Origin of the sequence: Lentihominibacter faecis, from assembly GCF_014306095.1 — a bacterium.
Lineage (GTDB): Bacteria > Bacillota > Clostridia > Peptostreptococcales > Anaerovoracaceae > Lentihominibacter > Lentihominibacter faecis.
On the sequence record NZ_JACRWC010000057.1, the window covers coordinates 1 to 42638 of the forward strand.

Here is a 42638-nt window from a genome sequence, read left to right on the forward strand (position 1 = left end):
CAGCGCATCCAGATTGACGTTAAATTTGTTCCCTCAGTCTGTCTGGTCGGTGATGCCGAAGGTAAAAAATTCTATCAGTACACTGCGATCGACGAGTATTCCCGCTGGCGTTATGTGGAGGCCTTTGAAGAACACAGCACCTATTCCTCTTCTGTTTTTCTCGAACATCTTATCCGACATTTTCCAATGCCTATAGAATGTGTTCAAACAGACAATGGCGCAGAATTCACCAAACGCTTTACTCAGCCGGGAAAAGAAACTCTAACGATGTTTCAACGCACACTCAGAAACAACGACATCTGCCATAAGCTGATCAAACCTTTTACACCAAGGCATAATGGGAAAGTAGAACGCAGTCATCGCAAAGATAACGAACGATTTTACGCCACTCATAAGTTTTATTCCTTTGAGGATTTTTCAAAACAGCTGCAGCGATACAACTACAGGGATTACAATCGTTTTCCTATGCGCCCGCTAGGATGGAAATCTCCTCAAACTGTTTTAGATGATTTCGTGCTTGATGGTGTAACATATGTTTGACAAACCTACACTCACGGATAGTTGGGCAGGTCGGGCGGATCCGGGTCCTGGCAGGTTTGATAGATCCGGATCCTGGCAGATCGGGCGGATCCTCACGCACAACAAATCATGAATTCCCATATTCCCAAAAAATCAACTCCGATTTGGATTTTTTGCTGTTTGCGAGCAACATGCACCTCTTTGGATTCCCGTTTTGCAAAAACAAAGATCAAGATGGGAAGTTTTTTGTAATATATTTACATGATAAAAAATGGCAGTTCCCAGGTAATAAATTTTTACGTCATTTTAGGAACTATAACATGTACTGTATACGGATTTTTAACTATTTTCCCCTTTGCAGTTCCCATATAGCTTTGAAAAAATCAAATATGGGAATTCATGATTCTAAACTCCCCCCAGATCGGGTCTTCAAACCCACAGGTCTGCATTGCCTTATTCAGCAGCCTCTTCCGTAAAAGCACTTTTGATATCAAATGTATGATCCCTGCCGCCGCCTCCGGCGGCACCTTTGTTTCGCTTGACTGCTTTTATTGCCTCGTCAATATTCCCGTCCTGTAATATCCATTCCATTAATTCCACTTGTTGCTCCGGTTTCTGTTCGTAGGATCATAGGCTCGCCGGCTTTGCTACACCACTTCCTCCCCCTTGGCATTGCCGCTTTCGGCTTGTGGTTCGCTACACTTGGCGGTACATACCCGTGACGGGGCTTTTACCCGCTAGAACTGTGCCATGCCCGGCACACTACTGCAAAGGGAGCGGCTGCACATTCTGCAATCCGCTCCCTTTCTATTCAGTATATACAAGACAATTTGTACTAGTGATTCATTTTTCTCCGGCGACCGTATGCTGCTGTCCCTGCTAATCCTGCAGTCCCTGCCAGCATGAGGGCAATCCATAATGCCAGATCAGTGGAATCGCCTGTTGAAACCGATTTATCAGCTGCCTTTCCGGTTGATTGACCTGCGGAATTCTTGTCTGCACCATTTCCATGATTCAGATCACTACCGCTCGCCGGTTTTTCAGATTTGTCAGGGTTGACCGGGTCCGGTTTCGAAACAATTTTCAGCTCAAATCCGTTCGCTTCTGCAAAGGCTGCTGCAGCACTATCCTTGCTGTCCGTCATAATCACAGTGTCCTCACGATTAAGAAATGCATCATCTGCAATGCTGGTTACTGAGGAAGGGATGTACACACTTTTCAGCATATTGCTCCCTTCCTTGCCCATAAACGCCTTCGATCCGATTTCCTGCAACATGGATGGCAATGTCAGACTCTCCAGCGAATCCAGTCTTGCAAACGCCTCTGCACCTATCGAAGTGACCCCTTCCGGAATCACCAGCTTTTTCACATCCTTGGCCCATGAAAATGCTGAGTTTCCGATAATCTTGAGTGTTGACGGCAGATTGATTTCCTCCAGACCTTCTTCATATCCCCAGAAGGAGAATTCTTCGATTTTTGTGATGCCTTCCGGAATTGTCAGCTTGCTGCCTTTGCATTCTGCAAAACCATATGCACCTATTGTTTTTACCGTTGATGGAATTCTATCGACACCAGTCCAGTTTTCTGCACCGAAGAAAGCAGAATCCTTCACCGTCACAAGGCCCTTCGGTAGTTCACACTCCGTAAGTGCTTCATCATACTGGAATGCACCTTTTCCAACCACTTTCAACGTATCCGGCAGCTTTACGGACTCCAGATCGAAACACATAAAGAACGCCATGTCTCCGATTTCCGTAACTCCGTCAAGTACTTTTGCACTTGTCACGCCTCTCGGGCAGAACACCACTTTAGTGGCATTTTTATTATAAAGTATACCATCATGGCTGCTGTAAAGAGGGTTATCATCAGAAACCGTGATAGTCTTCATCGCCGTGTCCGCAGGACTCTTTCCCGCAACCTCGAACACATCTCCCATATAGGATCCACCCATATCTTTAAATGTAGATGGCAGATGCAGTGTTGAAATGTGAGTCCTGTAAAGTGCTTCCTGTCCGATGGTTTTCAGCCCTTCATTGAGCGTTATTTTTGTCAGCGCATTACAATTGGAAAATGCACTTTCTCCGATGGATTCCACTGTCTTTGAAAGGGTAACATCAGTCAGTGCTCTGCATGACAGGAAAGCTTTTTTCGGAATCGATGTAAGTCCTTCGCCCAGTTTGATGCTTTTAAGACCCGTTTCTGCAAAGGCAGCTTCTCCCATCCTGGTCACTTTGTCAAAATTCACAGCAGTTAAATTCGTACAACCGCGAAAAGCTTCTTTTTCTATAGACATTGAAACGTCCGGCAGAACGACTTCTTTTATTGCCGTCTGACCCTTGAATGCACCTTCTGCAATTCCTTTTACCTTAGTCCCGTTCACTTCCTCCGGGATCTGCAGCTTGCTCATGTCAGTTCCCAGATATCCTGTGATCAGTCCATCCTTCGAAATGCTAAAGTCGCTCTCTTCGTCCTCTTTGACAACCTTTATCTGGCACTGAGCGGTCAGATCACCTGCTCTGGCAGTAATCACCGCCATTCCCGGCTGAACTCCCGTTACAGTTCCCTTGCTGTTCACAGTTGCCACTTTGGTATCACTGCTGCTCCATGATACGATCGGCATATGGGAACCTTCCGGATTTGCAGAAGCCAAGAGCGCTTTTTCTTCCTGCCTGCTAAGGGTCAATGAAGATTCGCTGATTTTCAGCTCAGTCGCAGCCACAAATTCATCGATCGGGTGAAATTTCAGTTTGCTGCTGCCTGACGCTTTTGCGTTATTTACATACTCTTCCGCTTTAGAACCCGATGGAGCGTACACATCAACAGCATACCAGGATGGAATTGCAGATGTGCCGATCGTTGTATCAGATCCTTTTATTACAATATATTTATCCGTTCCGTAGTCATAATCGAAATTCCACTCGCCGATACTCTTTACAGATGCCGGAATCGTTATTCCTCCTATGTGAGCTGCCGAAAAAGCGTATCCGCCAATCGTCTCCAGTCCTTCGTTAAGACTTACAGACTGTATTGCTGCATTGAAAAATGCATTTTTCCCTATTTTTCTGACAGTATCCGGGAATTTCAGATATTTAACCGATGAAGCGTAAAACGCTGCATCTCCTATGGTCTCAAGCTTTTCCGGAAGTTCCATAGAATTTATTTTACTATTGTAAAACGCATATTTCCCAAAAGTCGTTGTGTTTTTATCAAAGCTAATAGAAGTCTTTTTTGCGGGACAGTATAAGAGTGTAGTTCCGTCCGCACTGTAAACCACGCCATCTTTTGAAGAATAAGTTTTGCCACCTTCTGCCACGTTGATCGACGCAAGCTTTACTGGAATTCCCTGCGGGGTACCTGTTTTAGATACGCTGACAAACAGTTCTCCGAACCACGATTCCTCCGAATCGCCTGCCGTTGTAAGCGATGCCGGGAGATTAAGTGTCTCCAGAGCATTCATACCGTAAAACGCCTTCGCTGCGATTTTAGTAACACCTTCCGGAACCGTAAGCTCTGTGATTTTTGTCCCTTTGGAAAATGCATTTGCGGCGATTTCCTTAACACCGGAAGGGATTATTACTTTCGTATCACTGCCATTATAAGCGGTAAGGACACCATCTGTGATCTCAAAATCATCTGGATCGCTCACTGTAACAACGCATTCGCCTGTTTTATCTCCCGCTGCTGCCGTTATCTTTGCAGTTCCTGCCGCAGCGGCAGTTACTTTACCATTCTGATCAACAGTAGCGATATTATTATCCGATGAGCTCCAGGTTATTTTTTTATTTGTTGCATTTTCAGGCAGCACCTTTGCCGAAAGGGTGGTCTCACCGCCTGTTGAAAGTCCAATATTTTTCGGAGTGACTGTCACCGATTCAACAGCAATATCCAAAGCACTGTCTATATCTACAAATTCGAGTCTGCAACTATCCCCTTTTGAGGTCTTTAACGAGCTTACATATGTATCAGCAGTCGAATTCTTATGCCCATATACCTTGACATTGTTATAGTAAGCTACAAATCCGCTTCCAAGAGTCGTATCCTTTCCCTTGACTTTGATTGCAGATAATCCGTTTTCGCCGAGTCCAAGACAATCGAACGCATCACCGCCTATGCTGGATACACTTGCCGGGATTTCGATCGTTGTCCCCGCCGGGAAATATACTTCGCTGAAAGCTCCGTATCCTATACTTTCAAGACCTTCATGAAAAGTTACCGTTTTGATCTTTGCCGCATAAAACGCCATACTGTCAATCGTTTTAACCGACGACGGTATGTCGATCTCCGTTATCCGTGAATTAAAAAATGCATTCTTGCCTATCTTTGTTACAGAATTCGGTATTGTAACGCTTGTGCATGTTGAGTTTTTCAAAGCGTTTTCACCTATTTCTGTAACTGAATCAGGTATTGTTACTTTGCTGTCTGTTCCTGTATATGATTTCAAAACGCCATTTTCTATAACGAATCCCTGACCGTCTGTACCACTTTCCGTTCCCGCATATGCTGGCGCAACCTGTGTAATTCCCAAGAGCACCACAAGGATGACCGCTAAAACATATGCGGCCCTGCTTTTTAAATTTAAAATCAAGCCTGCCTCCTTTGTAATCTTTTAAATTGACATACAGCATCCGGCCCCGATGCTGTATGCACTAATTTGTTATCAAGCACTGCAGTGGTTTGATGCTTATATTGTTTGTTTTTTGATCATTGGTTAGCGAGCACTAACTATGTGTTATTATAATATCTCTTCTCTCCAGTGTCAAGGTTTGTTGCAGTTCTACTTTTTCCTGTATGTTTCGCATATGATAATGAGCTGCGACATGAGAGGCTTATCTGCCGGGAGGCTAAAGTGATATGCTGCTTGCTCCCGCCTCCCAGGCTCCTGTCGCAGGAGCCTCGTTGTCAAATGCACCGTGGAAAATAAAACTTCAGATAAGATATACATTACTTCTTGAATTTATATTTTCCTTTTCCATGACCGGATACCGGCTCAATAATATCTGCCTGCACCAAATTGGAAAGAAGTTTTGAGGCACCTGAACCTTTCAACTCAAGAAGCTCCATAACTGCACTTCTTCCAAACACCTCATCAAAATCAAACTTCTCAAAGAGTCTATGGATATGAACTGTCGTTTTTACTGAGAAATCACTACCTTTTTCGGAAAGTACACTTTCAATATCCACTTTTTTGTCTTGAATATCCACTTTTGTATCCCCAATGTCCACTTTTTCTTCGTTCAAAAGTTCACTTATATGAAGAGTTCGATTATGAAGCTCATTTTTCTCGTTCAAAAGCAGATTTCTGAGAAATGCTTCCAGATACTCTGTTGTTTCGTGAATACCTTTTTGCTCAAAGCACCGCCTTCTTCCATTACTCACGGAACTTTATGACTTCTTGATTACTTCCCGAAAAAGAAAAGCCGCCGTCGCCTGACAGCAGCCTTTCTGATAGCTTGTTATGCGTAAATCAAATCGCTTGAAACAATCTCCATAGCGGTTTTGCGGATGTTGTTCATCTTCTATACCCACAGCATTTGGTTTTCCGCTTTGATCGCTTCCGTTACACCCTCCTTTTCGGCAAGTTGTTTTACCAGCCGAGAGAACATATCCTCTGCCTGCTCGTTTAGGTCGGCAAGGTAATCGTTCAGCTTGCCGCTTATCAGCAGTTCGGAATAGAGTACCTTGTGATGCTGATTCAGATACCGCAAATGCCGCTGCCCCCGTATGCCAATAGGTCTGCTCTCCGGTTCGTCCTCTCCGGCAATCAGATAGTAGTCCCCTCGGGCGGATCCTCACGCACAACAAATCATGAATTCCCATATCCCAAAAAAATCAACCTTGATTTGGATTTTTTGCTGTTTGCGAGCAACATGCTCCTCTTTGGATTCCCGTTTTGCAAAAACAAACATCAAGATGGGAAGTTTTTTGCAATATATTTACATGATAAAAAATGGCAGTTCCCAGGTAATAAATTTTTACGTCATTTTAGGAACTATAGCATGTACGGTATACGGATTTTTAACTATTTTCCGCTTGGCAGTTCCCATATAGCTTCGAAAAAATCAAATATGGGAATTCATGATTCTAAACTCCCCCAGATCGGGTCTTCAAACCCGCAGGTCTGCATCTCCTTATTCAGCAGCCTCTTCCGTAAAAGCACTTTTGATATCAAATGTATGATCCATCGGCCCGCTGCCCTGTCCCAGATCGAGCCGGGCGGACAGAGCTCCTGTGATATACGCCTTGGCGCGCTCAATGGATTTTTCCATGGAAAAGCCTTTAGCGAGATTCGATGCAATAGCGCTGGAAAGGGTGCATCCCGTACCGTGGGTATTGGGATTGTCGATCCGCTCGCCCCGAAACCAGATGCGCTGCGAATCTGTGCACAGCAGATCGCTGGCATCGCTCACCTTGTGTCCGCCTTTGCAGAGAACGTCGCAGCCGTATTTCCGGCTGATGATCCCTGCCGCCGCCTCCATCTCCGCTTCACTTCCGATCTTCATATCAGCAAGCACCTCTGCCTCCGGGATGTTTGGAGTCAGAAGATCCGCCAGAGGCATGAGCTCGGTTTTCAACGTTTCGATGGCATCATCGCTGATGAGCTTCGCCCCGCTGGTCGCTACCATCACCGGATCCACCACCACGTTTTTCGCATCGTATTCCTTTAACTTCTCAGCGATCTTGCTGATGAGCTGCGCAGATGCCACCATGCCGATCTTCACGGCACCGGGGCGGATATCTGTAAAAACAGAATCGATCTGTTCTCCCAGAAACTTCGGCGTCACTTCCATGATATCCGATACACCCGTCGTATTCTGTGCGGTCAGGGCAGTGATCGCACTCATAGCATACACGCCATTGGCAGCCATGGTCTTGATATCCGCCTGGATACCGGCGCCTCCGCTGGAATCACTGCCAGCGATCGTTAATGCTGTTTTCATAACCTCTCCTTTTCTATATATAAATCATACTGTGAGTTCTTCGATAATCCTCTGCACATCTTCCAAAGATTCCAGTGCCAGATCCGCCTCCTTCTGCAGATCCTGCCAGTCATCACGGCTGGAAGCGTCGTACACACCTACGGTGAAATACCCCGCTTTATTGGCCGTCCTGACAGCATACAATCCATCCTCCACGACACAGGTATCTTCCGGTGCAGTCCCCATGAGTGCAGCCGCCTGGTGAAATATCACCGGCTCATTTTTACTGACGCCCACTTCACCGCAGGTGAAGATCTCCTGAAAATACTTTGCCATATCAAGGTGCTCCAGCGCACTGCGGATCTGCCGCTTATCACTGGACGTGGCGATGGTCATGGCAACGCCCTTTGCAGAAAGGGCTTCCAGCAACTCCCGCACACCTGCCTTGGCCTGTGCCTCGTCGTGGTAAAACGCATCCACGATATCCAGGATCCCCTGATGGATCTCGCCGGTAGTCTCCGGCAGCTCATAGGTTTCTTTTAAATAGGTCGCGCCGTCTGCCAGGCTCATGGAAAACAGGATCCGGGAAAGCCCCGGTTCTGCCTGCCTGCCCCGGCTTTGCAAATAGCGTTCTCCCGCATTGTCCCAGATTTTCATGGAGTCCAGCAACGTTCCGTCCACATCGAAGATCGCTCCCCGGATACATCGTTTTTTTGTCTTGTCGTTCATTCTCGCTCCTTATATCCTTTATTCCTGCAAAGCCTCCGCGGGTGCTGTCACCATTTCTGCCGTCAGGTCGTGAAGTTCTTTCGATGCTGCCTTCACGTCTTTTTGTGCAAAGATCGCGCTGATGACCGCGATGCCGCAGATCCCGCTTCCTGTCAGCTGAGAGACATTTTCTTTGCTGATGCCGCCGATAGCGATAACTGGTATGCTGACCGCCTGACAGATATCCCGAAGCGTCTGGGGACCGACCTCTACTGCGTCATCCTTGGAGCCAGTCGCAAATACCGCTCCCACACCCAGATAGTCCGCTCCGTGAGCCTCAGCCAGCTTCGCCTGCTCCACAGTCTGCGCTGACACGCCGATGATCTTGTCCGGACCTAATTTCTCCCGAACGTCTCCGGCCTCCATATCGCTCTGTCCCACGTGGACGCCGTCGGCATCCATGGCTAATGCAATGTCCACGCTGTCGTTGATGACGAACGGGATCTTCCGGGCATTGCAGAGTTTCTTGATCTCCTTGGCTTCCTCCAGGAACAAGTCTTTTGCCAGTTCTTTTTCCCTGAGCTGCACGAAAGTCACTCCACCGTCGATAGCCTGTTCCACTACCTGATATAATGTCTCACCGTCTGCCAGCCACCGCCGGTCAGTCACGGCGTATAATAATAGATCTTTTTTAGCGCACTTCATATTTTGCTCCTCTTTTCAGGGTTTCACCATCCATGTTAAAGATCGCATCAATGATCCGGTTACGATACGTTGAATTCCCATCTCCTTCTGCCATGTGGCTCCAGCCGATCTCTCCGGCAAGTCCCATAGCGCACACCGCTGCAGCTGCCGCAGCCAGCTTGTTTTCCGGGTTTGCTGCAAGGAACGCCGTCATCATGCCTGAAAGCTGGCATCCTGTTCCGGTGATACGCCCCATTTCAGCTCTGCCGTTTCGGATAACGTAACAGTTTTCCGCGTCTGCAACAAGATCGATAGCTCCGGTGATGGCGATGATGCTGTCGGTTTTCGCTGCAAAGTTTTTTGCAAAGGCTACGGCGTTGTCCAGGGTGCTTTCCGTCACGGCGTCAGCTACATCGGCGTCCACGCCCCTGGTGGTGCCGCTTCCCAAAGCCAGCGTCTTGATCTCGGAAATATTCCCGCGGATCACGTCCGGTTTCAATTCGTCTAAAATCTTCACGGCCGTTTCCGTCCGCAGCTTGCTTGCCCCTGCGCCTACTGGATCCAGCAGCAGTACGTGCCCCAGTGCTTTGGATTTTTTACCAGCCAGGAACATGCTCTCGATGGATCTCTTGTTCAGTGTTCCGATATTGATATTAAGTCCTACGCAGATGGATGTGATATCCTCCACGTCGTCCGGTTCATCTGACATGATGGGACTTCCTCCGCATGCCAGCAGGACGTTAGCGACGTCGTTTACAGTAACGTAATTTGTAATGTTGTGGACCAGCGGTGCCTTTTCCCGCACGTTGTCCATGCATGTCTTGATCATTTTTATACCTCCCGCAGATAAATAAAATAATGCTCCGGCCGTCCGGAGCGGGGAAATCGTCTCATTAGTTCCCTCGCATCAGCTTGTACATCCCGTCTTTAAGTCCGTCGATGGAAAGCCGGAACATGGGAAAAACTTTTTCGATCTCAACGAAAGATTCCGGCATCCATGCCAGCTCCTGCTCCCGCTCCTGGGGATGGAGCCAGATGGAATGAGGATATTTCTCCCGAAATCTTCGGAACCAGGTGATGCCATCGTCGGAAGCTGTCGACCAGCTGCTGCCGGAACCATCCATCAGTTCATGGATCGCCATATCCGCATCTCCCACGAAGATGACCTTGTACTCGCTGGAAATATTCCGCAGGATCCAGTCGGTTTTAATGCTTTTCGCCGGATCCACTTCCGGGTCTTCATAGACCCGCTGCTCCAAGCAGTTATGAAAATAATAGATCTTCAGATCAGAAAAAGTATTTGCCTTATGCAGCGACTGAAACAGCAGACTGCAAAGCTGCTCGTAAGGCCGCATAGATCCGCCTGAATCGATGAGGATCATGACCTTCAGCCGGTTCTTTCGCGGCGGCTGCATCCGGATGTCCAGGATCCCGCCCCGTCTGCAGGTATGATCTATCGTACCGCGAATATCCAGCTCTTCCTCGCTGGTTTCCAGCTTGCGTGACAGTTCCCGCAGCAGTCGGAACGCCATCTGAAACTGTCTTGATTCGATGGTGCAGTCGGTCCGCCAGTCGCGAAACTGTCTGTCTCCGCGCGCATGAACGATACTCTTCCCACCTGCTCCCTGCATCATGGCACCATTACCTGTTCCCGGGCCTGCTCCTGTCCCGCCAGGCACATTGCCGAATGCCGTTGCAGCATTTACCGCCACCGGTGCAGATAAAAGTTCTCTGGTCTCTGCCAGACGTTCTTCTATCTGCAGCATCGCTTCACCAAGGGGCATGTCATTCTTCTGAAAATACCCGGCAAATACCTTTGCAGCAACATCAGGCTGCGCCGTAAGCTCTCTGATCTCCTGCGAGATCTTTACAGGATCTACAGCCTCGAAATATCGGTGAAACATCTCGTCGAACTTGTCCAGATCGCTCTCCGTCTTGACAAGCAGCGTCCTGCAAAGGATATAAAACCCATGGAAGCTCTGACCGTGAAGCCCCTGGTGCAGTCCCTCGATAAGAGACATCCAGTCGTGAAGCGTCACTTTGAGTCCGCCGCTTCGCAGGAACAGCAAAAATCCCAGGAACATTACCGCAGTCCTCCGCGAAGGCCGCCGGTGCTCTGTTTTACCGTTTCCAGGTCCTCATCCTTTTTGATAAGGAAGCTTAAAAGCGGCAGGTCGGATCTCAGTTTATCCGTCGGTATTCCTGAAAGTTTCAGTGCGCCGATCCAGTCCAGCACCTCGCTGGTGCTCGGTTTTTTCTTCAGCTCGAAGTACTCCCGCACGTAGAAAAAGGCGTCCAGCACCTGATCCATCAGTTCCGTCTCAATGTCCGGATAATGCGCCAGTATGATGTCCCGCATCAGCTTTTCGTCTGGGAACTCGATGAAATGGAACGCGCACCGGCGCAGGAAAGCATCCGGCAGTTCTTTCTCCGCATTGGATGTGATGATAACGATGGGGGAATGCTTCGCCTTTATGGTCTCGTCGGTTTCCGGGATATAAAATTCCATACGGTCCAGCTCCCATAAAAGGTCGTTGGGGAATTCCAGATCCGCTTTATCGATCTCATCGATGAGCAGGACGCACTGCTCATCAGCGCAAAACGCCTCGCCGATCTTGCCCATTTTGATATATCTGCTGACGTCATCCACACCTTCATTGCCCAGCTCACTGTCATAGAGCCGCCGGACCACATCGTACTGATACAGCCCGTCCTGCGCTTTCGTGGTGGATTTGATGCTCCAGACGATCAGCTTCCTTCCGAGGGCCTTGGCAATGGATTCTGCCAGTGCCGTCTTGCCTGTGCCCGGTTCGCCTTTGACCAGCAGAGGCTTGTTCATTCTGATGGCAATATTTGCCGTCAACATCAGATCATCGCTGATAATGTAATCGTCCGTTCCCCGGAATTGATAATTTGATTCGTTCATATCCTTTATTCCTTATTTTTTTACCATGTTTCAAGAGTCGCACTTAAATAAAAATATTCAGGATGCCGATCACAAATCCGATCAGCGCGCCAAGATTGACGATAGTATTGAGCTCTTTTTTCATGACCGAAAGCACCATGTTCTCCAGTTCCATGACATCCATGGCGTTGATCTTGTCCTCAATGAGCGACGCCAGATCGATCTTCTGCATGAATCCGTCCATATGATCTTCCACTGCATGGGCATAAAAAGACTTCACGGTACTCCGCACCATATCCTTGCTGATGGAAAAGTCATACAGCATCTGAACTCCGGATTTTTCTCCCATCTCATCGACTTTCTGTTCCAGCGCCGGGCGGATGTATTCCAGTCCGTGGTCTTTCACATACTTCTGCATTTTCTCTCCTGCAGGCTCGATGATCGACGCCAGACGTTCCGGCGGGAGCATCATGGCGATCATGCCGCCCATCATGCCGTCTCCGCCCATTTCCGCCAGTTTTTCCTGAGCGTACCGGAGCATGGATTCCGAGATTTTTTCCTGCAAAGGCATCTGCAGTACGGTTTCGTAGATTTCCTGGCTCAGCTTATCGCACACTTTTTCTTTTGTCGTCTCGTACTCCTTGTCATCCCAGCGGGTCAGACGGCAGACTGCTGTCTGCAGTCTGCTTTGCAGGATGGACTCTGCCTTATCTGCCACAGCCTCCTGCATAGAGTCCGACAGCAGGCTCTTTCTGATATCCTCGCCTGTGACCAGGGTGTCTGCGACCGTCCGCCCGATCACCCGTGCCAGCCGCGGCTTTCCTTTCGGGATGACTCCCGGTGTGAAAGGCAGTGTTTTGCTGCCGATCTTGATTTCTCTTCTCGGACGGAACAGCATTTTAACTGCCAGATAATTGGTGAAATAGCCGATAACTGCCCCGATCAGAGGGCCGGCTATGATCGTCAAGTCCATGATGTCAGCTCCTTTGCTATGCTAATGATGTATATTTCTTTTCAGGAACAGCGTCGTCCTTATGGATCCGCAGGCGGATCTTTTTGAAGACTGGCGAGTGGAAGTAACACTCCTGCGTGATATCTAAAATCTGGTTAAACTCCCATCCGGCGATAGAAAGCGCTACCAGATTTTCATCGATAAGATGACGCTGCGCCAGGTCAGTTCCTGTTATGACCGCACGCGGCTGATCCTTCTTCATCTCTGCAAACGGGATCCGCAGCATGGACGCACATCCTGAGACTGTCGTGGCGATAGCGGTATCGTAAGCCGACTTGTTATAGCCATGAAGCACCAGCATACCGGACAGCTGATCCGGATCCACGAATGCAACAACCAGATCAGGCTTCATACCTTCCTTGTATGGCTCGAATCTGATGGCATCGAAACCATCCATCACGTCTTTAGGAAGCTGCTGGAACATAGCATCTGCCGTTTGTGGATCGCACTTGAATTTTTCGCCGGGCGGCGTCCACTGCTGGTCGGAACCATAGGACAGAAATACGCCGAATCCACCGGGGATCTTCGGTTTTTCGTCGTTGAGACCGCTGTTGTGATCGAACCCCCCACAGCTGCAGGAACCTTCCTTTAATACAAGAGTCTCCCCGTTCAGCACTCTTTCAAACCGTTTATAGACACATCCAAAGATATCGTTCACCTTCTCGTCTTTCGCGTGCACTCTTGTGACTGCCATCAGCCGGTTTTCCAGTTTTAATTCCTTTACCAGTTCCGAATAGCTCATGTTACTACCAACCTTTCCTCATTAAAAAGAGATATTTCTTTTATAAAATATCGATATATTCTCCTGCCAGGGCTTTGTTCATGCTGCGCACTGCACAGAACTTGCCACACATGCTGCAGGTATCTCCGTGATCTTCCTCGGGTGCTCTGCTGTCGCGGATAGCTCTCGCCGTTTCCGGATCCAGTGCACATTCATACTGAGCTTCCCAGTCCAGTTTCTGCCGTGCGTCCGCCATACGATCATCAATGTCGCGTGCTCCCGGAACGCCCTTGGCAATATCCGCTGCGTGAGCCGCGATCTTGGATGCGATGATACCCTGTTTCGTATCCTCAACGTCAGGCAGTGCAAGGTGCTCCGCCGGCGTGACATAGCACAGGAACGATGCTCCGCTCATTGCTGCTACCGCTCCGCCGATGGCAGATGTGATGTGGTCATATCCCGGTGCGATATCTGTTACGATCGGTCCCAGCACGTAGAACGGTGCTCCCATGCAGATGCTCTGCTGCACTTTCATATTAGCTGCCACCTGGTCGAGAGGCACGTGTCCAGGGCCTTCTACCATGACCTGAACGTTGTGATCCCATGCTCGTTTCGTCAGCTCACCCAGGCGGACCAGTTCTTCGATCTGACAAACATCGGTAGCATCAGCCAGACATCCCGGACGACATGCGTCTCCCAGGGAAATGGTCACATCGTATTCCTCACAGATATCAAGGATCTCGTCATAATGTTCATAGAACGGATTTTCCTCGCCAGTCATGCTCATCCAGGCAAATACCAGGCTTCCGCCGCGGCTGACGATATTCATCTTTCTCTTGTGTTTCTTGATCTGTTCGATGGTTTTCTGTGTGATCCCGCAGTGAAGCGTAACAAAGTCCACGCCATCTTCTGCGTGCATTCGTATCACATCTATAAAATCCTGTGCAGACAGAGTTGCCAGATCTCTCTGGTAATGGATCACACTATCATAGACCGGAACAGTCCCGATCATAACAGGACATTCGCTGGTCAGCTTGCGACGAAACGGCTGGGTATCTCCATGGCTGGAAAGATCCATGATGGCCTCCGCGCCCAGATTTACCGCGCTCATCACTTTTTTCATTTCTACATCGTAATCCTTGCAGTCACGGGAAACACCCAGATTGACGTTGATCTTGGTGCGAAGCATGCTGCCTACGCCCTCTGCGCTCAGGCAGGTGTGATTTTTGTTGGCACAGATCGCAACTTTGCCCTCTGCCACCAGCTTCATCAGCTTGTCTTCATCCATGTGTTCTTTCTCCGCCACCGTCTTGATTTCCGGTGTCAGGATCCCTTTTCGTGCTGCATCCATCTGCGTCGTATAGTTTCTCATTTGTTTTGCCTCCATTCTTTATTCACATGATCAAAACTATAGGAATCAGACGTTAGCAAAACAGACAGCAGTGGGAGCTGCTGTCATTTCCGGAAAGCCGCAGGCTTCCCGTTTTTCTTGCCGACGCCTTCTCCGGGATAACCCGAAGATCTCCGGAACTCAAGCAGGATCCTTTGCATAAAACTGCAAAGAGTTCTGCCGATCCGGCTTTTGTATAGCGGCACAAGGTGGTGTCCCCAATTTACCGCTTTTAAAACTACAGATTTTATTTTACACGAAAGGACTGCGGATTGCAATATGGTCAGATAGTGCTACATTCGTAATGACAAGGAGGCAAACTAACCAATGAAAAATCTAAAATTAAAAGCCGCCCGTGCTGCCAAAGATCTCTCTCAGCAGGCTCTGGCCGATCTGGTGGGCGTTTCCCGCCAGACCATCAATGCCATCGAAAAGGGCGACTATAATCCGACTATTAAGTTATGTATCGCGATCTGCAAGGTGCTGGATAAGACTCTGGATGAGCTGTTTTGGGAGGAGCAGGCACTCCTATAAATCAAACTCCAGAGCCAGTCCGCCCAGAGAAGTTTCTTTATAGGCTTTATTCAAATCGTGACCGGTGTTTTTCATTACGTTTACTACGGCATCAAAGGATACTTTGTTTTTACGGACGTATCCCAGGTTCTTGGCGTAGATCGCACAGTCGATGGCTCGAAGTGCTGCGTAGCCGTTTCGCTCGATGCACGGGATCTGAACATAGCCGCCAACCGGATCGCAGGTAAGCCCCAGGTTGTGTTCCAGCCCCATTTCTGCGGCGTATTCGATCAGACTGTTGTTGAGTCCCAGGATCCAGGCATACAGTGCTGCACCCATAGCACAGGCGCTTCCGATCTCTGCCTGACATCCTGCGTCAGCACCGGAAATGCTGGCGTTGTTCTTGATTACATTGCCAAAAACACCGGCAACAGCAAGAGCTTTGATGAGCCGAGGTTTCTCTACATTCAGCTGCTTGTAGCAGTAATACAGGATGGCCGGAAGGACCCCGCTGGAACCGCAGGTCGGTGCAGTAACGATGGTCTGCCCTGAAGCATTTTCTTCTGCGACCGCATAGGCATAACTACTGAGGATCAGTGTTTCCCGTTCACTTCCTGCCGGCAGATTGATGGCCTGCGTATACATCTGCTTGGCCACACGAGGAAGCTGGAGCTTGCCGGGGATCGTACCTTCCCGCTTCAGACCTCGCTCCACAGAATCAAACATCGTATCCAGTATTTCATACAGATAATCAACAAAGAGAGCATTTTCATGCTCCATCACATAATCGTAAAAAGAATAGGCATTTCGATCCAGAGTTTCCAGGATCTCTTTTAAATTCTTTTCGCGATATACATTTTTTCTTGACATGCTAAAATCATCCTCACCCTCCCAGATGATGGATCCTCCGCCGACAGAATATGCCGTAATATCATCTTTTAGCTCGCCGTCTTGATAGATGTGAAACACCATACCGTTGGGATGAAACGGCAGGGTTTCTTCGCAGAAATTCACCTGGCAGTTTTCTCCCAGTGTTTCATGTATGATGTAGTCGGTCAGATGTCCCTTTCCCGTCATGGAGAGTGATCCGTAAAGATCCACCACATATTCGGCGTCCTCTCCAAATCTTTTTTTAATAATTCTTGCTGCTCTCTCCGGTCCCATGGTATGGGACGAGGACGGACCCTTTCCTATTTTAAATAATTCTCTTAATGATTCCATATTGTCAGTCTTCCGTTCCTTTTAAAGTCGCTCTTAATTCGCTGCGCCTTCGTCGCTGCGCTTTAGGATCTTGCCTGTTGCGCCATCGATTTCAAACTCGTGCTTCGAACCATCGTATTTGATCTCGATCTCATACACGATCGCCCCGTGTTCCGTATCTACATCCATCTCCGTGATGCAGTCCGCATCTGCACCGGGAACATTCTCCAATGCGATCTCTGCCGCTTTTTCGATGCCGATATCCGTCGTCTGCACCGCCTGCTGACCAGAATCATCCTGTCCATAATTAGTGTCCTGCTTTTCTCTGCCGGTGATCTTGCCATTGCGTACATTTATCTGATAGTTGTACAGAATGCCATCGCTGACGATGGTCACATCGTATTTCATGCAGCCGTCATCGAAAGTCTTGTCCACTGCGATGGAATACTGCGCATCGCCAAGCCCTGCATCGTCTCTGGCGATCTCCTCCGCCTTCACGCTGCTGATCCCGCCAAAAAGACCCATCAGCCAGCACACCAGAAGAGCGATCACCACAACTGCTGCTATGATCCCTCCGATGATCATTCCCTTTTTTCGGTTCTTCTGTTCCATAAAAAATCCCCTCTTCATCTATTGAATTTCCAAGTTGTTTTAGTATATCACAGATTCCGGGATAAATTCTATCCTTTTATTTCAAAACCGACTCAAAGCTGACTCCTGTCAGTGCAGCATCCGCAATGTTTGCACAGGAATTGCCGATTCGATCGAAACTGTGAAGGATCCTCGTAAAGTCGCTTGTCATCTCCGAGTCACATGCTCCCTGTTTTACACGCTTCATGTGATTTTTACGCAGCTTCAGAGTCAGGTCCAGCACGTTATCCTTTTTATGAACGATCTTCCGCGCATCCTCACCATTACCTGTCCGAATAACTTCCAGCACATTCCGATACATATCTTCTATGATTTGCAATCCCCGGCACAGATCTTCCACAGCCTCCGGCGAAAGCTTGTGCTTCTTTTCCAGGATACTCTGCAAAGACTCCGTCGCCTCTGTGCAAAGGGCGTCTGCCCTCTCGATATCGCTCAATATGTACATCATGCCCGCTGTCTGAGTCGCCTGCTCTTCCGTCATAGAACCGGAAGAAAAAAGACTGGAAAGATACGATACGATATTGTCGTAAAGCTTTCTTACAACGACAGCCTGTCTCAAGATAGAATCCACACGGCGCAGATCCTGTCTCTCGATGGCGTGGTTCAGACGATGGATCATTTGCTCCACCATACCACTGCACCGCAGGATCTCACGCGCCACCATTTCCATAGCAGCAGCCGGCTGTGAGATCAGACGCGGATCCAGGAAAATCGGAACGTCCTTCTGCTTGCTGTTCTTCTCCTTGTACGGCAGGATCTTTACCACGATTTTCACCAGCAGCCAGATCAGAGGCAGCCAGATCAGCGTCATGGTGATGTTAAAGATCGTATGAGCGTTAGCGATCTGCCTTGCAATGACTTCAACTTCCGGACCCTTTGTAGAGATCGCCTGGATAAAATGAGCATACGGCTTCACGAACCAGATGAACAGAAAAGCTCCTGTTATATTGAAGGTACAATGAGCCAGCGCCGTGCGCTTTGCATCACGGCTCTGACCGATACACGCTAAAAGCGCCGTGATCGTCGTTCCTATGTTATCCCCCAGAAGAACAGGGATGGCACCTTCCAGGCCGATGATGCTGGAAACGCCATCCGGGCCTGCCTGCGCTGCAAAGTTCTGCAGAACCGCAATGGTCGCGCTGCTGCTTTGCACCACCAGAGTCATCAGCGTTCCCACCAGTACGCCAAGCACCGGTATTCCGGAAACGTGATCGATCATATTGATGAAAACCGGACTTTCCGCCAGCGGTTTCATCACGCTGCTCATGATCTGTATGCCCTCAAACAGCAGCCCGAATGCGAAGATCGTCTGACCGATGCTCTTGATTTTTTCTGATTTAAAGACAAAGGACACGATAAAGCCCACGAAAATGATGACGAAAATATAATCACTGATGTTAAATGCCAGAAGCTGTGCTGTCATCGTGGTCCCGATATTGGCTCCCAGAATAACGGAAATACCCTGCTTCAAAGTCATCAACCCTGCACTGACGAACCCGATGACCATGACCGTCGTGGCACTGCTGCTCTGCATCACCGCCGTTGCAATGGTTCCTGCCAGGACCCCCATCACCGGATTCACCGTAAGGATCCCCAGGATCTTCTTCATCTTTTCCCCGGCCGCCTTTTGCAGCGACTCACTCATCATGTTCATGCCGAAAATAAAGATTGCCAGCCCGCCCAGCAGGCCGAATGTGATCTGAAAAGCGTCGTTCATTAGTTTCTCCTTCTGATCTTAATTATCTATTCTTATTGCTCTTATTATAAAAGGGCTGTGTTAACTTACGTTTAACAGCCCTGTTAATTCGATATTAAGTTTGAAGGTAATGTTAAGGGTGGGTTAAGACTGATATGTATTTTTACTCTGCTTCTGGCAAGGCTTGTTCTTCCCTATGATTCAGACCCAGGCGCTATGTTAAATGTTTGTAAAATGATGGAAAATAAAAAAACAGTAAAGCCTTCGGAAGGATCCCAAAGGTATCGCTGTTTCGATGTATTGCTAAAATTATCCTTGTACTTTTTGTAAGTATATGGTATATTATTCCTGCGGAAGGCTGCCGGGATACGGTGGACGGTTGCTCCCTGAGAAGGGAGGTGATTCAGTGTACTTAACGTTTTCCGATCTATTGGGATTCGGGATGTTCGTTATTGCTCTGATCGCCTTGATCGTACAGATCAGGCGTAAATAGTTTTACCATAAAGTAAAACACCCGTCCATCATTCCCCTTGGACGGGTGTTTTCCACACTCACACTATGGGGAACCGTTCCTAGTCTGACCTGACCGTCAGACTCCCGGCAACCCTTCTGTATCATTATTATAAAACGATTCTCACAGAAAATCAATTGAAACTAAATATTCTTCCTCTTCCGCTGAAACCGCCACTGCCCTAACAGTTCCAGTCCCATGGGCAGAAGCAGGAACGCTCCATAGATGCCGTAGAACACATAGGACCAGAAGGTCACCCGGTTCCAGATGATCTCCGGGTCGTAGTGGACCCGTGTCTGATCCAGCATCAAAGCCGCTGCCAGTCCGCCAAGACAGGCAGACAACACTATGACCAGGCTGCGATCCCGATTGTCGAATCGATAAATGGAATACGCCGTCCGCCCTCGGAGGCCGCATCCCCGGCTCTTCATGGAAAATCCGCTTTCGAAAAAACTTTCCAGCATCCAGGTGATCAGGATCGACAACTCCCGTACTCCATTTTTCATTCGCTGCCAGAGGCTTCCCTGGTGCACGCCTTTACCCAATCCCCGCCGAGCCGTTTCGGTCTGAGATGCTCGCACTCGCACCCGACCGAACATCCGCAATGCCACCGACAGCATGAGAGAAAGCCGCGGAGAGATCTTTCCAAAAAGATAAATGATCTTGTCCACGGAAAATACCGCCAGAAAGCAGCTGAACATCATCAAAAAAGCCGCCGTCGTCGTCCCCAGCACCAGCCCGTAGACGATGGATTCCAAGGTGATTTCGTTACCGATAAAATCGGTCGCAAGATCCGTCACTCCAAAGTGATTATAAGACGCATACACCCCGGCATACAGCAGGATCAGAGGCACCAGGCACAGATCGAAGATCAATCCGCGCTTTCCTCGCAGCTTCACCGACCAGGCAAAGGATGCCGCAAACGAAATAGCCAGGAAAACCGGATGACGAAACAGAATGATCCCTGTCAGCGCTGCCGCAAAATATATCAAATTGATCACAGGATGATAACTGCTGAATTTCATAATCTACTCCGCTTCCATAAGTCCATACTTGACTTTGATGCGATCCAGTTTTTCGATCATCGGATGCGCCAGAATAAGCAGGGTCAGAAATACCGCCGCCCCGTGCACAGCATTGAACGGCAGCCCCGACAGATACACCGCTCCCACCGCCTCTGTATTGATCACTGAACTCATGGTAAACAATGTACACGTGTCCAGGATCGGTCCAATGAGAACCAGGATCATCCCGCCGCCGATGAGTGCTGTCACAAGCCGCCTTCCGCCAGTCATCACGCCCGCTCTGCAAAGGTATCCCGCCAAAAGCCCTGCCAGCCCGAAGGCGAACATCTGCCACGGCGTCCACGCTCCCTGGCCGAATATGAAATTGCTGACAAAAGCACTGATGCTTCCGGTCATAAAACCGGCCTGCGGACCCAGAGCCATACCGCAGATCATGACGATCCCCACAATAGGTTTGAACTGCGGAAACATAATAAACGCTGCCCGCGAAGCCACAGCGATCGCACACATCACAGCGATCAGCACCATTTCCCTCGTCTTGGGTCTGCGTCTCTCGAAACTGAGCCAGAATGCCGCAACAGCGCACAACAAAACCAGCATACTGGTAAGATAATATTTCCGATCACCCATCTGCCAGGAAAGCAGCAGCACTGCCGGAATCCCGATGATCACAAGTCCCAGCGCGATCCACTGTTTCACAGACCTGCGCCCCGCCCAGTTCTCTTTTATCGATTTTTCCTGCATAGCTCGATCACATCCTCTACATTGACCGCATTTTGAAATATGTGACGGCTCATGCGGTTTGCCGCCGTCGTGTAAAAGCTGTTGCGTGCAAAGAATTTCTCCGGTGTGTTAACCGTCACGATACTCCCGTCAAAGAACATCCCCGTCAGATCTGCGTACCGTGCGCAGAATTCCACATCGTGAGATACCATAACGACGGTTACGCCCTCTGTCTGCAAACGCTTTAACACTCTCGCAAATTTCTGTTTAAAGAAGCTGTCCATACCCTTGGTCGGTTCATCCAGCAATAATATCTTCGGTTCCGTCAGCATAACCTTGGCAAGAGCTGTCCTCTGCTGTTCCCCACCGGAAAGATCATAAGGATGGCGATCCAGCAGGTCATCGATTTCACAGAGTTCCGCGATCTTCAGAATCTGCTCTTCTTCGGAAGCTGCGCTCCGGTCTGCTGCTCCGTTTGCTGCACGTCCGTCGCACATTTCCAGCAGTTCCTCTCTCACCGTCTTCTTCACGAATACGCTTTTCGGATCCTGAGGCAGCATGGCCAAAGTTCCAGCAAAAAGTTCCCCGCCTTTATATTTATCCAGACGTTTCCCTTCGATCCAGATCTTGCCGCGGTACGGCCTGCAAACACCGCAAACACTCTTCAGCATAGTGGATTTCCCCGTGCCGTTTCCTCCGACTACTGCAAAGATGCTGCCCTGGGGGATCTCAAGATCCACGCCTCGCAGCACGTCCGGCGTATCCTTTTCATAACGGAACCAGACTTCCTTCATGACGATGGATAATGGGGAATTTTCCAGCTCTCCCTCTGATTTATGACGCCCCGAAACTTCGATCTCCTGCACCAGCGACTCCGGATCTCGTCCAGCAAAAATACCGCTTAAAAAGCTGCGGCCTTCTCTCACGGTAAGAGGGCAGTTTTCTACCGCTACGCCACCGGTCCCATAATACACCTGCACCGGTGCCGGCATGGCCGTAAACATCTCGTGCTCCCGTCCTTGCAGAAAATCGCAGACCTGTCTCGGCGTACCATCCGTCAGGATCTGCCCCTGATCCATGACGACCACCCGGTCGGCCGCATGGTAGATATCTTCAAGCCGGTGCTCCGTGATCAGTATGGTTGTTCCCAGCTCCAGGTTTATCTTGCGGACAGTGTTGAGAAAGTCCGCCGCTGCGATGGGATCCAGCTGGCTTGTCGGCTCGTCCAGGATCAGTACGTCCGGCTGCATGGCCATGATGGACGCTAGATTCAGCAGCTGCTTCTGCCCTCCGGAAAGCTGACCCACATCTTTACAAAACCAGTCCTGTATCCCGAAATAGCTGGCCATTTCCGCCACTCGAAGCCGCATGGTCTTCTGATCCATCCCCAGGCTTTCCAGTCCGAAAGCCAGTTCATGCCACACCTTATCGGTCACGATCTGAGCGTCCGGATCCTGCATGACGTAGCCGATCCTGGCCGCCTGCGTCCGCTGATCGGATTTCTCAAGGGGTTTGCCATGAAACAGTATTTTCCCTTCTCGTTTTCCATGAGGCGTCAGAACCGTCTTGCAGTGTCGCAAAAGAGTCGTTTTGCCGCAGCCGCTTTTGCCGCACAGCAAAACATATTCCCCGTCCTCTACCGTCAGATCGATATCCTGCAAAGCCTTCGGCGTATCAAAATATCCCGGTGCGCCGGAGTGCTCCCGATCGCCTTCGGATGCTCCGCCCGGTGCTCCCGGATAAGAAAAACTTAAATTTTTGATCTCAAAACATGCCATCGCATTTCCTCCACTACATCAACTGCGACCGGAATACTTAAAAATACAAACCAGCAGATGCTCCCGATCCAAAGCCACGGATCATCGTATCCTGACACCAGCAGTTCCGGTGTGTAGGATGCACGTGTCCCGCCTCGGAGCACAGCCGCAAGGATCCCCATCATAAGCAGGATCATCAGGCAAACCGTCAGTCTGTCCCGCTTCACAAAGGAATAGATGGAAAACGCGCTTCGCTTTCCGCTTCCATAGCCCCTGCTCTGCATACTGTCCGCCGTGATCACTCCTCCTTCCAGTGCCCAGGACGTCAAAGCCGAAACCACCGCAAACGACGGCAGGAGTTTGCTTTGCAGCGAAGATCCAGTTTCCATCCGTCCGATACACCTGCGGGCCGTTGTGATCTGACGCGCCTTTCGCTGAAATCCCGGCACCATCCGAAACACCATAGTAAGGATCATGGAGATCACGGGACTTTTTCGCCCGAATACGAACATGAATTTATCGCTTGTCATGGTTCTGTTATAAGATGCGAACCACAGGATCACCGCTGTGAGCATACATCCCAGCGCCATGCCGTAATACAGGGCTTCCAGCGTGTAAGGCCGCTGTCCCAGATAGAACAAGGCCCTGTCGCCTCCGGTGTTGAGAAGCGGATTGATTGCACTGACCACCACGAAGACCGGGCTCATGCCAACGATCGTCCGAAGCCCCTGCCGCCCTCGGACCTGCAGATAATACACGGCCGCAAGCACCAGGGAACAGATCAAAAACGCCGGATGCACAATCAGCACCGTAAAAAATACGGTGCCGATGTAAAATATGAAATTGACTTGCGGGCTGTACCCCGAAAATGCATCCTGTCTATTCATGGATCCATCCTATCAGATTTTTTCCGGACTGTCTACCGGCTCCTTTTCCTGCGCCAGCACCACCAGTTCACCGAAGCGTGAAGTGATATAATCGTAGGCATTGTGACTGTGAGGGATCAGACAATCGGTGCAGTCTTTGACCCCTTTATAGTAGGTAAAATTACCGCCGCAGTCCTCGCCCAGAGCATAGAGAGGGCAGTAGCAGAAGAGGCAGTTGAAGTCTTCTTCCGCCATACCGCCTTTCAGCCGGTGACACGGGAAGTATTCGCATTGTCTGTGACTGAAAAACTTGAAATTCTCTGTTTTAGGCGGTTCATACCCGCCGGTTTTACTACTCATAAAATCCCCTCTTGTTTCTCCGCTTTCTCATGACGATAATGGCGATCAGGATCGCCGCTGCGATAGCTCCTGTGATGATCCACGGCATCACGTCGCGGGCTGCCTGTGCTCCCAGCAGGGAATCAATGGACTGATCGGATCCTGCGATCCCATACAGGGAGAAGTCGGATGCTTCAAACTCGATGGTGCCTCCTGCCGAATCCACGTGACCCTCGATGAGACGGATCTTGCCGCTGTCAGCGATATATACGATGACCGGAGTCTTATAGTTTCCTATGCTGACCATCGGCATCTTGACGCGGATCAGACCGCTCGGATGCCACTCGCTGTTATCCAGCGTGTTGATGAAGTGGATATCGTACAGGGTGAACAGTTCGCTGTTATCGCCCAGCACGTCCTGCACCTTAGTCTTTTGTTTCTCACTTGCCGTCTTCGGCGTCGCCACCAGCTTGATGTACCACGGCAGGTTTTCTGCACTGGTAGCTCTCACATCGATACCGGTCGATTCATCGTAATGATACATGCTGCCCAGGTTCTGTGTGATCTCTGTAAATGCAGTCCAGGTATCTGTCGCCTCGATGGCTTTCTTTTCCGATACGGAAAGGGCATTGTAGGCTTTATACGCATCCAGGATCTGCCTGATCTGATCGTCAGTATACTCCTTCGCATTCTGCGGGAGGTTCGCATTGACGACAGCATCCAGCTTGCCCTGCACCGCCTTTGCAGCTTCCGTCATCTTGCCAAGCTTGATAGTAGCTTTCTTCGTGATGGATCGGGTCGTACCGGAAGCTGCCAGAGAGCTGCCGGAAGCCAGGGTATCCTTCTTCGGATCCTTTGCAGAATCTCCACCGTTTACCACGGTTTTCTCTATGATCTTAGACATCGTCGTTACGTCGCTCATATCGTACAGAGACGTCTTCCCGGCCTTCAGCCGATACCAGGAGGCTAGCGCATAATAGGCCTGTTCCGTGGCCAGGCCATTAGACGATGTGGTATCGCTCTGGCTGTGCTTGAAGCCGCCCTTATCATTATAGAAGGTCGCCAACGCATCCAAGGTGCTGTAGCCGTTCTTGATGAACCGGCCGTCGGACGCCGGATCGATGCCCAGGCTTGTCAGTGCAACGATGACCTGTGCCACCGATTCCGCATTAGCAGTGCCCCACGATGTATATCCGCCGTTAACTTCCTGCATCTTGGACAATCGCTTCAATGCATCATCTACTGCCGATTTTACTTTCGCATTACTGCTATAATATGGAGCCAGTGCCTGGATCGCCATGGCCGTCATATCTGCGTCAGCACCATTTCCATTGACATTCCAGCCTCCGTCGCTCAACTGTGCCGCCAGGATGGCGTCGATGAGAGCTTCCCGCGTAGTCTGCGTCTTACCTGCTGCCGCCTTCGGGATCTCGTAATCATGAGAATCCAGAGCGATCAGTGCAAAGATCGGTCCGTTGATTCCCTGGCTCTTCACGTAGTCCAGATCGGCTAATGCTTCCAGCAGATCATATCCAGCAACGTCACTCGGATCTTTGCCGATGGACGTCAGCGCCAGGATCATACGGGAGTTCTCCGTAGACTTGCTGTCGCTGATGGTGGAAGAACCTTTTTTCTTCACATATTGATATGCTGCCTGTGCGTACTGCTCCGCCAGCGTGTCGCTGATGGATCCGGAACGTGCCAGTCCCAGTGCGACCCATTCACCGCCGGATGTTCCTGCCGTCAGCCCTGCCTTGGATGCCAGAGCTGCCTGACTGCTTCCCGTCTCTTGATAGATCTTATCAAATTCTTTCTGGTTAGTCTTCTGCAGCTGTGCGATCTTAGCCACGGCGGCATCCAGCTTCGTCTTCAGGTTCTTGGAAATCAGAGCTTTAGCTTCATCGGAAAGTGCATTATAGGCGCTCTGTGCCCGACCTACAGCCGCCGCATCGTCCAGCGATAGCTTATCCACATCCGGAAGAGCTTCGATCATGGCCGCAACTTCATCCGCAGCTTCCTGAGGAGTCTTGTTGCCCGCCCAGTCGATCGTGCGATAATCGTCCACGTAGAAGAACTGCATCACATCGCCGTCATTTAATGTAACAGCGCTCATGTAGTCCACGAATTTACCGTTGATGGTGTACATCCATCCGCTGTACGGTCCGTTGGACAGCTCGCTTAACGTAACTTTTTCTTTTGCATTGCTAATGGACGATACGTAGCTGTTTCCAGACATTTCATAGTCCAGGCCGGCATCTCCCAGGGCCTTTTCGAAGAGATCCTGTGCCGTCGCACCTTTCTTCAATGTATAGGCCGTCGAACCGATCCAGGTCACATCTCCTGTATGCTTTCCTTTCTCACCGTGAACTGTATCTCCTGTTAATCCAAAGCTTACGCTGATCTCGGTCTTGTCCGGATCTTCCGGCTTCGTCGTGCTTCCGCCCTCAGAAGAGCCTTCCGTCTGCCATTTTAAAATCGGATATCCGCCATTCAGTTTTTCCGTATCTTCTGCAAAGTACTCCGTACCGATCTGCTGATTCAGTTTCTTCACGAATCCGGCTTTCTTCATGGTTTCCGAAGAAGCTCCCATCGCCGTTTTATCCGTTGCCGCTGCCTGGGATTCAGCCAGGTAGAAGCTTCCCGTTGTCTGACTGATATAGGCAGATCCTGTATAGCTGCCTACCGAACCGCCTGTGTTGATACCGGACGCTACGCTTCCGATATTGTAGCAGCCCTGCGGCACGGCGCAGACCGTCGCTTCACCGGCCAGACCGCCCAGATTCTTTTTACCGATTACGGTTCCTGTATTGTAGCAGCCTTCCACGACTGCGTAGTTGGACATCAGTCCTACGATACCGCCAGCCTGCTGGCTCTTGCCCTCCGTTCCGACGCTTCCCGTATTGATACACTTGCTGATAGTTCCATAGGATACAGCGCCTGTGATACCACCGATACTCTGTGTACCAGCTACCGATGCTGTATTGCGACATTCCGTCACCTTGGCGTTGAGCCCGGTCTGACCTGTGATACCGCCGACGTACATACCCCCGGAAACCGATCCACTATATTCACAGTAGATGATCTTACCTTCCAGATATCCAGCGATACCACCGGTGGAGAGACTATCGCCTGTCACCTTAATATCTCCGGAAATCTTCAAGTTTTTAACAGTTCCCTTGCCGTCTATATTTCCAAAGAATCCCTGCTCGTTCTTTTCTCCGCGGATCACCATGCCTGTGACTCTGTGATTCTGTCCGTCGAAAGTTCCCTTGTAGGAGTTCTTGTCGTTGCCGATCGGGTACCAGTTGCCGGCAGTTCCATCAGCAGTACTCAAGGTAATATCTGTCGTCAGCGCTCCGTTGATCGCAGTATTGCCACCGTTGACGGCGTTGACGAACCACTTCAGTTCCTTCTCACTGGAGATTTGGTGCACGCCGGATTTCACTGCCGGTTCGCTGCACTGATCCTCCGGCCAGATGCCTGCCGACGCGCCATCCTTGATGGTGCCTGTCTTCGCTTCAACATAGCCTGCCAGACTTCCGGTCACGCGAATGGAAATTTCCTTGCCCAGATCATCGTCGGTCAGTTTATATGTTTCATTAGTCGCACCATCGATGGCTTTTGATCCGCGATACCACTGGTACTTTGGTGCTTTTTCGCTACCCTTGTAAACAGCCGTCAAGGTGTGTCCCGCGACTTCCTGTCCCTGGATCTTGACCGTTCCCGACATGCCCTGCACCTTGCCGGACTCTGCCGTCTTGATGCCGTAGTGATCCCCGTCCATGCACTTGACGTAAACCTTGACGCCGACCATATCGTTCGGAACGGTAAAGCTTTCTCCAAAGCCCAGGATCTGTTCCTCTCCGCCCCAGTCTCTGTACCAGACGAACATCGGATCCTGGCCGTTACCGTCAGTGTAGGAGGCCTTGATAGTTTCTCCCGCCTGAACGTCTTCCGGCAGCGTTACAGTTCCTGTCAGAGTCTCCTTGCTGCCCGCCAGCGAAGCCAGATTTCCTGCCTTGTTTTTAATGGTTCCTGCGTCGGCTTTATTGGCGCTGGAGCTGTCCGCATCTGCGATAGCCAGGGAGCTGAGATACCAGCAGTCGGTACCTGCTGTACCTCCGCCTATGACACCGCCTACATTGAAGACTTCTCCCGTCTCCGTATCGGCATAAGAACCGGCTACATCCCCCAGGTTATACAGGCTTTTGGCCGTAGAACCCGTCGTATTGCAACCCAGACATCCGCCTACATAGCCGCCTCGGCTGACTACGTTTCCTGTATTGTAAAGGCTGCTGACACTGGCGTTGTTCCAGCCAACGACGCCGCCCGCATAAGCTCTTTCTGCTGACGAGCTAACGATTACATGTCCGCTGTTGGCAGACTTGCTCACGTTTGCCGCTTCACTCTTTACAGCATTGGTATTAGCCGCCGCGATACCTCCTGCAAAGGTGCTTCCGGCAGTGATCACAGCCGTGTTGCTGCATCCCGACACAGAACCTTCGTTATATGCCACGATACCTGCCGCATAGGATTCCCCGGTCACTGCACCCGTATTGTGACAGTCTTTGATGACGCCATCCTTGGTGTTGTTTCCGGCGATCCCGGCAATTTTGTTTCCACCCGTTACCGTCACGTTGGAAGTGATCTCCTCCAGCGTTCCCGCATTGGTTCCTGTCAATGCGGCTGTTTCATCTCCGCCCTTGAGGATACCTGCCAGGGTAAGGTTCTTCACCGTTCCCTTGTTGTACGGGATCAGGCCCTTACCGTTTTTCAGGTAAAGGTTTTTAATGGTGTGTCCCGCACCGTCCAGAGTTCCTGCAAAGCCCGTATCTGCAGTCTGTCCGCCGATGCCGGTCCAAACGTTGTTGTTGAGATCCAGATCTGCTGTCAAAACAGCTTTCAGATCAGTGGAATCCTGTGCAGCTTTTTCGGCAAACCATGCCAGTTCTGCCGGCGTTCCGATCTGATATACGCCGTCCTTCTGCTGCGGCACAACCTTGGCCGCTTCGCCCTGCCATCCGTTGTCGTCCTTTTCCGGATCGTCGGATTTCACAGTCCCGTTCTGCCATGCCAGCACCGGATATCCGCTGTTGATCCCATTGGTATCTGCTGCAAAGCCGTCGCCCAGGTCTTCGCTGGTGAGGGCTTTCAGCTCGTCGGAAGTTTTGGCGGTTGCCGTGCCGTTTTGGATCGTGCAGCCATTCAGATTGCCGATTGCCTCGTATTCGGCAGAATAGAATACGTTTTGGAGCGTTTTGTTGCCACCAGTCCATTCTAATCTTCCAGCCACGCCGCCTTTTGTCGAGGCTTCCACCAGACCTGCATTATATGCATTCTTCAGCGTGCCATATCGAAACGCCCCAACGATGCCTCCTGCAACGCCCTTTGAAGCAGAAACACTTCCAGTATTATAGACATTCTGTATTCCTCCTCCATTATATAGATGCCCTGCGATACCTCCAACATTTGCTACTCCGGTAATTCTTCCGGTATTATAAGAATCCGTCAACGCATTGGATGCGTTGGACTGCACACGTCCAGCGATGCCCCCTGCATAACCACTCGTTCCGGTTCCCTGTACCTCCCCGGCATTGGAACACTGAGCCAGAGACATATTGCTGTCCAATTCTCCAACAATCCCTCCGACATAATTTGCTCCGGTCACGCGAGTCGTCGCTGTAGTATGACAGTTTGTGATATTCCCCTTGGAATCTCCTACAACTGCTCCCGTATAATTCTGTGTCGATGTAATGACACTGTCTGAAATCGTTACATTTTTGATCTCACCTGCTGCACCAACGTAACCAAACAAACCTGTATTGGCCGCTGTACTGTTGATATACAGTCCCGAAATGGTATGTCCATTTCCATCGAAATTTCCTGTATACGCCTTAGTTTTGTCCATTCCGATCGGCGTCCACTTGTACTTCTGGGAAGTCGCATCAGATCCTGACACATCTTCATTGATGGTGATATCCGCCAGCAGTTTCGCTGAATCGGTCATCTTGGCGTTTTTATCGAACCACATCAGCTCGTCCGGGCTGGAGATCAGATAAACGCCCTGCCCATTCTTTGCAGGTTCTGTATAAGATTCCCCGTCCCAGGAAGTCTGTATCTCAAGCTGAATACCGTCTACAGTCAGGTCTTTCCCGGAAACTGTAAACTCGCCTCGAACCGTCTTGTATCCAGAACAGGAAACACTATAGGAATAGTCGCCGTCCGGCAAGTGGTAGTCGCCGTCCTCATCCGCTTCCAGATCGGCATCCTTGTCATCCTTGCTGGTCACCGTGATGACCGGCGTGGAATCCTGTCCGCCCGCTGCTTTTTCTACTGTAAAGTTTACTTTATAGACCGGTAGCTTTTTCAGGGTCACGCTCTTCTTATCATTGTCCGCATTACCCTTGACATTCAGCGTACCGCTCTTGGTTTCATATCCGAATTTTTCTACCGTGTAACGATATGGATTGCCCTTTTTCGCCAGTTGATAGGTTCTACCGTCCGCCAGAGACTTCTGGACATCATTGCCGGATTTCACCGTCAGCTTCGCATCCTCCGGATCAGTGGTGAAGACGTAATCGTATTTCTGGATATCCAGAGAAACGCTGATGCTCTGTCCGCTGTATGCCACCGTAAAGCTTCCCGTCTTCGTCTTGTACTCGTCCGCCGTCACTTCATAGGTATATGTACCGTTTTTCAGTTTATAGGTTCCGTCGCTCTCTGGATCCACCGTTTTGTCAGAAGAATCCTTGACTACCAGCTTGGCGTCTTCTAGGTTGATATTGAATGTCACTTTATAGGTCGCATTGGGATCCTGCCAGCCCAGGATCGGATGACCATCCGGGCCCATGACCCAGCCGTCGCCGATATCGCCATCTGCGATCTGTTTTGCCGTCTTGGCTGTGATGCCCGATGCGTTTTTATTGTAGCCGTCACCCTGCGCCGCTGTCGTATCCAGATACCAGCAATTGGTCACGGTCATCAGGTTTTCCGTTGCTGTGCCGCTGTAAGTTTTGGCTGCGCTGCATCCAACGATCCCGCCGACCGTAATATCCGTCAGCGTGGAAGCATTGCTGACTGTTCCCATATTGTAGCAGCCGGAAACAGAAGCCTTGTAGCTGGTACCTCCCACACCACCGATGATGCCGCCGATCCCCTTGGCATTGGTATCCTTGAAAGACGCCGACGGCGATACACCTTTTACGTCTCCCGTATTATAGCATCCAGTGACTTTTGCATCAGATGTCCCCGAATCTCCTGCGATCCCGCCGACGCCGTAAATACCAGTGATCGTTCCTGTATTAAAGCAAGCATTGATAGTACCTCCGGCACTTCCTGCAATGCCGCCGGTACGTTTTAATGTACTAGTAATATTTCCCGTATTCCCGCAACGTTCTACGGTAACACCGGTGGAAATACCGCCTGCAATACCACCGGTACTGTAAGCATAGCTGCTGGGTTTTCCTGTGTTTGTAACCACTCCATGGTTAAAGCAGCCTGTAATCGTTGTCGTTGATCCTGTTACCGTTCCTGCAACACCGCCCACGTAATCTCCATATCCGGACACCATGCCTTTATTGGTGCAGGATTCCAACTTCGAACCATTTATCACATATGCGCAAACACCTGCAGCATATCCCTTGGCACTCGCCGTCACATCCACCTCGTTGGTGCAGTTTTTTATAGTTACAGGATTTCCGTAGGATACGATCCCCGCTGCGTATGACGAACTTTTCGTAGAAGTCTTAACGCTGCCTTTAACCGTCAGATCCTGTATCGTTCCGCCTTTTACATAACCAAATAGCGCCTGATATGTCTTGGCATTATTGATCGTCAGCCCGGAAACCGTATGTCCGCCCCCATCAAACGTACCACCATAATAAACACAGTCACTATAGCTGTTGTAACATCCAATCGGCGTCCATTCTTTCCCCGTCAGGTCAATATCAGATGTCAGTTTTGCACACAAATTGGATGTACTCTTTTTCGTGCTGCCATTGACCTTTGCGGCAAACCACATGAGCTGATCGGCGTTCCCGATCTGATATGGATCGGCTGCCGTACCGCTTCCAGACGGTTCTTCCGTGCTGGCATCCGCCGCCTGAGTCGCAACCGCATTTTCTGCTACCGTGACCGTGATGGTTTCACCGGCAGCGGAGGATGCAGATCCGCCCGCCGTATTGGTTACCAGAACGCGGTAATATACCGTGCCCGCTTCCCCGGTCTGCGGGGTGTATTCCGCATTGGTAGCATCTTTGATATCGGTAAAGTTCTTTCCGTCTTTGCTGCTCTGCCACTGATAGGTCAGCGTGCCGCCGTCGGAAGCAGAAGCCTCCGCTTTCAGCGGCTTTGCAGGATCACCTGCTGCATACTGATATGCCTTGACGGAGAGCTTTGCAAGAACCGGCTCTGCCGCACCACTGGTTTCCACTGCTGCAGCCTGGCTCTCCTGCACACTATTCTGTGCTGCCGGAGCCGCCTCCGTTCCGAAGGCCCAGGTAGGCGCCAGCGTCGTCGCCACCATCAGGAGCATCACTATAATACTTAATGCTTTTTTACTTCGTTTCATGCTTTTTCTCCTTGTTCCCCTTTACATTCCCGTGCAGGTATAGCTCCAGACGACGCATCGCCATCCTTCAGCTTATAGCTGGAGCATCCGTAATTCGGGAACCATCCGTTGACCTTGTACATCCAGCCCGACTGGCTGCCGCAGTCGAATTCATACAGATGATTGATCCCTTCCACATAATAGCTGCCGTACATCGGCGTATAGGAATATTCCAGCTGGATCCCCGTGTAGGAGCAGGCTCGTTTCAGCACGTCGAAGACCGTTTCTCCATCTGCGAATTCCACCTTGCTGGTGGCCAGGATCACGCCGTTTGCCGGCACGTATTTATTCTTGCCTTCCTTTAGATCCCCCATGTGTTTCAGGATGGAATCGCAGCGGATCTGGATGGTGCAGGTCTTGACTTTGGAAGAGCTGCCGCTTTTTCCGGATTTGCTGCCGGACACTGATGAACTTCCGGACTGACTGCCGTCGGACGACATGATCTCTTTATACAGAGCGTCTTCTTTCGCTGCCGCCTCCTGTGCTTTCTGCTTCTCAGCAGTCCGTGTTTCCTGTACTTTTTTCAGATCCTTGGCCGCAAAGCAAAGATCGTCTTTACTGTCGCATTTTAACGCCTGTGTCAGCACAAAATCGTCGAAAGATTCAGCCTTGAGAGTCGCGATCTCTGCACTCAGATGCCCTTCGTTATCGTGGGCGATCAGCAGGGATTCTCCAGCTTTCACATCTTTTTCCGTTCCGTCCTCGATGCTTACGCTGAGGCTTCCTCTCATAACGCTGACCGTCGCACTTCCCTTTTGCTGCGAGGCTGCAAAGGTTACTGCGTCCCCGGATTTTGCCGCATGCACGGTGTTTTTGTCCAGCGCTACATCAAATGTTTTCCCCGGATCTTTCCCATCTGCAAAGATCTCGCCTTCATTCAGCGTAAAGGCTACGTCGTTCTTCTCGCTGTTTTTTACGGACAGTTCCGCATTTTCATTTAAGGTAAGCGCGTTGTGGCCACTTACTTTCGCCGTTACCGTGGAACCTGTTTCGGTCTCTATGATATCTCCGGCCTTCAAAGGTACTTTTTCCTTTAAGCTGTACCCTACGCCGCTTCGCTCAATATTGGCAACTCCGCTGATTTCCTTCGTGACCACCGCGGAGCTGGAATCACCACTGCCGAACCATCCCCTGATATGACCGACCGCCATGACTGAACAAAAGGCAATCACGGCGATCATGGCGATCATTAGGATGTTAAACAGCTTTTTATTTTTCTTTTTCTGCTGCTGCGTCTGCATTTTTCTCTCCTGATTCATCGATATAACATTTTTATTTAGAAACGGTCATCCCGTCTTTGTGCTGCTGCGTAGATGTAAACTGCCGCCACCATGGAAGCCAGCATCAGCATCATCCACACATAAAGCTGTGCATCGTCTCCTGTCCTGGCGCTGCCGCCGGAAGCACTTCCGCCGCCACTGCCGTCAGACCCACCGTTTCCGCCTGCTCCAGCCTGCAGTGTCGTCTTGTTCTTATTAAGATCCCGGATCGCGTTGTCTTTCTTCGGATCGTCCTTTTTCATATCATCCTTGCTCGGATCGTCCGGATCTACCACCTGACTGTCGCCGATGGTGATGTCCGCATGAGCGGACACATAATAATCAAACGGAGCTGCTGTTACATCAGCACTATAGCTGCCTGCTTCAGAAATCTTAAAGGTAACGATACCGTCCTTATCGGTCGTACCCTCTGCGACCTGCTTGCCGTTGCTGTCCGCGAGGACGACTTTGCAGTTTTCCTGCGGAGAACTTACCGGCTTCCAGTTTGCATCATACCCGCTTCTCATCAGCGTCAGCGAAACCTCACCCAGCTCCTTCTGCTGGATCTGGGAATCTACGAAATACAGATACGTGTCAGAATAATTTTGAGTGTCACCATACTGATACACAGTCACGACATCGCCTGTTTTGATCGGGGAATTATTGCAGAGCGTCGCACTCCCATTTAAATCTGCCGGCGACTGATCATTGAGCAGATATCCTATCGCACCAGTCTCTATTCCCCAGAATTTCTGGATCCATCCGCCGTTGATAATCAAATATTTTCCTGGATCTTTCCCAAAGTCATCGCCGTACATCTTCTGATGTGCCGCTACCATAGCGTCCAAAATAGTCACGGTGTTTTCAAATCCTTCCGGCTTGGAGAAGCCTGCCTTGGCCGCCATATCGGAAGTTACTTTTACTGTATAGGATTTCCCCGGTTTTCCGGAATCCATATTGATACGAACGCTTACGGATGCTTCTTTTGCGTTCTGCAGAGCCTTCGCATCCTTTACAGCCTGCTGCAAATCAGCGATGGCTGCATCCTGCTGCGCTTCTGTAGCGTCTTTATCGTCAGCTACTGCCTGCGCTCTGGCGATGGCTTCTGCCAGAGCAGCCTTTGCACCCTTCTGGTATTCGCCCGGCTGAGTGCCTTCTACCATGCTATCGTAAAGCTTCTGGGCTGACTCGATCTCTGCCAGCAGAGCTTCGGCAGACGCCTTGGTGCCCTTGACGGTCACAGTTACGGAAACTTCCTGCTTGTAAAGCTTCTGCAGCTTCTCATTGTTCGGATGGTCCTTGGCGAACTTACCATATTTCTCACTGGAAAGGAGCGAGGAAATCGTGATCTGCGTCGAGTTTTCTGGGCGGGTCACCAGCAGATTTTCGTGAGTTACGATAGCGTTGTTGGAAGATTTGAACCGATTATACGGCCATCCCGTCTGCCCCAGGGAACCATCCTGGTAATCGTCCGGTATGATGCCTGTACCGGTTTTATCGTCAACATTGTACGCCCATACCGGATTCCCCTGCTCATCCAGACTCATTTCACAGAATGCATGAAGGTTACCTGTGATGGAATCCTTGTCCGCATACTTGCCGTCGTTGATGCCGTCAAAGTAATGCTCCTTCGCTTTTTCCATCATGGCCAGTTCCTTATCCAGCTCTTTGTCTGTGATCATGCTGACTGTAAGCGGGATCTTCTTAGAAACGGTCACGCCGTCTCTCGTAAAGGTAACGATCAGATTAACGGTTTCCTTCTCGTTCTGACTTGCAAACCGGTCTACCGCTGCACGGTAGCCATTGATTTTGAGGATATCTTCCTTGTCTGTAGTTACTGTAATTTCCTTGTTGGCGAAAACGTCTTTGTTGTTTTCATCTTTGATCCTCGTGTATCTTGGCAGCTGGATATCGCCTGTTACATTGGCAGGATCCACCTTCTCCTTTGTATTAGGATCCGTCAGGCTGTCCGCTGTGTAATATTTGTCCAGAATCGCCTTCAGTTCATCTTCCGTCGGCTTGGCAGCCTGCTTGCCCTTGACTGTGACTTTGAAAGTCTTGGTGATGGTACCGAAATCGCCGACTTTTTCCACGTACTCATTGAGATCAGCTTCGTTCGCCTGGAACGTAGCCGTAAGAGTAACTACGCGGTCTTCACTCGGCTGTGTCACCGTTCCCTTCTTCGGGTCGATCATGGAGTCATATCCCGTCTTGTCGATGGAAATGAGTGAAGGATCCGAAGACGTCCAGGTCACCTTGGACCAGACATTCCTGGCGGAAGTCCCCATGCACTGCGGAAGGGTCAGATCCGTGGTTACTTCGTCTTGTTTCAGGTTGGCATTTTTGATCGTGTCCCATGTAAGGGAGTCTGCCTCCTTCTGCATCTGAGATTTGAAATAGTCTCTGTCCCAGCAGATGGTCGCACGCGTTTCAGCGGAAACGGCTTCCGCATTGCCTGCTTTGAATACAAAGATATTTCCTGTTACCGTAGTACTGTTATTTCCCCACTGATCGAGGGCGCCGTTCTTATAGATGATCGTGCCATCATTTTTAATGTAATTCGTATCACCAGACGTTTTCAGTTCTACCGTTACGCCGTCGGTCGTCAGGTCCGTGTATCCCTTTATCTGGCGGAGCACCAGATCCGTGATCTTTTTATCCTTCGAAAAATCCGGTCTGAGAACGCTGGTTTCTTTATCAAACTTTGCTTTAATAGCGTCCACTTTCGCCTGATCTGCAGGATCGACAGTCTTCGTGGATTTCAAGGTGATCGTTTTCGTAATGTCTTCGTTATCACCGCTCGGAGTATACGTCCCTGTCGCTTTTTCATACCCGTCGGCGGTGATCGTATAGGTGTATTTCGTGGATTTGTCCAGTTTGTATGATCCGTCTTTTTCCGGTTCTACTGTGATTTCATTTGTGACCCAGTTCCAGTCGTCATCGTAATCGGAATCTTCATATGTTACTTTGATTGCAGCATCCGCAATATCCTTATCATTGCTGTCGACCGGCTTGAATGTAACGTTATATTGGGAGATGTTCTTCGTCATCGTGATGTCGATAGTCTGGTCACCTGACGGGATAAAGCTCACGCTGTTTATCGAAGTGTAATTAACAGCCTCTACCGTGTAATTATATGTCACGCCGTTTTTTAGCTTATAACTTCCGTCACTTTGCGGACTTACGGTATCATAGTATCCCTGTTTGACCTTCACCGTCGCTCCATCAATGTTCTTTCCTGAAGAATCCTTGATGTTGAACTTAATGGTGCTGTATGCCGCCTTAGTCAGCGGGATCTTCACCTCTCCGCCCTGCTTTGGCTGGAACTCATCCCTATAATCCAGATAATCATCAGCAGTTATTTTCAGAGTGTATTTCTTATCCTTGGATAAGTTTTTATAAACACCGTTGGTTGGATAAACAGTGCTCCAGTTTTCTTCTAATGTAATGCTTGCACCCGAAATTTCTGCACCAGTTTCACTATCGACTGGTTTAAAGCTGACATCGAAGGTGGATGGAGTCTCCACTTCACCGGTGCCCTTTATCGTAATCAGGAACTCCTGCGATGCCAGCGCTGCAGAATTGTCCATGGATGCAGTTTCTCCATTGATCATATCATCCCCTGTGCCGCTTGGAAACAGCTTTAATGTCACCTTAAAAGTCTTGTCTGCATCAGGCTGATTGATATTGATGCTTCCAGGGTTTCTTGCGGTCCAGCTTCCGGATCTCGGCTCAATCGTATTTCCAACATCTTTCTGGTCGTTGATATACCATCCGCTCTTATAAAGACTTGTTCCTGTCCCGCTTTCATACGCAAGACGAAAACTCGATTTACTCGATGGTATGATCGCATGACAAGTATCCTTTTCCTGTGTGCTGCCAGTGATAATTTTCGTAGTGGCAGACACATACTTATTCTGCAAATATGTCATCGCAGCTTCTGCATCCGCTGAGTTTCCCTCAGCATCCTGCGTCAGCCAAATGCCGTTCTCGGCACTGCTTCCATTTCCCGCTAGAATTTCTATGGTTCCGGCAATGGCTTCTGAGAATCCTCCTGCGCGAGCATTCAGTTCCACGCCATAAGCGGCCGTCGGCAGCGCAGCAGTTATGACCATAACTGCCGTCAGCACGATCCCCAGCGATCGCTTCCATAATTTTTTCGGTGATTTGTTCATTGCTTCTCCTTCCCATAATAAAATTGACATCTCCTCCGAGATGCCAAAAAACGTACACAAAGCTACGGTCTGACCGACCGTATGTTAAACGTCGTCCTACCTCAGAAGACTTTTGTTTTAAGCGTGCAGGTCTCCCGACTTAATCCTTGACCGTCAGAACGCCTTCCCAGAGAGCTTCGCCGGCTTATAGCCTTTACAGAAATAAAGCCCGCTCCCCAGTGACTGCAGGATGCTTTGCAGCAAACCTCGCGTGTTCCTCCGCAGATATCACGGTTGCTGAGACACAGTGCCGGACTCACACCGGCTTCCGAAGTGCCCACTCACGATATTTTCTTCAATTACATAATAGGGGATAATACTCTAGTTGTCAAGGTTTTTTTAGTATTTATCATAACTCTTTTGCTATCAGCGGCATTTTTGATTGCCTATTTTATTGATTCGATTTTTTCCAGCAGCTTCGGCGTCATAAAATTAGCGATAATCAAAGCTGCAACACCCGCAGTTACTTTCCCCAAAATCATCGGCACCAGCATCTCCTGATCGACTCCTGCTGTAAATCCCAGGAAGTCACCGAATACAGCGAAGCTGCCTGTTCCGAAAGCCAGGCTCACGATTTTCCCTTTTGATCCCATCTTTTCCAGCGAAGTGACCAAGGGAATCAAATTCGCCAAACCTCCAATCATTCCAGCACAGTCATCTTTTTTCAGTCCAAATCGGCTTCCGATCCCTCCCAGCTCTTTTCCAAAAGTGCTCGTAATCCATTTCATTAAAGGGAACGCCCCCGCCAGAACGATTCCGATTTCTCCACAAACGAGAATCCCTGATTCCAGACCAGTTAGTCCCGTCGTTTCATCCGGGATCGCCATGGCACAAAAGCCCGGCAGTAAAATCCCTGTAACCTGTTGAAAAACAGCAATTACAACAAGCCCTGTCGCCAAACCCGTGATCACCGTTCCCACAGCACTAAAACTCCTGATTACTTGGTCAGGAAAAAACCACAATGATACAATAACCAAGCTTGCAATCACTGCAATCGGCAGCGTATTAAATAATAATGCATAAAGCGAAAGCTTATACACGGTCAACTTCATAGCGAAACCACCCACAAGGCATCCCAGCGGAACAGATACAAGGCCTGCCAGAATTCCCGCCGCCAGAAACGGTCTGTCCTTGACTTTGATCAAGGAAAACGCCACAGGAATCGTAAATGTGATCGTAGGACCCATAATGCTTGCTACGATAAGTCCATTGAATTTTCCCACCGCTTCATTTTCTGCAAGCGCAGTCGCCATAGGATATCCTCCCATATCAGCACCAAGTAAAATACCTGCCACAACCGAGGGATCCGCTCCGATCGCATGGGCAATCGGTGTCACCAGCGGTCTGATCCATTGCGAAAGACAGGGTGCTATCGCAATGATCGCCGCTACCGCCATGGCCAGCGTCCCCATCGTCTTAAAACCTTCTTCGAATTCTTTTCCGTACCCCAGCTTATTCCCCCGAATGTAGTCAACTCCACCGATCACCATAAAAATCATCATGATCATCATAATAATGGAATTCGCCGAAATATGTGTTATCCAATCAGTTAGTGATCCCAGAAACAATTGCATCTTTTTTCTCCTATTATAAATTCCCTATTTACATTATGTGTTATTATATATATAATCATAAGTACGATAATATTTATTATAATTCACATGATCAAAAAAAGCAAACACACATTTTTTCAAAAAGGAGGCAATTATGAAAAAAGTTACAGTAGTTGGATGTGGCGTTATGGGAAGCGCTATCATCCGCGCGTTAATGGCAAAAGATTTTCAAGTCACGATCGTTGACCTAAACATGGAAGCTGCGCAGCCTTACATCGAAAAAGGTGCTAAGTATGCAGCATCTCTGGATGAATCCAGAGAAGAAGATTTCATTCTGTTGAATCTGCCAACACATGATATCGCAGCAGCAGTTATCAAGAATACTTCTGATAAGAAACTGGCTGGCAAGATCCTGGTAGATACCACGACTTCCACACCATCCGAAGTAAAAGATATGGCAGCGATCACAGCAGAACGTAATATGATCCACCTGGATGCTGCTATTGAGGTTTATCCCGGAGACATTGGAACTCCAACCGGATATATCGTATATGCCGGAAGTGAAAAGGCATTTAACGAAACAAAGCCTGCGCTGGAAGCCCTGGGAAAAGCTGTGTATCTGGGCGACGATATCGTCGGTGCCAGCGTAACTGACCTGGCGGTACTGCAGGTTCACTTCGCTGCTATCGCGGGCCTTGCAGAGGCTTCTGCATTCTGTCTGAAAAACGATTATTCCGTTCAGAAATTCGTTGATCAGACTCGCGAGATCCTGCCGATCATGCTGGAAGGCAACCTTAGAGCCTTCGGATCAGAACTTGCTGATTACAATAGAGAATTCGATGATGCCAGCGAATGTACTTTGAACATCGAAGCAACTGCTACTGAAACGATTCTCCGCGCAATGCATGAATACGGTGTAAAGACTCCTTGCGGCGATGCCGTGCTGAAGCTGTTCCAGGATGGCATCAAGAGCGGTTACGAAAAGAAGAATGTCTGCTCTGTAGTCAACGAGCTGATATAACACACCTTAATACTTAAAAATATGCTCGCCTAAAAGCACTCCCACTTTAAGGCGAGCATATTTATTTTAGTGAGACTGTGAAATAAAGTCTCTATTTTGCAATCACATTTACGATCGTTTTTGCGTGCAAAATTGTTTTTTGGTTTATTGAGCCATCTGTTTTGATCGATTGGCTTCGAGTTTTGGTCTTCTGCATCGAAAACTATATTATTTCGTAAAGTTTCTGACTTGTAAGTCGGAAACTTTTGACCACGCCGAATGTTCATATATAGTAATTATAATGAAGATCTAAATAGACCCGAAAGACTAACATTTCCAATTTCTCAGGTTTTATTAAGGAATATACCATTTGGCATTTACTTCGTACGTTATTATATGTATAATAATAATATTAATAATATATCACAATTCGCACGTTTTAAAGTAGACAAACATTTTTATAAAAAAAGAAAGCAAATGTGAAAAATTCCACTGCAGCTGAATGTAGCGTTATGGGATGCGTTATCATTCGTGCATTAATGGTAAAGCTTTTCAAGTTGCGAAGGAGGATTTTATGGAATTTAAATGGTTGAATGAAAGCAAAATTAAAACTAGTGGAGATCAAATCGAAATATTGGCTCCTCCTCAAAGTGATTTCTTCTACAATAACGGTTCAATCAATGAGGACGGAATCACCCCAGAGTCTTTATGCAATGCGCCTTTTTACTACACTGAACTGACAGGAGATTTTGTAATGAAAGTACAAGTATCTCATGATTTCAAAGACACTTACGACTCCGCTTCTATTATGGTAATGCAAGATATTAAAAACTGGGCAAAAGCATGCTTCGAAAAGACCGATTTCAATACACATGCTGCCGTAAGCGTAATTTCTCGCAATGGGGAGTGTGACGATGCTAACGGTTGCAACATCGAGGGAAAAAATGCCTGGCTTCAAATATGCAGATGCGGCGATTCCTTTGCATTTCACTATTCTACCGACGGACAACAATTTTACATGATGCGTTTTTTCAATTTTGCCGCAGGAAGTACCGTTAAAGTAGGATTATCCGCTCATGCTCCCGTAGGAAATGGTGGTATTCGGACATTCTCAAATCTCATTATAGAGAACAAAACGGTTAAGAATATTCGTGAAGGCATGTAAACTATCTCCATATTCGTATAATTAATTTTAAAAAAGAATACCTGTTGCCATTATTTGCAACAGGTATTCCTTTTTAATTTACAAAATAAAGATGATCCTTTTTTATTTCACAGCGTGCCATTGGCAATTTATACAGTAAAATCATCGAGGAAAAACATATACTATTCCTGTGTCAGCTCAAATACCGTCCCTTCAAAATTCTTCATGTATTCCCAGCAAACATTGCCATCATCGAGAGGCTTATACAGTGGTTCGCAGCCTGCCTTCTTTAATTCTGCATGCGCCTCCTCCATATTTTCTACTTCGTATGCAACGTGATGTTTCCCCACATAATTTAACGGTGTTGGTGTAACATCTGAGATTTTAGGATATTCATAATAAAGAGCCTCTATAATCTGACCTGAAGGCATTTCAAACATAGCAGTTGCGGAAGTCACATTCTGAAGTTCCAGATATCCAAGCCCCTTTGCTTCCATTTCATCTGTTTCCAGCTCCGGTTTCATTACCATTTTAAATCCCATGGTATTTTCAAAAAAGTCGATTGCTTTATCCATATCTGTTACCGTGTGGCCCACATGAAGAAGCTTAATATAATCCTGACTTGTATCCGCATTGGCTTCCTGCATAAACTCCAGAATCATTCCATCTGCATCAGTCATATAAGACCTGTCTCTTATACACATCTCCGAGCCCACGAGACGG

29 protein-coding genes, 2 pseudogenes and 1 riboswitch are annotated in these 42638 nt (G+C 49.1%); of the genes and pseudogenes, 5 read left to right on the top strand and 26 right to left on the bottom strand.

The annotated features are described in order from the left end of the window. Positions 1 to 540 (top strand): DDE-type integrase/transposase/recombinase (locus tag H8876_RS04545; protein ID WP_249286717.1); only part of this gene is annotated, 540 nt, incomplete at its 5' end. 432 nt (positions 541 to 972) lie between these two features. On the opposite strand, the gene H8876_RS04550 is transcribed toward H8876_RS04545, so the two are convergent. The 13 genes from H8876_RS04550 to thiC form a co-directional block, all read right to left on the bottom strand. Then, positions 973 to 1110, bottom strand: coding sequence for a hypothetical protein (locus H8876_RS04550; RefSeq protein WP_249286718.1), 138 nt, complete (start codon positions 1108 to 1110; stop codon positions 973 to 975). Between the two features lie 244 nt (positions 1111 to 1354). Then, positions 1355 to 5104 carry a leucine-rich repeat protein gene (locus H8876_RS04555; RefSeq protein ID WP_249286719.1) on the bottom strand — a complete coding sequence of 1250 codons (3750 nt, stop codon included), beginning with the start codon at positions 5102 to 5104 and terminating at the stop codon, positions 1355 to 1357. A 356-nt stretch (positions 5105 to 5460) separates the two neighbouring features. After that, positions 5461 to 5895: a hypothetical protein gene (locus H8876_RS04560; RefSeq protein ID WP_249286720.1), complete on the bottom strand. Its 435-nt coding sequence runs from the start codon at positions 5893 to 5895 to the stop codon at positions 5461 to 5463. A gap of 140 nt (positions 5896 to 6035) precedes the next feature. Continuing rightward, positions 6036 to 6284 carry a TnpV protein gene (locus H8876_RS04565; RefSeq protein WP_465250732.1) on the bottom strand — a complete coding sequence of 83 codons (249 nt, stop codon included), beginning with the start codon at positions 6282 to 6284 and terminating at the stop codon, positions 6036 to 6038. A 363-nt stretch (positions 6285 to 6647) separates the two neighbouring features. Then, entirely contained in the window at positions 6648 to 7457 is an 810-nt protein-coding gene (gene thiD / locus H8876_RS04570; protein WP_249286721.1) for a bifunctional hydroxymethylpyrimidine kinase/phosphomethylpyrimidine kinase, read from the bottom strand. Between the two features lie 24 nt (positions 7458 to 7481). After that, entirely contained in the window at positions 7482 to 8165 is a 684-nt protein-coding gene (locus tag H8876_RS04575) for an HAD family hydrolase (RefSeq protein ID WP_249286722.1), read from the bottom strand. Positions 8166 to 8183: 18 nt separating this feature from the next. Then, on the bottom strand, positions 8184 to 8849 hold the full coding sequence (thiE, locus tag H8876_RS04580) for a thiamine phosphate synthase (protein ID WP_249286723.1): 666 nt from the start codon (positions 8847 to 8849) through the stop codon (positions 8184 to 8186). Next, the gene (gene thiM, locus H8876_RS04585; RefSeq protein ID WP_249286724.1) at positions 8836 to 9657 is read right to left on the bottom strand and encodes a hydroxyethylthiazole kinase; all 822 of its coding nucleotides are present in this window, start codon (positions 9655 to 9657) and stop codon (positions 8836 to 8838) included. Before thiM ends, thiE begins: the two co-directional genes overlap by 14 nt. Before the next feature lie 64 nt (positions 9658 to 9721). Next, on the bottom strand, positions 9722 to 10912 hold the full coding sequence (locus H8876_RS04590) for a VWA containing CoxE family protein (RefSeq protein ID WP_249286725.1): 1191 nt from the start codon (positions 10910 to 10912) through the stop codon (positions 9722 to 9724). After that, the gene (locus H8876_RS04595; RefSeq protein ID WP_249286726.1) at positions 10912 to 11754 is read right to left on the bottom strand and encodes an AAA family ATPase; all 843 of its coding nucleotides are present in this window, start codon (positions 11752 to 11754) and stop codon (positions 10912 to 10914) included. Before H8876_RS04595 ends, H8876_RS04590 begins: the two co-directional genes overlap by 1 nt. A gap of 43 nt (positions 11755 to 11797) precedes the next feature. Next, positions 11798 to 12706 (bottom strand): DUF445 domain-containing protein, encoded by a 909-nt coding sequence (locus H8876_RS04600; RefSeq protein WP_249286727.1) that lies wholly within the window; start codon positions 12704 to 12706, stop codon positions 11798 to 11800. Between the two features lie 16 nt (positions 12707 to 12722). After that, positions 12723 to 13487 (bottom strand): DUF169 domain-containing protein, encoded by a 765-nt coding sequence (locus H8876_RS04605; RefSeq protein WP_249286728.1) that lies wholly within the window; start codon positions 13485 to 13487, stop codon positions 12723 to 12725. A 40-nt stretch (positions 13488 to 13527) separates the two neighbouring features. Further along, positions 13528 to 14838, bottom strand: a complete 1311-nt coding sequence (thiC, locus tag H8876_RS04610; RefSeq protein ID WP_177264998.1) for a phosphomethylpyrimidine synthase ThiC — start codon at positions 14836 to 14838, stop codon at positions 13528 to 13530. 345 nt (positions 14839 to 15183) lie between these two features. On the opposite strand from thiC, the gene H8876_RS04615 reads away from it, so the two are divergent. After that, positions 15184 to 15390 carry a helix-turn-helix transcriptional regulator gene (locus H8876_RS04615; protein WP_249286729.1) on the top strand — a complete coding sequence of 69 codons (207 nt, stop codon included), beginning with the start codon at positions 15184 to 15186 and terminating at the stop codon, positions 15388 to 15390. On the opposite strand, the gene H8876_RS04620 is transcribed toward H8876_RS04615, so the two are convergent. The 3 genes from H8876_RS04620 to H8876_RS04630 form a co-directional block, all read right to left on the bottom strand. Continuing rightward, positions 15385 to 16590 (bottom strand): L-serine ammonia-lyase, iron-sulfur-dependent, subunit alpha, encoded by a 1206-nt coding sequence (locus tag H8876_RS04620; RefSeq protein ID WP_249286730.1) that lies wholly within the window; start codon positions 16588 to 16590, stop codon positions 15385 to 15387. The genes H8876_RS04615 and H8876_RS04620 overlap by 6 nt on opposite strands. A gap of 33 nt (positions 16591 to 16623) precedes the next feature. Further along, a complete protein-coding gene (locus H8876_RS04625) occupies positions 16624 to 17181 on the bottom strand; it encodes a PepSY domain-containing protein (protein WP_249286731.1) in 558 nt (185 codons plus the stop codon). Between the two features lie 76 nt (positions 17182 to 17257). Then, a complete protein-coding gene (locus tag H8876_RS04630) occupies positions 17258 to 18937 on the bottom strand; it encodes a Na/Pi cotransporter family protein (protein WP_249286732.1) in 1680 nt (559 codons plus the stop codon). A gap of 313 nt (positions 18938 to 19250) precedes the next feature. Between H8876_RS04630 and H8876_RS10305 the strand changes: the two genes are divergently transcribed. Further along, entirely contained in the window at positions 19251 to 19409 is a 159-nt protein-coding gene (locus H8876_RS10305) for a putative holin-like toxin (RefSeq protein WP_417493274.1), read from the top strand. Between the two features lie 161 nt (positions 19410 to 19570). On the opposite strand, the gene H8876_RS04635 is transcribed toward H8876_RS10305, so the two are convergent. From H8876_RS04635 to H8876_RS04675, 9 genes and pseudogenes are all read right to left on the bottom strand, one after another. Next, a complete protein-coding gene (locus H8876_RS04635) occupies positions 19571 to 20452 on the bottom strand; it encodes an energy-coupling factor transporter transmembrane component T (protein ID WP_249286733.1) in 882 nt (293 codons plus the stop codon). 3 nt (positions 20453 to 20455) lie between these two features. Beyond that, complete coding sequence (locus H8876_RS04640) at positions 20456 to 21196, bottom strand: ECF transporter S component (RefSeq protein ID WP_249286734.1); 741 nt, start codon at positions 21194 to 21196, stop codon at positions 20456 to 20458. Then, entirely contained in the window at positions 21178 to 22953 is a 1776-nt protein-coding gene (locus H8876_RS04645; protein WP_249286735.1) for an ABC transporter ATP-binding protein, read from the bottom strand. The genes H8876_RS04640 and H8876_RS04645 overlap by 19 nt, the downstream gene beginning before the upstream one ends. Then, positions 22926 to 23819, bottom strand: a complete 894-nt coding sequence (locus H8876_RS04650) for an energy-coupling factor transporter transmembrane component T (protein WP_249286736.1) — start codon at positions 23817 to 23819, stop codon at positions 22926 to 22928. Before H8876_RS04650 ends, H8876_RS04645 begins: the two co-directional genes overlap by 28 nt. 12 nt (positions 23820 to 23831) lie before the next feature. Further along, positions 23832 to 24158, bottom strand: coding sequence for a cysteine-rich small domain-containing protein (locus H8876_RS04655; RefSeq protein WP_249286737.1), 327 nt, complete (start codon positions 24156 to 24158; stop codon positions 23832 to 23834). Positions 24159 to 26220: 2062 nt separating this feature from the next. Beyond that, positions 26221 to 32706: pseudogene (locus H8876_RS04660) on the bottom strand (hypothetical protein); the annotation flags it as partial. Then, a complete protein-coding gene (locus tag H8876_RS04665; RefSeq protein ID WP_249286739.1) occupies positions 32703 to 33986 on the bottom strand; it encodes a DUF4430 domain-containing protein in 1284 nt (427 codons plus the stop codon). The gene H8876_RS04665 and the pseudogene H8876_RS04660, both read right to left, overlap by 4 nt. 35 nt (positions 33987 to 34021) lie before the next feature. Further along, entirely contained in the window at positions 34022 to 38209 is a 4188-nt protein-coding gene (locus H8876_RS04670; protein ID WP_249286740.1) for an immunoglobulin-like domain-containing protein, read from the bottom strand. 99 nt (positions 38210 to 38308) lie between these two features. Next, positions 38309 to 38488, bottom strand: a riboswitch (cobalamin riboswitch). Between the two features lie 116 nt (positions 38489 to 38604). Beyond that, entirely contained in the window at positions 38605 to 39729 is a 1125-nt protein-coding gene (locus tag H8876_RS04675; protein ID WP_249286741.1) for an ethanolamine utilization protein EutH, read from the bottom strand. Between the two features lie 181 nt (positions 39730 to 39910). Between H8876_RS04675 and H8876_RS04680 the strand changes: the two are divergent. Beyond that, positions 39911 to 40792: pseudogene (locus H8876_RS04680) on the top strand (NAD(P)-dependent oxidoreductase); the annotation flags it as partial. 553 nt (positions 40793 to 41345) lie between these two features. Next, on the top strand, positions 41346 to 41936 hold the full coding sequence (locus H8876_RS04685) for a DUF1349 domain-containing protein (protein WP_249286743.1): 591 nt from the start codon (positions 41346 to 41348) through the stop codon (positions 41934 to 41936). A 161-nt stretch (positions 41937 to 42097) separates the two neighbouring features. Here the strand turns inward: H8876_RS04685 and H8876_RS04690 are convergent. Then, positions 42098 to 42638: VOC family protein (locus H8876_RS04690; protein ID WP_249286744.1), on the bottom strand; the 541-nt coding region annotated here is incomplete at its 5' end.

Coding starts and splice junctions, on each gene's coding strand:
- H8876_RS04635 (WP_249286733.1), bottom strand. CDS start 20,452: ATGAAATTCAGCAGTTATCATCCTGTGATCAATTTGATATATTTTGCG.
- H8876_RS04605 (WP_249286728.1), bottom strand. CDS start 13,487: ATGAGCTATTCGGAACTGGTAAAGGAATTAAAACTGGAAAACCGGCTG.
- H8876_RS04595 (WP_249286726.1), bottom strand. CDS start 11,754: ATGAACGAATCAAATTATCAATTCCGGGGAACGGACGATTACATTATC.
- H8876_RS04675 (WP_249286741.1), bottom strand. CDS start 39,729: ATGATGATCATGATGATTTTTATGGTGATCGGTGGAGTTGACTACATT.
- H8876_RS04640 (WP_249286734.1), bottom strand. CDS start 21,196: ATGCAGGAAAAATCGATAAAAGAGAACTGGGCGGGGCGCAGGTCTGTG.
- H8876_RS04620 (WP_249286730.1), bottom strand. CDS start 16,590: ATGGAATCATTAAGAGAATTATTTAAAATAGGAAAGGGTCCGTCCTCG.
- thiD (WP_249286721.1), bottom strand. CDS start 7,457: ATGAAAACAGCATTAACGATCGCTGGCAGTGATTCCAGCGGAGGCGCC.
- thiM (WP_249286724.1), bottom strand. CDS start 9,657: ATGATCAAGACATGCATGGACAACGTGCGGGAAAAGGCACCGCTGGTC.
- H8876_RS04550 (WP_249286718.1), bottom strand. CDS start 1,110: ATGGAATGGATATTACAGGACGGGAATATTGACGAGGCAATAAAAGCA.
- H8876_RS04630 (WP_249286732.1), bottom strand. CDS start 18,937: ATGAACGACGCTTTTCAGATCACATTCGGCCTGCTGGGCGGGCTGGCA.
- thiC (WP_177264998.1), bottom strand. CDS start 14,838: ATGAGAAACTATACGACGCAGATGGATGCAGCACGAAAAGGGATCCTG.
- H8876_RS04655 (WP_249286737.1), bottom strand. CDS start 24,158: ATGAGTAGTAAAACCGGCGGGTATGAACCGCCTAAAACAGAGAATTTC.
- H8876_RS04650 (WP_249286736.1), bottom strand. CDS start 23,819: ATGAATAGACAGGATGCATTTTCGGGGTACAGCCCGCAAGTCAATTTC.
- H8876_RS04600 (WP_249286727.1), bottom strand. CDS start 12,706: ATGGACTTGACGATCATAGCCGGCCCTCTGATCGGGGCAGTTATCGGC.
- thiE (WP_249286723.1), bottom strand. CDS start 8,849: ATGAAGTGCGCTAAAAAAGATCTATTATTATACGCCGTGACTGACCGG.
- H8876_RS04590 (WP_249286725.1), bottom strand. CDS start 10,912: ATGTTCCTGGGATTTTTGCTGTTCCTGCGAAGCGGCGGACTCAAAGTG.
- H8876_RS04645 (WP_249286735.1), bottom strand. CDS start 22,953: ATGGCATGTTTTGAGATCAAAAATTTAAGTTTTTCTTATCCGGGAGCA.
- H8876_RS04625 (WP_249286731.1), bottom strand. CDS start 17,181: ATGGAACAGAAGAACCGAAAAAAGGGAATGATCATCGGAGGGATCATA.
- H8876_RS04670 (WP_249286740.1), bottom strand. CDS start 38,209: ATGTCAATTTTATTATGGGAAGGAGAAGCAATGAACAAATCACCGAAA.
- H8876_RS04575 (WP_249286722.1), bottom strand. CDS start 8,165: ATGAACGACAAGACAAAAAAACGATGTATCCGGGGAGCGATCTTCGAT.
- H8876_RS04665 (WP_249286739.1), bottom strand. CDS start 33,986: ATGCAGACGCAGCAGCAGAAAAAGAAAAATAAAAAGCTGTTTAACATC.
- H8876_RS10305 (WP_417493274.1), top strand. CDS start 19,251: ATGGTATATTATTCCTGCGGAAGGCTGCCGGGATACGGTGGACGGTTG.
- H8876_RS04685 (WP_249286743.1), top strand. CDS start 41,346: ATGGAATTTAAATGGTTGAATGAAAGCAAAATTAAAACTAGTGGAGAT.
- H8876_RS04615 (WP_249286729.1), top strand. CDS start 15,184: ATGAAAAATCTAAAATTAAAAGCCGCCCGTGCTGCCAAAGATCTCTCT.